Raw genomic sequence first — 56778 nt, 5'->3', positions numbered from 1 at the left:
GTCGGCCTTCGCACCGAAGCCACCAAGACCGAGCCCCTCAGCACGCTTGAGCAGATGGATTTCCGCATGAGCGAGGCGGATGGCGCCTTGAAGATCAATGGCCGCTTTGCCGGCTTGAAGCTTGACAAGGCGGCGATCGGCAGCGCCACCAGCCCTGAAATCGACGGTGTGGCGGATATTGACATCGCCGATGCCGCGACGCTGCTCGCAAGGAGCGATGTGCCTTTTCAACAGCGGCTGCGCGGCCATTCCGGCACGGTCAACCAGGCGTTCCTGTCCATGCCCAATGGAGCCATGATTTCCGTTGCCGGGCCGTTTTCGGTCGATGGTGACGGGCTGATCGATGCCGATATCAAGCTTACGCTCGTCAACCCGCAATCGCTGGCGCAGGCGGGACAGACCGTATTCCCCGAGCATGGCGGCAACATCGCCACCATTCTGTTTGCTCTCTCGGCCATGCCGAAAGACGAAAACGGCAATCCCGTGATGGAGATCGCTGTCCGCAAGGGCAAGGCCAGCGCCGGATTTATTCCGCTCGGGCGCCTGCCGGTGCTTTAGGGGAGTAGGGGAGTAAGGAAATAGGGCAGTAAGGCAGTAGGGCAGTATGTTTGCTGCCCTATGCGTTTCCTACTTCTTTTCACTCGTCCGTGTCGCGGCCTGACGGCCGAAATCAGGTGCATCCACTTCCTGACCCGCATCGATAATGCCGCGGCGGACAGCGCGCGTGCGTGTGAAAAGATCAAACAGCGCTTCGCCGTCGCCCCAGCGTATCGAGCGCTGCAGCGAGGCCAGATCCTCCGAAAAACGCCCGAGCATTTCGAGGATCGCATCCTTGTTATGCAGGCAGACGTCGCGCCACATCGTCGGGTCGGACGCCGCAAGGCGGGTGAAATCACGGAAACCGGAAGCGGAATATTTGATGACTTCCGACTTCGTCACCTGTTCCAGATCGCTGGCCGTGCCGACAATGTTGTAGGCGATGATATGCGGCAGATGCGAGACGATGGCCAGCACCAGGTCATGGTGCTGCGGGTCCATGCGGTCAAGCCGCGAACCGCAGGCGATCCAGAAATCGCTCAGCCTTTCCAGCGCCGCCTCATCCGTATCGGGCAGGGGCGTCAGGATGCACCAGCGGTTGGTGAAGAGTTCCGCAAAGCCAGCGTCGGGGCCGGAATATTCCGTGCCCGCCAGCGGATGGCCGGGAATGAAATGCACATTCTCCGGCAGTTCCGGCTGCATCTGCGCGATCACGGAAGCCTTGGTGGAGCCGACATCCGTGACGATGGCGCCGGGTTTGAGGTTTGCCGCGATCTGGCGCGCGACAGTGCCTGACGAGCCGACCGGCACCGATACGATCACCAGATCGGCGTCCCTGACGGCCTCGGTGCTGTCGGTGGTGTAGCTGTCGCCAAGCCCCAGTTCTTCGGCGCGTTTCAGCGTTTCGCTGCTGCGGGTTGCAATGGCGATGTGATCGGCGAGCTTCTCACGCCGGATGACGCGGGCCAGCGAGGAACCGATGAGGCCGATGCCGATGAGGGCGATCTTGTCGAAATGAACCGTGGACATGGATTTACTTCAAAAATTCGCTCAGGGCAGCGACGACGCCGCGATTGGCTTCTTCCGGCCCCACCGTCATGCGCAACGCATTGGGGAAACCGTAACCGCCGACGCGACGCAGGATATAGCCGCGCTTCGAGAGCCATTCGTCGGCCTTGTCAGCCGAGTGGGCGGCATCGTCGGGGAAATGGATCAGCAGGAAGTTCGTCACCGATGGCGTTACCCTGAGGCCAAGCCGGGTGAACTCCTCTGTCAGCCAGCCAAGCCATTTGTCGTTGTAGGTGATCGACTTTTCGACATGGGCGCGATCGCGGATCGCAGCCGCACCGGCGGCAATGGCGGCAGAATTCATGTTGAACGGGCCGCGGATGCGATTGACGGCATCGACCACGTGCAGCGGTGCATACATCCAGCCGATACGCAGGCCCGGCAGGCCGTGGATTTTCGAGAAGGTGCGCGTCATGACGACATTCTCGTTCGATGAAACGAGTTCGAGGCCGGATTCATAATCATTGCGGCGGACATATTCGGCATAGGCCGCATCGAGAACCAGAAGCACGTGCTTCGGCAGCCCGGCATGCAGGCGACGGACTTCCTCAAAAGGCAGATAGGTGCCCGTCGGGTTGGCCGGATTGGCGATGAAGACAATCTTCGTGCGCGGCGACAGGCCAGCCAGAATGGCGTCCACGTCGATCCGCTCGTTCTTTTCCTTGACCGTCACCGGCGTTGCGCCAGCGCCCAGCGTCTGGATCTTGTAGACGGCAAAACCGTGTTCGGTGATGATGGCCTCGTCGCCCGGTGCAAGATAGGTCTGGCAGATCAGGCCGAGCAGCTCATCGGAGCCGTTGCCGCACAGGATATTGGCCATGTTGAGCCCCTGTGTCTCGGCGATGGCCTCGCGCAGCGCCAGCGCCTGTCCATCAGGATAAAGCTCCAGTTTTTCGCCTGCGTGGCGATAGGCTTCGACCGCATGCGGGCTTGGACCGATCGGCGTTTCGTTGGAGGAGAGCTTATAGACCTTGGCAACGCCTTCCACATGTTCCTTGCCGGGCACATAGGCTGCGATGTCGAGCAGGCCTGCCTTGGGCTGGGGACGGGTAAGGTTCTGCGTATCGGTCATGATTTTGGCTCCGCCAAAAGGTCGATGTTGAAGGTATGATGGGGCATATCCCGCCATTGCGTTCAAGTCGAGAAAAACATTGCCCGGTGACAGGTATGGATCGCCGCAACTGTACGTTTTTGCGGGCGTTGATGCGCAAATGTGCTAGTTTTTATGATCCGGTTTGTGCGGTCGCGCCGGGGCTTTCCGCAATCCGCCGACAGGTGTTCCTTGCGGTGCGAGAACCGGAACGAAAACGCGGCGCGACGAGCGCTGGGCGACGGGCAGTCCCTGATAGAGCCGCTTTTGCGCCTCCACAACCAGAACGCCCGAAAAGACCGGCCACAGCCGCCGTCCCATGCCTTCCAGCGCCAGGCATGGCCGCATCATCCACCGGCGCGTGGCGGGTGGAAAATGCAGGGCGTCGCTGACCTCGCTGACCGTGAAATTGGCTTCCCGCAGCAAGGTGGTGAGCTGGGTGCGGCTGTAGGGTCGCCCGCTGCCGAAAGGCGTGTGCTCGAAGCGCGCCCACAGGCCCCGCCGGTTCGGCACCACGATGACGAGCCGCCCATTGGGGGCGAGGATGCGCCACATCTCTTTCAGCGTTTCCGTCGAGTTTTCCGCATATTCCAGCGCATGGACCATCAGCACGCGGTCGATCGAGGAATCGGGCAGCGGCAGCTCCTCGTCGAAAACAAGCGCTGTTGCCGTTTTTTCAGCCGAAGGCCACGCCACGGCTCCCTGGCCCGCCGGCATGAAGGCGAAGGTGCGTTCGGTATCGGCGCCGAACCGGTCGAGATAGGGCAGGCTGTAGCCCATGCCGACAAGCCGCTCGCCCGGCACATGCCCCCACAGTCCGGCCAATGCCATGCGGATCGCGCGCTCGGCGAGATGGCCCAATGTCGTGTCGTAAAATGATCGCAGTTCGATGATGTCCGGATGCATGGATGCCACGCTATATGAATTCTCGACGCTGGGAAATGGAGAAGCCGGGGCATCTTTATCAGATGGGGTGCAATTTCCTCAAACCATGCTATAGAGCGAGCCTTTCCGGTGCCTTTGATGGGGCCGAAATCTGCGCGAAAGCGAACGATCAGGAGAAGCAGCAGATGCCCGAAGTTGGTGGCAAGACAATCGAAGTGCTCTTTGGCCCGGATGAGATTGTCGGACGCAATCTCGACCTCGCCAAGGCCATTGCCGAACGCAAGTTCCACAATCTGCTGACGATTTCGATCCTGAAAGGCTCCTTCATCTTTGCAGCCGATCTCATCCGCGCCATGCACGATGCCGGTGTGGAGCCCGATGTCGAATTCATCACCGTTTCGAGCTATGGCAAGGGCACGACCAGCACGGAAGTGCGCCTGCTGCGCGATATCGACAGCGATGTGCGTGACCGCGACGTGCTGCTGATCGACGATATTCTGGAATCCGGCAAGACATTGAAATTCGTGCGCGAACTCATGCTGGAACGCGGTGCGCGCAGTGTTTCCATCGCTGTTCTTCTCGACAAGAGCGTGCGCCGCAAGGTCGATCTCGATGCCGATTTCGTGGCTTTCGAGTGCCCGGATTATTTTGTCGTCGGCTATGGCATGGATGTCGGACACGCTTTCCGCCAGCTGCCTTATGTTGGCCGGGTGATGGAATAACCCCGCCCGGCGTCTGTGCCATCAGATCAATCGAATTTCAGCAGGCGCTGCAAATATTCCTTCTCCATCTGCGGCGTCAGCGCATTGCCGAGCTTGCGGCGGATTTCGTCGAGAATTTCCCGCGCGCGCTGAATATCGATTTCGCCGGGAATCTTGACGTCATCGTTGAGCCCGCTGTCGCCGGTGCCCTGTTGGCGTCCTAGCGGGTCCTTGCCGCGATTACCATTGGCGCCATTCTGGCCCTGGCCTTGCTGGCCCATGGCTTGCTGCATCTTCTGCATCATGTCGCGTCCGCCGCGACGCAGCGCATCGAGCGCGTTGCCCTGCTGGTCGTTTGCTTCCGCGCCTTCGCTGCGGCCGAGCGCATCCGTGGCGTTGCCCATCGATTTTCCGGCCTCCGAAAAATCCTTGCCGGGTTCCAGCCCCATGCCTTTCAAATCATCCATCAGCTTTTGCAGGTCGGACTGGAGGTCTTTCTGCTGCTGCTGAAGCTTGCGCATGGCTTCCGCCATATCGGGCGGAATATCGCCTTTTCCGTCCTGCCCGTTCTGGCCCTGACCGTTTTCGGCTTCACCGCCGGGTTGACCGCCCCCCATGGAGCCGTCATCGCCGGGGAACATGTTGTCGCCCAATTCGCCTTCGTCGTCGCTGCCGCCGAACTGGCGCTGCATCTTCTGATCGAGATCGAAGGTCTCGTTCATCGTCTTTTGCTGGCGCTGCATCAGCTCGCCGAGCTTGTTCATCTGCTGCTGCATCTGGCCCTGCTGGCCCCGCTGGCCTTGTCCCTGACCTTGCTGGCCCTGCCGCGCCTGCCCCATCTGCAAATTGTTCATCAGGTTCTGCAATTGCGACAGTAATTGTTCGGCCTGATCGCGTGAGCCCTGCCGCGCCAGGTTCTCGATCTGGTCCATCATGCGCTGCAAATCCTTTTCGGTCATCATGCGCGCATTGGGGTCGGGGGGCTGCCGACGGGCATTCGGATTTTGCTGCTGGCGCTCTGCAAACTCCCGCAGGAAATCCTGCATGGCCTTGCGCAGTTCGGCGGTCAGCTTCTCGATTTCTTCCTGCGAAGCGCCGTTCTGAAGCGCGTTGCGCAAGGCTTCCTGGGCTTGGCGCAGACGCCTTTCGGCAGTGGAAAGATTGCCGTCCTCGATGCCGAGCGCAACCTGCCACATATAGTCGGCCGTATCGCGCAGGTCGTCATCGCTTCTGGCCAGCCGCAGGCGGGTGCGGATTGTCACCAGACCCAGATAATGGGCGGCATTCCTGATGGTTTCTTCGGGGCGAAGCGTGATTGCCGACAGCATGTCGAGAACATGATCGCGCTCGGTCGCATCGAGCGCCAGAATGCGGCGCTGCTCGGCAACGGCACGGGCAAGCGGATTGCTGAAAGGGCGCTCCGGCAAGGTGATGATCTTGGTTTCGCTGCGCCCCGTATGGCCTGCGGCATCCGTCACGACAAGCGTGAGCGCAACCTTTTCGCCTGCCCATGGGTGCTCGGTCAGGTCCTTCGACGTCGTGGCGTCCTTCACGCCACGGCGCGGCAGGGCCAGCGGCAGTTCCGGCGCATCGTAAAGCGGGGCGGTTTCCTCGTCATCGTCATTGTCGAGCGGAACGATCTCGCCTTCGGCCTTCACCGGCGCATAGTCGTCATCGATCTGGTAGGAAAGCTGCAACGTGCCATTCAGCGCATGTCCCGGCTCTTTCGTGAAGCGGATCGTCGGCGGAGTGTCCGGGGTGACGGAAAATTTCCAGCGGGCATCGGTGCCGGAAAGCGCCACGGTTTCGTCCTGCTGCAAATCATAGCGGAAATTGCGGCTTCCATCGACGAGGGCTTCCTGGGACGGCGCTTTCTGGTCCTCGCCGGCTTTGACCGGCTGCACGTCGCGGCGCTCGCCCCTCGCATCGGTCGCGGTCAGGCGTTCGGAACCGCCGCCGATCACACGGACCGAGAGAATGCTGCCCTGAGGCACGGTGATCGCGGCCTCGTTGCCGTCGTTGGTGGCGGTCAGGAAGACAGGCGCGCGCCCGGTATAGCGCGGCGGCGTTACCCATGCATCGATGCGCGCAACGGCGGTGCCGTCGCCCGGACGAATGTGAAACGCATCGGCAATGCGCCCGCTGTGCGGGCTGAGGCTGTAGGCAGAGGCCGTTACGAAAAGGAGGGCAATCACCGCGCGGATGCCGAGGGGGTCATGTTCGGGAACACGCGTATAGGGCAGGCCGGATTGCAGGTTCCTCAGCCGGTTCGCCATGCGGCGCTGGTGTTCCCGCCACAGGGCGACGGCGAACGGATCCTGTTCTCCGGTTGCCAGGCTGCCCGTCTGGACGGCGAGCGGCTCGTGGGCGAGACTGTTGATTGCCTCGATGCGGCTTGTAACGTCATTCTGCGTCGGGGCGCGAAACCGAAACGGCAGGTAGAGCGCAATGAGACCGGCAAGGCCGAACAGCGCCAGCACGCCGATATGCAGCCAGCGCGGCATCATGCCGAACAGGCCGAACCAGCTCAGGCTGGCAAACAGGCCGGCAAGCAGAATCAGCGGCAGGACGAGAGGCCAGAAGCGCTCAAAGCCGATCGACAGGAAGGCGCGCAGACGCAGGCGGCGCAGAGCGGCGCCTTCCCCGGAAAAGAGCCGCAGGAAGGCATCCCGCGCGGCGCGCTGCCTGTCCTTCCTGTCCTTGCTACGATCCGTCATCTGGGCTTTCTGGCGTGTATCGCGTTTTCATCTTGCAACAGGATAACACGCATCATGGCAAAGGCGAGGCTTCGCCATGATAATTGTACGCGTGGGATTTATAGCCACTCCGGCACGGAATCGAGCGCCAGCAATTCCTCATAGGTGCGGCGCGGGCGAACCACATGATAGCGGTCGCCATCGACCAGCACTTCGGGAATGAGCAGGCGGCTGTTATAGGTGCTGGAAAGTACGGCGCCATAAGCGCCGGTGGTGCAAACGGCGATCAGGTCGCCCGGAGCGGGTTTCGCCACTTCCCGGTCGAGCCCCAGATAATCACCCGTCTCGCAGACCGGGCCGACGAAATCGGCGCGGATACGCGGGGCCTCGTCCTTCGGCAGGGCGACCGGCTTGATGTCGTGGAAGGCATCGTAAAGCGTCGGGCGGATGAGATCGTTCATCGCGGCATCCACGATGACGAAATTCTTGGCGTCGCCTTCCTTCACGAAGATCACTTCCGTCACCAGAAGCCCCGCATTGCCGACGATCAGGCGGCCCGGTTCGAACACGGTTTTCAGGCCCAACGGCTTGAGGTGTTTTGCGACGATTTCCGCATAGGCCACAGGCAGCGGCGGCGGCGTATTGTCGGTGCGGTACGGAATGCCAAGCCCGCCGCCCACATCGACATGGCGGATATTGTGGCCGTCGGCCTGCAATTCCTTCACCAGTTCCGCCATCAGCGCGAAAGCATTGTCGAACGGTTCGAGGTCGATGATCTGGCTGCCGATATGCATGTCGATGCCGACCACGTCGAGGCCGGGCAGGCTTGCCGCACGAGCATAGGCCTCGCGCGCCTTGACGCGGGGAATGCCGAACTTGTTTTCGGATTTGCCGGTGGAAATCTTGGCATGGGTCTTCGCGTCCACATCGGGATTGATGCGCAGCGATACGGATGCGACCTTGCCTGCCTTGACCGCACGGGCGGAAAGGATTTCCAGTTCCGGCTCGGATTCGACGTTGAAGCAGTAAATGCCCGCTTCCAGCGCAAAATCCATCTCGTGCGGGGTCTTGCCGACGCCGGAAAAGACGATTTTGCTGGCCGGGATGCCCGCCGCAAGCGCCCGGCGAATCTCGCCTTCCGAAACGGTGTCGGCACCGGCGCCAAGCTTTGCCAGCGTTTTCAGCACGGCCTGGTTGGAATTGGCCTTCAGCGCATAGGTCACGAGCGTTTCCATGCCGGCAAAGGCGTCGCTGAACACGCGGAAATGGCGCTCGATGGTGGCGCGGGAGTAGACGTAGAAGGGGGTGCCGACGGCCTGTGCGATTTCAGGCAGGCTGACATTTTCGGCGTGAAGGACGCCGTTGCGATATTCGAAATGGTTCACGGAAAAGGCCCTGCAGCAGAAACTTACAACAGCTTGTCGAGGATGATCGGCTTGTCTTCCTGCGGTTTCGGCTTGGTGTGGCCCTGCTCGTCCGTCACGATGGCGGATGGCGGCGGCTCCAGCGGGCCCTTGCGACCGCAAGCGGCGAGCGTGGCGCTGAGCGCGGCGATCAGAAGCACGGAAGAAATAACGGAGCGGCCTGTCATCAGCTTTGGTTCCCGAAATATATACTCTTGCGATAGGTCTAACGCATAATGCCCGAAAGTGGAATCATCCGTTCGACAGATGATTCCACATGACATCATGTTGATCGATTATCAGGCCCTGGTAATCCGTTTTTTCCAGTAACGGATCTGGCGGCGCACTTCCTGCGGGGCGGTTCCGCCGAAGGACTGGCGGCTCTTGACCGATTTTTCAACCGTCAGATAGCCGAAGACCGCATCCGTGATGCCGGGATGGATCGATTGCAGTTCCTCCAGCGAAAGCTTCGCCAGATCGACCTTGCGGCTTTCGGCAAGCGCCACCGCGCGGCCTGTGACGTGATGGGCCTCGCGGAAGGGCAGGCCCAGTTCCCGCACCAGCCAGTCGGCAAGGTCGGTCGCGGTGGAATAGCCCGAACCCGCAGCTTTCTTCATCGAGGCGACATTGATCGTCAGGTCGCGCACCATGCCGGCCATGGCCGCAATGGCGAGTTCCAGATTTTCGGCAGCGTCGAAGACCTGTTCCTTGTCTTCCTGCATGTCTTTCGAATAGGCGAGCGGCAGCCCCTTCATGATGGTCAGAAGGGCGATCAGCGAACCGTTGATGCGGCCTGTCTTGGCGCGGACCAGCTCGGCGGCATCCGGGTTCTTCTTCTGCGGCATGATCGACGAGCCGGTGGAGAAGGCATCGGAAAGGCGCACGAAGTTGAATTGCGGCGTGGACCAGATGACGATCTCTTCGGCAAGGCGTGAGAGGTGTCCGGCGCAGATTGCGGCAAGCGACAGGAATTCCAGCGCATAATCGCGGTCGGAAACGCTGTCGAGCGAATTGCGGGTCGGCTCGCGGAAGCCGAGCGCCTTTGCCGTCATGTGACGGTCGATCGGGAAGCCGGTGCCTGCAAGGGCCGCAGCACCCAAGGGCGATTCGTCCATGCGCTCGATTGCATCGCGCACGCGCGACAGGTCGCGGCCGAACATTTCCACATAGGCCATGCAATGATGGCCGAAAGTGACGGGCTGCGCGGTCTGGAGATGGGTGAAGCCCGGCATGACGGTCGCCGCATGTTCTTCGGCGCGCTCAAGGAAGGCTTCGATCAGGTTTTTCAGGGCGGCGGCGGTCTTTTCCAGTTCCCGCTTGACCCAGAGACGAAAATCGACGGCCACCTGATCGTTGCGCGAGCGGGCGGTATGGAGCCGTCCGGCGGCAGGGCCGATCAGGTCGGCGAGCCGCGCCTCGATATTCATGTGAATGTCTTCGAGCTTGCGCGAGAAGGTGAACTTGCCGTCCTCGATTTCCTTGAGAATGGTTTTGAGGCCGTCCTCGATCTTTCTGTGGTCTTCCGCCGCAATAATGCCCGTCTTTGCCAGCATGGCTGCATGGGCGAGCGAGCCTTGAATATCCTGCGCATAGAGCTTGCGGTCAAAACCGATCGATGCATTGATCTCTTCCATGATCGCATCGGGCCCTGAGGCAAAACGGCCGCCCCACATCTGGTTGCTTGATTTTTGTTCGCTCATGCTCATATGCCCCGGTGACGGTTGGCGGAATATTGGAAAGAAGTGACGCGACATGGCAGAAGACAACGAAAAGGCGAATTCCGAACAGAATGCGAAATCGGGAAATCGCAAGATCGTCCTTCTTGCCGCCCTTGCCGGTGTCATTGCCGGTATTGGGGCGGTATACGTGATGGAGCGGCCTTCTGGCAATGTGGTAGCTGCGAATGTTTCTGCCGAAAATGACCAAGCGTCCGCCCAATGCGCCCTGAAAGCCGATGCGCTGAAGGCGCTGGATGCGGCGGCAAAAGGCGACGTGGCTGCGATGCGCGCTGCCGAAAAGCCGATTTCGGTCGCGCATATCGCCTTCACCGGCCCGGACGGCAAGCAGATGACGCTGGGCGACTACAAGGGCAAGACGCTGCTGGTCAATCTCTGGGCGACATGGTGTGCGCCCTGCCGCGAGGAAATGCCGGCCCTCGACAAGCTTCAGGGGGAAAAGGGCGGCAATGATTTCGATGTGGTCGCCATCAATATCGATACCGGCTCTGACGATAAGCCCAAGGGCTTCCTGAGCGAGATCGGCATCAAGAATTTGACGCTGCACCGCGATGCTTCCATGGCGAGCTTCAACGAATTGAAGCGCAAGAACCTGGCTTTTGGCCTGCCTGTGACGCTTCTGGTGGACAAGGATGGCTGCCAGATTGCATCCATGAATGGTCCCGCGCAATGGGACGGCGCTGACGCTATAAAGCTGATCGAGGCCGCGAAATCGCTTTAGACAGTAAACCCGGCGCGTTTCAACCGCACGATGGCAAGATCGAGTGCGGATAGAAAAGCCGAGCGATCTTTAGGTGAAAATGGTGCGGGGCCGCCGGTGATTTCTCCGGCGGAACGCAGGCTGTCCATCAGGTTGCGTGTCGCCAACGTGTTGCCGATGGTGCTTTGGGTGTGAACGCGGCCGTTCGGGGCGATGACCGAAGCGCCCTTCTCCAGCGAGCGGCTGGCCAAAGGAATGTCGGCGGTAATCACGATGATGCCGGGACGGGCGTTCTCCGCGATCCAGTCGTCGGCGGCGTCGAGCTTGTCCGACACGACAACCCGTTCCACGCGCTCCGCATCACGCGGGATGGCGATGAAACTGTTGGCCACCAGCATGACCGGCAGATGGTGCCTTTCCGCCACGCGGTAGATTTCAGCTTTCACCGGGCAGGCGTCGGCATCGACGAGAATGCGGATTGTTTCGGGTTCATTGTTCATGCCGCTTCATAAAATGCGGGCGACTGTTTGGCAAATTCAACGCTGCGATCAGTTTTATGCGATAGGCGTTCGTTGCAAACCGGTATATGGCGGGCCGCGAAAGTGAGATTTCCGCCATGGTCGCCCGTTTCTTCCCCATCATGTTTGTCCTGCTTTGGGCCACCGGCTTCATCGGTGCGGGGCTTTCCATGCCTTATGCGGAACCGTTCACTTTCATGGCGGTGCGTTTTTCCATCGCAGCCGCCATCATGACGCTTTGGGCGCTGGCAAGCCGGAGCATCTGGCCCAAGGGCGATGTGCTGCTTCATGCGGCGATTGCCGGCTGTCTCATCCACGGCGTTTATCTGTCCGCACTGTTCTGGGCCGTTCACCATGGCCTGCCCGCCGGAATGTCAGGCCTCGTGGCCGGTCTTCAGCCTATGCTGACCACGCTGATCGCGGCCATTCTTCTGGGAGAACGGGCGAGCGGGCGGCAATGGGCCGGGCTGCTGATCGGCTTTTGCGGTGTCGCCATGGTGGTATGGCCTAAATTTTCTACCGGTAGCGGCGTCGATCCGAAAAGCCTGGCTGCGGCTTTCGTCGCCGTGCTGGCTATCAGCACCGGCACCGTCTGGCAGAAGCGTTTCGGCACGGCTGGCGATCTCAAGGCGGGAACGGCGGTGCAATATATTGCCGCCGCCATTTTGACCGCTCTTTGCGCCTTCGCCTTCGAAACACGCATGATGATCTGGTCGCCATCGCTGGTCTTTGCGCTGGTATGGCTGACGCTTGCCATTTCCATCGGCGCCATTCTGGCGCTTCTCGTCATGATCCGCGAAGGCGCCATGTCGAAAGTCGCATCGCTGTTTTATCTGGTGCCGGGAACGGCTGCGATCATGGCCTATCTGATTTTCGGCGAGACATTGTCGGCCATCCAGATTGCAGGCATGGTGGTGACGACGCTCGGCGTGGCGCTCACTACTTTGCGTCGTTAAGCTCGGGTTGCTGTTCGCGCTTGCGAAAAATCATGATCGCGGCGTTTATTTCCGCACCGATGATGAAAATCGCCGACAGCATGTAGAGAAAGACAATCGCCACCATGATCGAGGCCAGCCCCGCATAGGTGGAAACATAATTGGCGAAGGTTTCCAGATATTTTGCAAAGGCCATGGCCGCGGCAAGCCATGCGATGAGCGTGAGCAGGATGCCGGGCAGAATGTCACCCAGACTGCGGCGCCCGGCCGGAAGCCAGATATGCACCATGAACAGCGCCAGAACCAGAACCGCCACCGCCACCGTATAGCGCCAGAAGGCAATCGTGCCGGTGAATGGCGCAATGTCGGGAAACCATTGTTCGGCAATGCGCACGGCAAGCGGGGCCAGAACCAGCAGGAAGCTGATTGCCATGAGGCTCAGCGTGCCGACGAGAACGAAGCCCAAGCTTTGCAGGCGGCAGAAAATGATCGAGCGCTGGTCGGTGACGCGATAGGCGCGGTTGAGCGCGATGCGCAGCGCCTCGACGCCGTTGGAGGCAAAATAGGCCGCCGCGATGACGCTGAGGGTCAGAAGTCCGCTGCGTTGCACGGTCAGCACGTTCATCACCTCATTGGCGATGGGAGCGGCGATGTTCGATGGCCACATGTCGAAGATGACATGCACCGCCGTATCGGCAAATTCCTTGGTGCCGAGAAAGCTCGCAAGCGTCGTGGCGAAGATCAGGAACGGAAACAGCGCCATCAGGCCGGAAAGCGCGATATGGCTGGCGAAAGCCCAGCCGTCGTCCGAACTGAAATGGCCGATGACATCATAGGTGATCTGACGGAGAAAACGTTTGATTTTTCGCATCCGCAGATTTGTCCCCAAAGTCGCGATTGGCGTCCGATATGTGCTCAGCCTGTGTTTCAAGGCTCTTAAATCTAGCATCGGTCTGCGGATTGCAAGGGCAGGACCCGTTTTAAAACAGGGCCGAATCACGCAGTCTTGGTGAAATGGCAGCGGGAAACAGACATATGGCTCCGGCAGAACCCGGTCAAAAACGGCAGCGCAGCATCATCGTCACCGGCTGTTCCTCCGGTATCGGCGCTTATTGCGCCGAGGCGCTTCAGAGCCAAGGCTGGCGCGTCTTCGCGACCGCCCGCAAGGAGGCCGATATTGCGGCGCTCAAGGCAAAGGGAATGGAGGCGCATTATCTCGACTATACGGAGCCGCAGTCGATCGCCGCGCTTGCCGACGAGGTTATGCGCCAGACTGACGGCAAGCTCGATGCCTTGTTCAATAATGGCGCTTATGCCCAGCCCGGCGCGATAGAGGACTTGCCGGTCGAGGCCCTGCGCCAGCAGTTCGAGGCCAATTTCTTCGGCTGGCATGATCTCACCCGGCGCGTGGTTCCCGTCATGCGCGGGCAAGGGCACGGGCGCATCGTGCATTGCTCGTCGATCCTGGGGCTGGTGCCGATGAAATGGCGTGGCGCTTATGTGGCGTCCAAATTTGCGCTTGAAGGGCTGATGCTTGCGCAACGCATGGAGCTGGAAGGCTCCGGGATCGAGGTGTCGCTGATCGAACCCGGTCCGATTGCGTCGCGCTTTACCTATAATGCCGCCAGCCACGCCAAGGCCAATATCGACATGGAAGCTTCGGTGCATCGTGAGCTTTACCTACGCCAGATGGCGAAACTGGAAAGCGGCGGCACAAAATCCAAGAACAAGCTTGGACCGGAAGCCGTCTTTGCTGTACTGCTTCATGCATTGGAGGCGCCGCGTCCCCGTCCGCATTATGTGGTGACGAGACCGGCGAAACTTGGGTCACTGGCGCGGCGCCTGATGCCTGCGCGCTGGCTCTACCGAATGCTGTCCGACCAGTCATGAGGTCTGGAACAGTACGCATGGGAAGGACATGAAATGGACGTTCTGTTCAAGGGCGCGGCAATGGTGGTCATGTTTGCGGTGGCTGTCGTTCTGATTATCGGCCTACGCAACATGATGCGCGGCGGCGACGGCAACTTTTCCAACAAGATGATGCAGCTGCGCGTTTTCCTGCAATTCATCGCCGTGATTCTGATTGTCGGGGCGATCTATTTTGCCCGCCAGAAAACCGGTCAGTAAATATGGTCAAGCTCAACAAGATCTATACCCGCACAGGCGACAAGGGCACGACCGGGCTTGCCAGCGGGCCGCGGCGGCTGAAATCGGACCTGCGCGTCGAGGCCTATGGCACGGTGGACGAAACCAATGCCTGCATCGGCATGGCGCGTCTTCACACCGGCGGCGACAATAATCCCCATGCGCTGATCGATGCCATGCTGGGCCGCATCCAGAACGATCTTTTCGACCTGGGAGCCGATCTTTCCACGCCGGATGACGGCAAGCCGCTCGCTTACGAGCCGCTGCGCATCGTCGCATCGCAGGTCGCGCGCGTGGAAGCCGATATCGACCTCCTCAATGCCGATTTGCAGCCGCTGCGCTCGTTCATTCTTCCCGGCGGTTCGCCGGCATCGGCGGCGCTGCATCTTGCGCGCACGGTTTCACGCCGGGCAGAGCGGCTGATGGTTGCGCTTGCCCGCGTCGACGGAGAGGTGGTTTCGGCAGAGGCCTTGCAATATATCAACCGCCTTTCCGATTTCCTGTTCGTGGCATCGCGAACCGTCAACGATAATGGCGCGCAGGATGTGCTCTGGGTGCCCGGCGCCAACCGCTGATCAGACACCGCGTCTGTTGCCCCAGATCAGCACGTGAAGCTGGGGCAGGACATGCGCTTCGTACCAGCCATCCGCTATCACCTTGTCCACCAGCCATTCCATCCGCCGCATGATGCCATCCATATCGATTGCGGCGTCCTGCGCCTCGGGCGGCGGCGGTGTGTGATTGCCGGGCTGGAGATAGACCGGCAATTGCGGGTGTCGACGGGCTACAGCTTTGGCGAAGGCATAATCCTCATCGTCGAAGATGACGAATTTCAGCACCGTGCGCGGTGCTGTACCTGCAACCTCGACACAAGCCGCCAGCGCATCGAAATCAGTGCTCATGCCGCTTGAAGGCGGCTTGGGGCTTACGACCAGCGTGTCGAGCGCGGAAAACCAGCCTCGTGCAACCGAGCCTTGGGTTTCGAGCGCGAAACGATAGCCCTTAGACTTGCCATGCTCGATCAACGGTGCCAAGGGTTGAATGGCCGGATTGCCGCCGGAAAGTGACACTGTGAGCGGCTTGTTTCGGGAAAGTGCCGTCACTTCATCCCAAATCGCCTCGACGCTCATGGCTTTCCACGCATGGCGAAAGCGGCTTTCGACCGCATGCAGGCTGTCGCACCAGACGCAGCGATAATCGCAGCCGCCGGTCCGCACGAAAACCGTCGGCTCGCCGATCAGGACGCCTTCGCCCTGGATCGTGGGTCCGAAAATTTCCGCGATGCGTATCTGTGTCACGGTCTGTACTCGGCCCATGTCTTGGGCGTTTCGCTGACCCGCACGGCGGAGATTTCCGGCCAGCGCGCATGGCACCATTCGAAAAAATGCCGGGCAAGTGTTTCAGCCGTGCTGCGGTCGTGCCCCAGGACGTCATTGAGATGGCGATGGTCGAAACAATCATCGATATAGCGCTTGAACGGCGCCAGCTCATGATAATCGCGGACAAAACCGTGCTGGTTCAGATCAGGAGCGGAAAGCTCCACCTCGACGATGTAGTTGTGACCGTGCAGCCGGGCGCATTGATGATCGGCTGGCAGGCCGGTCAGCTGATGCGAGGCGGAAAAGTGGAATTCCTTGGTGATGCGAAACATCAGGCGTTCCTCCGCGCCACGGCATCGCACCAGAAATCCGGGTCCTCGTAAAGGGTCGGATCTTCGATACCGGCGAGATGAAAAGCCTCGCGCCGTTCGACACAGGTGCCGCAGCGTCCGCAATGATGTTCGCCGCCCTTGTAGCAGGACCATGTCGCCGCAAAGGGCGTGCCATATTTCGCGCCGTCGATAACGATGTCGGCTTTCGATGCATGCACATAGGGTGCGAGCAGCTTTATGTCCGCATAGCCCTCCAGTGCATGGTTCTGCATCGTCTGGAAAGCATCGATAAAGCCGGGGCGGCAGTCGGGATAGATGAAGTGATCGCCGCCATGGACGGCAAGCGCCACCGCTTCGGCCTTTTGCGCGGCCGCGACGCCGAAGGCAATCGCCAGCATGATTACGTTGCGGTTGGGAACGACGGTGATCTTCATCGTTTCTTCCGCATAGTGTCCGTCCGGCACATCGACATCATCGGTCAGGGCAGAGCCGCTCAGGCTTGCGCCAATGGATCGTATATCGATGATCTGATGCGGGACGCCCAGCCTTTCGGCACAGGCTCTGGCCGAATCCAGTTCCTTTCTGTGGCGCTGGCCATAGTCGAAGGAGAGGAGGGCGGCAAGTTGGTGTTCGGCTGCTATTCTGCAAGCAAGCGAAACGGAATCGAGTCCGCCGGAGCAGACGACGAGCGTTTTCATAAGACAGAGTTCCTTGTTTTGACCGGGTAGGCTGCGACCGGATTACGGGATGTTACCTAAACCATGCCGTGTCGCTTGTAAACGATAGGAAACTGGCGGCATGGGATCGCGCGGTTTCGGAATGACTTCCTGTCAGAATAAATTGATTTTAATCGATATAGCGGTCCATGCCTGATTGACGTGCACGTCAACCGTCTTTAGGTTTCGTGCCGGTTCCCGGCGGACAGGCAGCGTATTTGCGTCATCACACAGGTTGCGCCGGTGCCGCTTTCATGTCGGATTTCGACATGCGGGGTTGAGTTCACGGCGGCATAGTCGTGCTGCAGAAGTCATTGAAGAGGTAATCGCGGATGAAAGTCCTTGTCGCAGTGAAACGGGTTGTCGATTACAACGTGAAGATCCGTGTAAAGGGAGACGGTTCGGGCGTTGAGCTTGCGAACGTCAAGATGTCGATGAACCCTTTTGACGAGATCGCGGTTGAAGAAGCGATCCGTCTGAAGGAAGCGGGCAAGGTGACGGAAATCGTCGCGGTTTCCGTCGGCCCGGCACAGGCGCAGGAAACGCTGCGCACCGCACTCGCCATGGGGGCTGACCGCGCAATTCTCGTGAAGACCGATGAAACCGTCGAGCCGCTCGGTGTGGCCAAGGTTTTGAAGGGCGTTGTCGAGGCTGAAAAGCCGGATCTCGTCTTCCTCGGCAAGCAGGCAATCGACGACGATTCGAACCAGACTGGCCAAATGCTGTCGGCCCTTCTCAACTGGAGCCAGGCAACCTTTGCCTCGAAGGTGGAACTGGGCGACGGTTCGGCCAAGGTGACGCGCGAAGTCGATGGCGGTCTGCAGACCATCGACGTGAAGCTTCCGGCCATCGTCACGGTCGATCTTCGTTTGAACCAGCCGCGCTATGCGTCGCTGCCGAACATCATGAAGGCCAAGAAGAAGCCGCTCGACGAAAAGTCGCCTGCCGATTTCGGCGCCGACATTGCGCCGCGTCTCAAGGTCCTCAAGACCGAGGAGCCGGGCGGCCGCAAGGCTGGCGTCAAGGTTGGCTCGGTTGGAGAGCTGGTTGAGAAGTTGAAAGCTGACGGCGTACTGTAAAGGGAAACCCGTGAGGCCTGTCTGCAAATGGCGTGTTGCTGCGCTTCCGGTGCTCACGTACGAAAGGTACGCTCCGCTCCGGTTCTCGCACCCCACCATTTTCGCCAAGGCCTGACAGGTTTCCGGCACCGGATGAATTAAGGACAGAAATAATGGCTATTCTTCTTATTGCCGAACATGACAATGCAACCCTTTCCGACCAGACCGCCAAGGCGCTGACGGCTGCTGCCCAGATCGGCGGTGACGTGGATGTTCTGGTTGCGGGCAAGGGTGCGAAAGCTGCCGCCGATGCGGCCGCCAAACTGAAAGGCGTGCGCAAGGTTCTGCTGGCTGAAAGCGATGCGCTGGAAAACCGTCTGGCCGAGCCGACGGCTGCTCTCATCGTGGAACTGGCTGGCAATTACGACACGATCATCGCACCGGCGACGACCTCGGCCAAGAACATCCTGCCGCGCGTGGCAGCACTTCTCGATGTGATGCAACTGTCCGAAATCATGGAAGTCGTATCGGCTGATACGTTCAAGCGTCCGATCTATGCTGGCAATGCGATCCAGACCGTGCAGTCGACCGACGCGAAGAAGGTCATCACCGTGCGCACCGCCTCTTTCCAGGCTACGGGCGAAGGCGGTTCGGCGACGGTTGAAAGCGTCAATGCGGCTGCCGATCCGGCCCTGTCGAGCTTCGTCGGCAATGCGCTGTCAGAATCGGATCGTCCGGAACTGACCTCGGCCAAGATCATCATCTCGGGTGGCCGTGCGCTTGGTTCTGCCGAAAAATTCCAGGAAGTGATCCTGCCGGTTGCCGACAAGCTCGGTGCCGCCGTCGGCGCCAGCCGCGCGGCGGTCGATGCGGGCTATGCGCCGAACGACTGGCAGGTTGGCCAGACGGGCAAGGTGGTTGCGCCGGACCTTTACATCGCCGTCGGTATTTCTGGCGCGATCCAGCATCTGGCGGGCATGAAGGATTCCCGCGTGATCGTGGCAATCAACAAGGACGAGGAGGCGCCGATCTTCCAGGTGGCCGATTACGGCCTCGTCGGCGATCTCTTCACGATCCTGCCGGAGTTGCAAAAGGCGCTCTGATCGATCCGAAAGCGGCGGGCTGGTCCCGCCGCTTTTTATTTGAGAGCCCTCATATGCGGAAGCGCTGTTTTTGCCTTTCACTGAATGTAGGCTGTAGCTGTCTGCGGCAGAATTGATATATTGAAGCATTTCCAGCAAAAGTGCGCAGCGGTTTTGCGCTGGAGAATGCGTAAAACAAAAGACAGAGCGTTTCCAACGACTCCGTGTTCACCGGAATCGCTTTAGGCCTCGGCCCCGCAATGGGGGCGGCTGAATGAAGGAGTTATAATTGTGGCAATCAAGACGGTAGGGGTGGTCGGCGCAGGACAGATGGGCAGCGGCATTGCCCATGTATGCGCGCTGGCCGGGTTCGATGTGCTTCTTCACGATGCGGCACCGGACCGGCTGGAAAAGGGCATCGCCACCATCAATGGCAATATGGCGCGACAGGTTTCTTCCGGCAAGCTGCTCGAAGACCAACGCGCCGCGGCGATGAAACTCATCCGTCCGGCAAATTCCATGGAAGATCTGGCGGGTGTCGATCTGGCTATCGAAGCGGCGACCGAAGACGAAACCGTCAAGCGCAAGATTTTCGCCCAGCTTTGCCCGGTTCTGAACCCGCAGGCGATCGTTGCGACCAACACATCGTCGATCTCGATCACACGTCTTGCATCCACGACCGATCGTCCGGAACGTTTTATCGGCATTCATTTCATGAATCCCGTGCCGGTCATGAAGCTGGTCGAGCTGGTGCGGGGCATTGCCACCGACGAGGAAACCTTCCGCAAGTCGAATGATTTTGTCACAGCCCTCGGCAAGACGGTGACGGTTGCCGAGGATTTCCCGGCCTTTATCGTCAACCGTATCCTGCTGCCGATGATTAACGAGGCGATCTACACGCTTTATGAAGGTGTCGGCAGCGTCGAGGCTATCGATACGGCCATGAAGCTCGGCGCCAATCATCCGATGGGGCCGCTCCAGCTTGCCGATTTCATCGGTCTCGATACCTGTCTCTCCATCATGCAGGTCCTGCACGACGGGCTGGCGGATTCCAAATATCGTCCATGTCCGCTTCTGGTCAAATATGTCGAGGCAGGCTGGCTGGGGCGCAAGACGGGCCGCGGTTTTTACGATTATCGCGGCGAGCATCCGGTTCCGACGCGATAAGCAGGACTGTTTTCATGCAAAAGGCCGGTTCAAGCCGGCCTTTTTCAATTGTGGCAAGAATTGGCGGCTTGTGGAAAAGCGCGAACATCCTTACCATTAACTTACTCTTAACCATATGGGTTCAGAGCTTATTCATCTTTGATTGTTAAAGTTTTCATTAAGATGTTCGGAAATGAACGACGTTTCATGGTCCCGATTGATTGGTGGTCGGGGCATGACGGGCATCCATTCCGGACAGCATGGTTTTTGACGAAGGTGAAGACGATGAGCATTCTTGTTCAACTGCGTGACAGCGTTAATGTCATCCGCGAGTTCGTCGCACCGAGCTACCGGCCCGAGCGCCATTATATGCGCGGGCCCGGCCCGGCTTGCGCCGCGCGCACGCGCCATTAAAGCGTGTCGCATTTTATCGTAGTCATATGACACGCTTTAAGTTTTTGTTTTCATGCATGTCTTTATCCCATCGTAGCGGGATCAGAAATCAGTCCAGTGGACTGATTTCCCCGCGAAGGCGGTTCCCACTTTGGGGAGACATGCTATAGAGCCTTCTGTTCGTTTGCGGACAGCCTGGTGCGATAAAAGTAAAGCCAGAACGGTTATCCGCTCTGGCTTTTGTCTTTTGAAAATCGATGCGTGAAGCGGCTTATTCCAGGCCTTCGAACAGCGCGGTCGAAAGATAGCGCTCGGCAAAGGATGGAATGATGATGACGATGTTCTTGCCGGCATTTTCCGGGCGCTTGCCGATTTCGGCTGCCGCCGTCAGCGCCGCGCCGGAAGAAATCCCGACCGGGATGCCTTCGAGCCGGGCAATCAGACGGGCATTGGCAAAAGCGTCATCGTTGGAAACCTGAACGACCTCATCGTAGATGCCGGTATCGAGCGTCTTTGGGGCAAAGCCTGCACCGATGCCCTGAATCTTGTGCGGGCCGGGCGCGCCGCCGGAAAGAACCGGCGAATCCTTCGGCTCCACCGCGATCACCTTGAAGGATGGCTTGCGTCCCTTGATGACCTGACCGACGCCGGTGATCGTGCCGCCGGTGCCGATGCCGGAGATCAGGATATCGGCTTCGCCATTGGTGTCGTTCCAGATTTCCTCTGCCGTTGTCAGGCGATGAATTTCAGGATTGGCGGGGTTTTCGAACTGCTGCGGGATGATCGCGTTCGGATTGCCTTCCGCAATGGCTTCGGCTTCCGCGATGGCGCCCTTCATGCCTTTCGCGCCTTCGGTCAGAACGAGTTCGGCGCCAAGAAGCTTCAGAAGCTTGCGCCGTTCCACCGACATGGTTTCCGGCATGGTGAGAATGAGGCGATAGCCCTTGGCCGCTGCGGCAAAGGCAAGCGCAATGCCGGTATTGCCGGAGGTCGGCTCGACGAAGACTGTCTTGCCCGGCACGGCCCTGCCGTCGCGTTCCAGCGCTTCGATCAGCGCCAGGCCGATGCGATCCTTCACGCTGGCCAGGGGATTGAAGAACTCCAGCTTGGCCAGAAGGTTGGCTTCCACGCCCTTTTCCCTGGCGAACTTGTCGATCCGTACAAGCGGGGTATTGCCGATCGTGTCGAGAATGGAATCGTAAATGCGGCCTCGGCCTGCTGCCTGACCGGCTTTCGTTTCGTTCAGGGGCTTGTTCATGGCGTGATCTCCCTTTGTTGCGCAAAGTTTAGGAGGAAATGGCGCAAAAGCATAGTCGGGCGCGTGCGTGTTCGGCATCGAATTTAGAAATTTATTCTTTATAGCCTAATAAATTGGAAGTAAATTCCATCATAATTGGGAGGGGGCGTATTAGCGTGGGGTAGGGCCCGATTGATCCGCATCAATGCATTGCGGCTTGACGGCGCGCATCATCGGGCAACAGGCAGCAGGAGAGCAGGAATGTACAAGAACATATTGATCGCAACCGATGGATCGGAACTTGCCGAAAAAGGGGTTGATCAGGGGATTGCGCTGGCCAAGGAAACAGGTGCGAATGTCATATTTGTTTCCGTGACCGAACTTCTGCCCTCCTACGGTATTGTGGTCGCGGCCGAATGGGCGTCGAGCCCGGCGGCATTTCAGGAATATCGTGAGGCTATCACCAGGGCAGCCTCCGACATTCTGACGAAGGCCAAAACCAAGGCAACGCAGATCGGTGTCAGCGCCGAAGCCGTGCATATCGAGAACCAGTCTCCCGCACAGGGCATCGTTGAGGTTGCCAAGGCCAGGAATGCCGATCTGATCGTCATTGCATCGCATGGCCGCCGCGGCGTGAACAAGCTATTGCTTGGAAGTCAGGCGGCGGAGGTTCTGTCCCACAGCACCGTACCCGTGCTGGTCATCAAGTAATCGTCCACTTTTTCCAAAAGCTTTCTTCCGCCATTGCAGCGATTTCCTGAGAAAGCGTAACAACGCAAGAAGATTCCAGAAAACCTCTGTTAAGCTCCTCCTGTCCGCACGCGGACAAGAGGGGTTTTCTCAAGGAGGTTTTCATGACTGCGCCACGGCCTTCAAAGACCATGCTGGGCAATCATCCGCTTCATCCTGAAACGCAGATGCTCAATTATGGCTATGATCCGGAGCTTTCCGAGGGAGCGGTCAAGCCGCCGGTGTTTCTGACGTCGACTTTCGTGTTCAAGACGGCTGAAGACGGGCGGGATTTCTTCGATTTTGTTTCCGGCCGCAAGGAACCGCCGGCCGGCGTCGGGGCGGGCCTCGTCTATTCCCGTTTCAACCATCCCAACAGCGAGATCGTCGAAGACCGCCTTGCGGTCTATGAAGGGACCGAGAGCTGCGCGCTGTTTTCTTCCGGCATGTCGGCAATTGCCACGACGCTGTTTGCCTTTGTCCGTCCCGGCGATGTCATCCTGCATTCGCAACCGCTTTACGGCGGAACCGAAACGCTCCTTGCCAAGACGTTTCTCAATTTCGGTGTCGAAGCGGTCTCCTTCGCCGATGGGGTGCATGAAGCCGCAATCGAACAGGCGGCTGACAGAGCCGTGGCCAAGGGGCGTGTCGCGGTGATCCTGATCGAAACGCCAGCCAATCCCACCAACAGCATTGTCGATATTGCTGCCATCCGGCGTGTTGCGGAAAAAATCGAACAAAGGCAGGGCCACAGGCCGATCATTGCCTGCGATAATACCCTGCTCGGCCCGGTTTACCAGAAGCCGCTCGACCACGGCGCCGACCTTTCGGTCTATTCGCTGACCAAATATGTCGGCGGACATTCGGACCTGATTGCCGGGGCGGTTCTGGGTGCCAAGGCTGTCGTGAAACAGGTCAAGGCATTGCGCGGCGCCATCGGCACGCAGCTTGATCCGCATTCGTGCTGGATGCTGGGCCGCTCGCTCGAAACGCTCGGGCTGCGCATGGAGCGCGCCAACAGCAATGCGCAGGCGATAGCGGAGTTTCTGCGCGACCATCCGAAGGTGGAAAAGCTGCATTATCTCCCCTTTGAGGATGAGAATTCGGACATTGGCGCGCTGTTCAAGCGCCAATGCACCGGTGCGGGATCGACTTTCTCATTCGATATCAAGGGAGGGCAGGCGGCGGCTTTCCGTTTCCTGAATGCACTTCAGATATTGAAGCTTGCGGTCAGCCTCGGCGGTACGGAATCGCTTGCAAGCCATCCTGCTGCGATGACCCATTCGGGCGTTCCCATCGATGTGCGGGAACGTATCGGGGTTCTGGAATCGACGATCCGGCTTTCCATCGGCATTGAACATCCCGACGATCTGATTGCCGATCTGGCGCAGGCGCTGGAAGCGGCGTGAAATCCCCCGTGCGGCGGAAAGCAGCGACCGGTTGTCGGTACTTTCCCATGGCATGCCCCGATGCTAAACCAGCAGGGTCATTTCAAGACATGTTGGAGGGATAATGAGGGGCAAATTTCTATTGGGGGCCGGCTTGCTTCTGGCGCTCACGGCTTGCACGACCAATCGCATTCCAGAACAGTTCAGAACCGATCATCATATGGGAGAAGCGCGATATTTTCAGTCCCGCTGTCCTCAATATAAGGCGGTTGATGCCGAGCGCGCAGTGTTTGTTTATTGCATGGCAAACAAGGCTTACAACAGGGAGTGTAATCCGCAGCAAACTGCGAGGAGCTTCATTGAGGGCTCGCTGGACGGCTATAAAAGCGCAAAGCTGCGCTATCAGAATGTGCCGGATAAGAAGGTCTGCTCCATTGCCGAGAGCAAATATGGCGTGAATGGCAGTGAAATGAAGCAATTGCTGAAGCGCTGAGACAGCCTGCTGCGGAGGTATGCTGAATGCCTTCGCAGTTTTTCACCCTGAACGATAGGCAAGAATGGTGCGGGTGGTCGGAATCGAACCGACACTCCTTTCGGAACCGGATTTTGAGTCCGGCGCGTCTACCAGTTCCACCACACCCGCACATTTCTGCCGAAGCAGTTCGATATGGTCCAAAGGGACAGCGGGTTGGGATATAACGGCTAAACGAAACGAGGTCAATTGCTCAAAAGAGCAGCTTTCATCCGGTTACTGCCGCAGGCCAAGAGGTGAAAGGAACAGAGACGTGCACTGCACTCAGCCGCGTGTCGTTTCGGCTGCATTCTCGTCAAAAATCTGTACCTGACTGCGTGGGAGCGTCAGGCCAAAAATTGGAACGGTCTCAAGATAGGCCGCTCCTATCTGCGCATGCCCGCCTCAACCAGGTTCCAGAAGACAAGCAGGGCGATCAAGCCCAGCAGGACATAATCCAGCGTGCTGACATAGTGAAGATATTCCATGGCGCATCTCCTTCCAGGGAGGGCGCGACAGCGTTTGAGCCAGGCGGAAGCTTTATAATTTATCCGGGCTTCGGGCACTCTCCAAAATGCCGGATGGCACCGGTGCGGCCTCCTCTTCCGCCAGTCCATGCGCTCTCCCGAAACGAAGTGTATCACGCTTTGCCGGATGGCTCAAATCATTGGTTCGGCTGATATAATCAGCGAAAGACGCGCAACGTCGAAGGTCCTCCTAGTTCGACGTTGCCACATTGGCTTTCCGGCAATTGGCAAAGCGGTCCAATGCCTGATCATAGGCCGACGTTTTCACACCCATCATGCCGATGATCGTATGAAACAGATTGTCGTGCGAGGAGGGGGCGGCGGCATCTTGCCTGACGCAAGCCGTGTCGAGCCGGGTTGCATTGGCATAATCCGGCGAAAACCACGCGACGAAGGGAATATGCGTCTGTTCGTCAGGGGCAATGAAATAGGGCGCGGCATGCAGATAGAGGCCGTCTTCGCCAAGCGATTCGCCATGGTCGGACATGTAGATCATGGCAGGGGCAAACCGGTCCTCACTGGCCTTCAGAAGATTGATGACCTCGGACAATATATGGTCGGTATAGACGATCGAATTGTCATAGGCATTGACGATCTGCTCGGTGGTGCAGTCGGAAAACTCGCTCGTGCGGCACTCCGGCTTGAACTTTGCGAATTCCGGCGGATAGCGGCGATAATAGGATGGTCCGTGGCTGCCCGTCATATGCAAAACGATGGTGGCATTGCCGTTTACGTCTTTCAGGTGATCGCGCAGCCGGTCGACCAGAATCTGGTCGAGACATTCGCCGCCCTCGCAATAACGTGTATCGTTCGAATTTTGCAGGTCGACTGTCGGGATGCGGTCCGATACGCCCTTGCTGCCGGTATTGTTCTCATACCACGCAACCTGGATGCCAGCGTGATTGAGAACATCCATCAGATTTTCCGAGCCATGGAATTTTGAGCTGGAATATTCTTCCCGTGGAAAGGGGGAGAACATGCACGGCACGGAAACCGACGTGTCCGTGCCGCAGCTTGTCGTGTTGGTAAAAGTGACGATATCCTGCTGCCCGAGTTCGGGATTGGTCTCACGCGGATAGCCGTAAAGGCTGAAGTTCTGGGCGCGGGCGGTTTCACCCACCACGACGACCGTGAGCAGTTTCTTGTCCGACGCAAGCGGCGGCAATGCCTGCTTGGCATCGAGCCCCAGCGGCTGCATCACGATCTGCCTGTCATTCAGGTCCCGCGCAATATATTGCACCGTGCTTTTCAGCGGCGTGCCGGGCATCAGCCGTTCCATGATGTCGGAGCGATGCTCGCGATACATCGAGGAGAAGCTGCCATAATCCGAACCGATAAGCGCGATGGCGACGGCAAGGCAGGCCAGGATCGAAGCGGTGTTGACCAGTAGCTTTTGCAGCAAAGGCCGGTGTTTCACACGAACCCAGACGACGAGCAGTGAGGGAATGACGGCGTAAAGCAGCATATGCAGCAGAAAGCCCGCCGTTATCAGATGGCCGGATTCGGCTTTTGTCGTTGTGAGCGTTGCCTCGACCACGTTGCGGTCGATGATCGTGCCGAATGTGTCGGTGAAATAGGAACCGCCGGCGGCAACCCATATGGCGAAAATCAGAACCGGCTTGATGACATATTTTGCCGAGAAGGCCATCAGCACGGCAATATGGATGAGCAGAAGAGCCGCCGCCGCGACAAGCAGTTTTTGCGGGTGATCGGAAAAATAGGCGATCAGCCGCTGCCAGAAGGATGTATTGGTGAAAGCGAGGAGATAAACCGCAGTCAGGACGCAAAGCGTACCGCTGGCAATGGTGGGGCGTGGAAACCGCATGCCTGAACCTTCACAATCCTGGTGTGGTTCCTGCTTTAACAGCTGGTCGGAACCGCTATAACTCTTTGTTTTGCCACATTATCCTACGCAAAACCGTTTCACACTTTTGCTGGAAATGCTCTAAAACAGCTATTGACGATATAGCTTCGCAGGGCTGCCGCGAAACTGCAATCGCAACTTCTCCCGCCCGGATAAATCCGGCGATCGGGGATTCAGGACAGTGATTTCTGGGCTTTTTTAAGGTTGGTTTGAATCCTCCCTATTTTCTCTCGGTGAAACTACGGATGCGATTGCGCACAATGCGGGCCAGATTGCGGGTCCGCTGGTAAAGATGGATCTGCGAAGCGGCCTGACGCACAAGCTTGTCCGCAGACGGGTTGAGGCCGATCACCAGCGTTTCGATCGTCTCGCGTTTGTCGAACAGTCGCGTCATGACCGGATGATCCGGGACGGCACAGGAATCGGTGCGGTTGATGTTCGGGTCGTTCAGATGGTTCTTCACGACCTCGATCATCAGAAGCACGCCCGGCGACCAGGCGTTCAGGCTCTCATCATAGGCCGTCTTCCAGGTCCAGGCTTCGCCCGACACTGTAAAGACGATAAGAATGGCGATGACCCGGCCATCCAGTTCCAGCGTGTGCACGCGCACGCAGTCGCGTTCGGCAAGATTGTTGACCGCCTCGCGGGCGAAGGCGGCGCGAAACCGGTCGACGGCCATGGCGGTGCCGCGCTTGCCCTTCCAGCCGCTTGCCTCAAGTGTGAGGAAATGTTCGAAGGCGTGGCGCACATCGTCCGGCGTGCGGGCGACGCGATAGGCAAGTTCGCCCTTCTCCGCCAGCCTGCGCCACAGGCGGTTATAATCCCGGCGATGGTGTGCACCGATTGCCTGCCTGATATAGGCGTCGCCATCCAGATCGCTCTGGAGAAAGGGACGCTCCTTCTGCTCTATCGCGACCAGCGGCAATTGTCGGCCGACCGCAACCGAGCGGATCAGTTTGGCCGCCGGGCCATCGGCCCGCATCTCGGGCAAAACAAGCACATCGGGCAATTTGAGATGCTTGCGCGCCAGAATGTCGAACAGGTCTTCCAGCACGCCGACGGGGTTGTCGTGGTCGATCAGCGGCGTGCCTTGCGGTCCGAACGGTGTCGACCAGGCGCGGATCACGGGCGTCGACAGCGGCAGGCCGGGGCGCTCAATCGTATAGGGCATGACGAAGCGCAGGCGGCTGCGGATTTCGTTTTCGTCGCGCATGACCATGAAGCGCACTTCACGATCTTCCAGACGCGGCATGGCCGGTGCCAGAAACCGCGCATTGAAGAACACGTTCGGCTCGATGGTCCGGTTGCTCAGGTGATCGAGTTCATCCCGCAATTCGAAGCCTGCCGCCGCGCCATAAATCGCAAGCTTGCGCGGTATGTCGCGGCTGTGAAGGCTTTCCTCCAGCTTCTTGGCGGTTTCAAGGGATATGCCGCTTTCGGCAAGCTCCGAAACGATGTGGGCTGCATTTCCGCCGGCGGATTCTTCAAGCAAAGGTTTCGCGGCCATTACAAAGTCCCCTCCGAGGTCTTGGTACGGTCTCGTGGAATGAGAATGAACATGGTTATGTGCAAGCTGCGTGATACGGCTGCCGAAAGGAGTGCGGCTTCCATCAGCATGGCGATGGCGGTCGAAATCGCGGCGCCCGTCAGGCCGAGGCGCGGTATCAGGAGCAGATTGAGAATGACGTTGACGGCAAGTGTCGCGGCATAGAGGAGCGCGCAGATATTCTGCTTGCCCGACATGTTGAGGAGGCTTTCCGCCGGGCCGACGCTGGCGCGCGCGATCACCCCGATGATGAGGATGAACAGAAGCGGATAGCCGGCGGTGAAGGCCGGGCCGAAAAGCCGCAGAAGCGGATAGCCGGCCAGAAGAATGACGGCGCCGAGGAACAGTGTCGGCCAGAATGTCCAGCGGACGGATGCTTCGGCAAAGCTTGCGAATTCGGCCCGGTCGCCGCTGTGCAGCAGGTCCGAATAACGCTGGGCAACGCTCGCCTTCACGGCGAAATAGACGAAATGGGCAAGCGCCATGATCTTGGTTGCCGCAAAATAGATCGCCACATGTTCGGGATCGAGCGCGCGGCCCACCATCAGCACATCGACATTGATGAGCAGGAAGAAGAATCCTTCGACAAGGAAAATCGGCAGCGCAACCTTCATCCATTCGCCAAGGCGCCGGTCGCGCGCCGCTGCGGGAATATGCCTTTCCAGCGAGCGGTCCACGGTCAGGAATTGCCCGGCGGTGGTCAGCCAGGTCGCGGCGATCGATACGGCGAGCGCGACGGTTGCCGTGGAGGGCAATCCCGCTTCATGCGCGATAATCATGAACAGGAGGACCAGAAGCGGGCGAACGATATAGCTCGGCGTCAGCGCCATCATCACCCAGGTGCGTGAGCGCGCAATGCCATCCAGCATATTGCCGAGCGTTATCATCGGCAGGCAGATGAAGCCGAGGATGAAGGGCACGAGATAATAGCTCGCAACATGGTCCCGGAGCAGAAGCAGGAGGCCCGCGCCCAGAAATGCGATGAGGGTTGCGGCTGCGAAAGCGAAGATGCGCCCGGCGAGGATGATGCCGCGCACAAGGCCGAACATCTGGCGCTGCACATATTCCGGCACAAAGCGGATGATGGTCGTGTGCAGTCCGAAACAGGCCAGATCGCCGATGATGATCATGGTGAGCCAGACGAGGACGAAAATGCCGTATTCGAACTCACCCATCCAGCGGGCCAGAATGACCTGGGACAGAAGCGCGATGGCCGCGCTTGCCACACGCACGCAAAAGGCGACGAGGGAAGAGCGCTGTGCGCTTGCCTGCGGTCCGCTATCCGTAAGCACGCCATCCAGCCGCTCCGTCACGGGACGAAGCCTGGCCGCGATCCTGCCGGGTAGAAACCGGCTCGCCGTTTCAGCTGCCGAAAACCGCACTGTTTGCCAACCCTGTCTTTGCAAGCCTTCCCGGACCTGCTTTTTTCGTACCGGATAGCCCGGCTTCTCGTGCCTGTGCTTTGTCGCTCAAGCCGCGTGAAGACCTTAGACAGGAGTTCTTTATAAAGAGAAAAAGAAAAAGTCTAATCCGCAAGTGGTCGCAAGACTTCAAGGAATGGTGAGTATTCTCTAAACGGCATTTATATTTTAAGTATCTAAAATAAAGCGGGCCGGACAATTGTTCGCGGCACGCATCTGCGCATATCAGGCGGCAAAAAAACAAAAACCCCGGCAAATGCTTTGCCGGGGTTTGTCCATGATGATCGAGCCGGGCTCACATCACTCGAATGCGCCGTGGCAGTGCTTGTACTTCTTGCCGGAGCCGCATGGGCACGCCTCGTTGCGGCTGACCTTGCCCCATGTGCGCGGGTCGGCGGGGTCGCGTTCGGCAGCGGGTATGCTGCGCTCATCGTGCTGATGTTCGGCCCAGGCCGCTTCATCGAAATCGTTTTCGCCCGTCGTGCTGTCGATATGACGGCCTGTCATGGGCGGCAATTCCGGCTCAGGCGGTGCTTCGCGCACGATCTCGACGCGCATCAGCTGCGAGATAACCACTTCGCGCAGGTTGGCAAGCATCGACTGGAACAGTTCGAAAGCCTCGGTCTTGTATTCGTTCAGCGGGTCGCGCTGGGCATAACCGCGGAAACCGACAACGGAGCGCAGATGGTCGAGATTGACCAGATGCTCGCGCCAGAGATTGTCCAGCGACTGCATGATGACCGATTTCTCAACATAGGTCATGATCTGCGGGCCGAAGCGTTCCGCCTTTTCGGCAGCAGCCTTGTCGGCGGCTTCCTTGATGCGGTTTTCGAACTCTTCTTCCGCGATGCCTTCTTCCTTCGCCCAGTCCTCGACCGGCAGGTCGAGATTGAGCTTGGAAATGATATCTTCCTTGAGGCCGGCAATATCCCACTTTTCCGCGTAAGCGTCCTTGGGGATACGGAGCGCGACCATATCCTCGATGACCTCGTGGCGCATTTCGCCGACGGTTTCGGTCAGGTCTTCCTCATCCATCATTTCCAGACGCTGTTCGAAGATCACCTTGCGCTGATCGTTCATCACGTCGTCGTATTTCAGAAGGTTCTTGCGGATTTCGAAGTTGCGGGCTTCGACCTTCTTCTGCGCCTTTTCAAGCGCCTTGTTGATCCAGGGATGGACGATGGCTTCGTCTTCCTTGAGGCCGAGCTTCTGCAACATGCTGTCCATGCGGTCGGAACCGAAGATGCGCATCAGATCGTCCTGCAGCGACAGGAAGAATTTCGAGCGGCCAGGATCGCCCTGACGGCCGGAACGGCCGCGCAGCTGGTTGTCGATGCGGCGGCTTTCGTGACGCTCGGTGGCAAGCACGTAAAGCCCGCCCGCGGCCAGAGCCTTTTCCTTCAGCTGGGCAATGTCGGCCTTGATCGCGGCGATTTTGGCTTCACGCTCCGGGCCTTCCGGCACATCGGCAAGTTCCTGCCGGACGCGCATTTCCAGATTGCCGCCAAGCTGGATGTCGGTGCCGCGACCGGCCATGTTGGTGGCGATGGTGACGGTTCCCGGCACACCGGCCTGCGCGATGATATAGGCTTCCTGCTCGTGATAGCGGGCGTTCAGGACCTGGAAGTCCTTGATGCCTTCCTTGCGAAGACGTTCGGCCAGCTGTTCCGACTTTTCGATCGAGGTCGTGCCGACGAGGATCGGTTGGCCCTTTTCGTGCGAGGCGCGGATGTCGCGCACGATGGCGCGGTATTTTTCCTCGACGGTGCGATAGACCTCATCGTCCTCGTCGATGCGCTGCACCGGCAGGTTGGTCGGAATTTCCAGCACTTCGAGGCCGTAAATATTGCCGAATTCCTCCGCTTCCGTCGCAGCCGTGCCGGTCATGCCCGACAGCTTGTTGTACATGCGGAAATAGTTCTGGAAGGTGATCGAGGCCAGCGTCTGGTTTTCCGGCTGGATGGTCACATGTTCCTTGGCTTCCAGCGCCTGGTGCAGGCCTTCCGAATAGCGGCGGCCCGGCATCATGCGGCCGGTAAATTCATCGATGATGACGATCTCGTCATTGCGGACGATATAGTCCTTGTCGCGCTGGAACAGCTTGTGCGCGCGAAGCGCATTGTTCAGGTGATGAACGACCGCGACATTCTCGATGTCGTAGAGGCTTTCACCCTTGAGGTGGCCGGCGGCTTCCAGAAGTTTCTCGACCTTTTCGGTGCCGACTTCGGTGAAGATCGCGGTCTTCTGCTTCTCGTCGACTTCATAGTCTTCTTCCGCCAGCGGCGGAATGAAGGTGTCGATGAGGTTGTAGAAATCCGAACGGTCTTCCAGCGGACCGGAAATGATGAGCGGCGTGCGCGCTTCGTCGATGAGGATCGAATCCACTTCATCGACGATGGCGTAATTGTGCGGACGCTGCACCATCTGGGCGCGCTCATACTTCATGTTATCGCGCAGATAATCGAAGCCAAGCTCGTTATTGGTGCCATAGGTGATATCGCAGGCATAGGCCGCGCGGCGTTCGTCGTCGTCAAGGCCGTGCTTGATGACGCCGACGGTCAGCCCGAGGAAGTTGTAGAGCCTGCCCATGGTTTCGGCGTCGCGGGTGGCGAGATAGTCGTTGACGGTCACGACATGCACGCCCTTGCCCTCAAGCGCATTGAGGTAGACCGGCAGGGTCGCCATCAGGGTCTTGCCTTCACCGGTGCGCATTTCGGCGATGCCGCGTTCGTGCAGGACCATGCCGCCGATCAGCTGCACGTCGAACGGGCGCATGCCGAGCACGCGCCTGGCGGCTTCACGCGCCGTGGCGAAAGCGTCGGGCAGAAGGGAATCGAGCGTTTTGCCGTCAGCCAGCGCCGCGCGGAATTCGGCGGTCTTGGCTTGCAGTTGCTCATCGGTAAGATTTTCGTAATTCTTCTCGATAGCAGTAATTTGATTGGCCCGCTGGCGCAGGGTTTTCACGCGGCGGTCGTTGGATGAACCGAATATCTTGCGGGCGAGGCCGCCAAAGCTGACCATCACTGGTCCTTTCCTGTCCGTTCAGCCGGAAGCGCTTCCGGCAATGTCGAATGCTTTATTCACGCGTATTGAAACAATTGCAAGAAAACTGCGCTGCGAAAGCTGCCGGATGCGGCGCATTTCCGGCGCAATTCCCCCGTCCCTTACTGGACGTAAAGCCGAAGGACAGATAAGAGGGGCTTCGGGCGATGTCAACGTTGCTCTAAAGGCTGGAAAACCTTTCCTTTGTCGCAATATTGGAGGTATCCGGGCCAAATTCCGCCGCATTCATCGGGCCGGTAAGCGGTCACGAAGGAGAGAATTCCATATGAAAGCCATTCTGAAAGCCCCTTATCGCAAGGCTCTCGCAGTCGTCGGCATGTCTCTGGCGGCCTCGGTGGCGCTGGCAGGCTACTCAGGCGCCGCATTCGCGCAGGATGCCGGAAAACCTGCTGCCGCACCGGCTGCAACCCCTGCGGAAAAGGAAGATCCGTCCAAGGTTCTGGCGACCGTCAACGGCAAGGACATCACGGTTGGTGAAGTCGATCAGGCCGCAGGCGATCTCGATCCGCAATTCTCGCGCCTTCCCACCGATCAGCGCCGTCTGGCCGCGCTCGCGGCCCTCATCGACATCAAGGCGATGGCCGGCGAAGCGGAAAAGGAAAAGCTCGACCAGTCCAAGGAATTCAAGGATCGCATGGAATTCCTGCGCGAACGCGCGCTGCATAACGAATATTTCAAGGATGCGGTTGTCGACAAGATCACCGACGCGGATGTGCGTGCGCGCTACGACAAGGAAATCGCAGCCATGCCGCCGCAGACCGAGGTGCGCGCCCGTCACATCCTCGTGAAGACCAAGGAAGAAGCCGACGCGATCATCAAGAAGCTTGAAGGCGGCGCCAAGTTCGAGGACCTTGCCAAGGAAAGCTCGACCGACGGCACCGCTGCCAATGGCGGCGATCTCGGCTATTTCAGCGAAGGCCAGATGGTGCCGGAATTTGAAAAGGCCGCCTTTGCGCTGAAACCGGGTGAATATACCAAGGAGCCGGTCAAGACCCAGTTCGGCTTCCACGTGATCCAGCTGGAGGATCGCCGCACCAAGCAGCCGCCGGCATTCGATCAGGTCAAGGACCAGATCCGTTCGATCATCATGCGCGAACGTTATGTCGATACCGTCAAGAAGCTGCGCGACGGCATGAAGATCGACTACAAGGACCCCGCTGTCGAGAAAGCCATGAAGGAGGCCGCCGCTGCCCAGGACGGCGCGGACACGGATGACGGGCCGGAAGACGCTGCTCCGCAGCAGTAAAAATCGCTTCAACTATCGACGCCCCGGCTTGCCGGGGCGTTTTTTGTTTCGATCTTGCGTTTCCCGCTTGATTTTGGATCGCAAACCTTTCCAATGCGGCAAAACCAAACCGAATATGCTTCGAGGCACCTATGTCCGCGTCTGTTTCTCCTCTCGCCCCAAAACATTACCCCACAATGCCGGTCGTCCATGGGGTCCGTATTGCCACCGCTGCTGCCGGGATCAAGTACAAGGGACGAACGGATGTGATGCTGATGGTGTTCGACCGCCCGGCAGAAGCCGCAGGCGTTTTCACCCGTTCGCTCTGCCCGTCGGCGCCGGTCGATTTCTGCCGCCGCAACCTTGTGCATGGCAAGGCGCGCGCGGTCGTCGTCAATTCCGGCAATGCCAATGCCTTTACCGGCGTCAAGGGCCGCCAGGCCACGGAAGCAACCGCGGAAGCCGCCGCCAAAGCCGTCGGCTGCGCTACGACCGATGTGTTTCTCGCTTCGACCGGCGTGATCGGCGAACCGCTCGATGCTGCCAAATTCGCGCATCTGCTCGGCGACATGAACAAGGATGCGGTCGAGGATTTCTGGACCGAAGCCGCCAGGGCGATCATGACCACGGATACCTATCCGAAGGTCGCCACCGAAACGGTGCTGCTTGGTCAGGTGCCGGTCACGATCAACGGCATCGCCAAGGGCGCAGGCATGATTGCGCCGGATATGGCGACCATGCTTTCCTTCGTCGTCACCGATGCGCCGATCAAGGCTGACGTGTTGCAAAGCCTGCTGTCCAAGGGCGTCGGCTCGACCTTCAATGCCGTGACGGTGGATAGCGATACATCCACGTCGGATACGCTGATGCTGTTTGCCACCGGCACGGCGGCGGAGCGCGGCGCGCCGGAAATCACCGATCCCGCCGACAGGCGCCTTGGCGAATTCAAGAAGGCGCTGGGGCGCCTCCTGAAGTCGCTGGCGTTGCAGGTCGTGCGTGACGGCGAGGGTGCACGCAAGATGGTGGAGGTCGAAGTAACGGGCGCAAAGTCTGCGGCTTCCGCCAAGAAGATCGCGCTTTCCATCGCCAATTCGCCGCTGGTCAAGACGGCTGTTGCCGGTGAAGACGCCAATTGGGGCCGCGTGGTCATGGCTGTCGGCAAGGCGGGCGAGCCTGCCGATCGCGACCTGCTCGCCATCTGGTTCGGCGATATTCGCGTGGCCCATCAGGGCGAGCGTGACCCGGCCTATTCGGAAGACGCCACCTCCGCCTATATGCAGGGCGAGGATATTCGCATTCGCGTCGATCTGGGGATCGGGCGCGGCAAGGCAACCGTCTGGACCTGCGACCTCACCAAGGAATATGTAGCGATCAACGGCGATTACAGAAGCTAGGCTCGCGATATTCGGGTTCCAGCGGCCTGCAAATAGCACCCTTTTGTGCTTCCGGTGCTCATGTACCCAAAAGTACATTCCGCTCCGGTTCTCAAAGAGCGCTATTTTCGGCACGCTGTCTTCCCGAATCTCATCGAGCCTGAGCGCTCAATCCGTCATCGTTTGAGGAGTTTATTGTGCCAAGTCTTGCCATCGTTCGCCAGCTTGAAGCCGTCGGCTTCCGTGCTTGGCCCGCCACATCGGTTCATTATGACGGTACATGGGCGATACGCATGACCGCGGCGCATCCTTCCCGGCGCCTCAACTCGATCAATCCGCTCGACCCCGGCGATACGCGAAATATTCCGGCGCGTGTGGAACTTGCGGCACAGCGTTTTCGCGCCTATGGCCGCGTTCCCTGCTTCAGGCTTTCCCCGCTCGCGCCGCGCGCGCTTGAGGACTATCTTGAAGGGCTCGGCTGGAAGCGGCGGGACGAGACCATCGTGATGACGGTCAAACTGGGGGAACTCGATCTGTCTGGCGCCATCGACCAGATTCCCCTGAAGGACATTGGCCGTTTTGTGGATGCATCGCTTTCTATCCATGAAAGACCCGAGGATATGCGGCCCGGCTTTTCCGAGCTTCTCAATAGCGTCCGCCCGAACAAGGGCATGTTCGTGCTGGAGGAAGGCGGACGCGCCGTCTCCAATCTTCTCTGCGTCCAGGATGGCGTGATGGCCGGATTGTTCGATGTCGGCACGCGGCCGGAGGCAAGGCGCAAGGGGCATGGCCATGCGATCGTGGGCTCCGCGCTCAAATGGGCGGCAAAGCTTGGGGCAAAAACGGCGTGGCTGCAAATCGAGGCGGACAATGTCGCCGGGCTCACGCTTTACGAAAGCTTCGGCTTTCAGGAAGCCTATCGCTATGCCTATCGGGAGAGCAATGAGAAATGACTGAAGCGAAGGGACGGCGCATTCTTCTGGTCGCGGCCTGCGCGCTGGTGGATTCGGATGGCCGGGTTCTGCTGACGCAGCGCCCGGAGGGCAAGCAGCTTGCCGGTCTCTGGGAATTTCCCGGCGGCAAGGTGGAACCCGGCGAAACGCCGGAAGAAACGCTGATCCGCGAATTGCAGGAAGAAATCGGCATTACCACGAAAGCGGCCTGCCTTGCGCCGTTGACATTTGCAAGCCACACCTATGACGACTTCCACCTGCTGATGCCGCTCTATGTCTGCCGCCGTTATGAAGGCATCGCGCGGGGGCTGGAGGGACAGGCGCTCAAATGGGTTCGCCCGAAGGATATGCGCGACTATCCTATGCCGCCAGCCGACGAACCGCTGATCCCGTTCCTGCTTGATCTGCTGTAAGCCGATTATCTGCCGGACTGTGGAAAAAGGTTGGCAATTTCTTACGATTCCGCTGGCGGGTTAATCTATGATTCACTCCGTTGAGGCATTCTCATGCACGAGCTGCCCCGGAGTCTTGAAGCATGAGTTTCGATAACAATTTTTTTAGCGCCGATCACAACGAATATACGGCGACGCCACAGGCAAAGGTTGGTCTTGGAGCCGGTCATGGGGCCGGTCGCGGTTTCCTGCGCGTTGTGTTGCTGTTCGGCTCTGCGGCTGTGGCTCTTGCGCTTATCATTGTTCCGGTTCTCAACGAGCAGGCAAACAAGATCGCAGCCCAGTCGGTGCTTCCGGACGGGATCGACCGGACCATGACGGGTTCGATCAAGCGGGATGCCGGCAGCCAGCCGCACGCTCCGGGCCAGACCTATACGGTGCGCAAGAGCGTGCTTCAGCCAAGCCCCAATTCCGTTTGCATCATCGAGGCCAATGGCAGCCGCCACGGCGATTGCTAGAGCGGTTCCGGTTTAAATGGAATCGTCGGAACCGCTCTATCTTTTTGTTTTCACGCATTATCCGACGCATCGAAGCAGGATAAGAAATCAGTCCAGTGAACTGATTTCCCTGCGTAGACGCTTCGCACTTTTGGCTCGAAAATGCTCTAACCTTCTTTGGCTGTGTTTATTCCTCTTCCGCCTTTTTGAGCGCTTGCGCCAGCGATGCCTTTGCGGAGCCGGGCTTCAGGGGCTTTTGCTGCGATTCATGCGGTGCCCAGCCTGACAGCCAGATGATGGAGAAAGTGGCGCGGATGCGCCCGTCCGGATCGGAGAAGCGCTCGGCATAAATTTCGGCAGCACGCAGGAAAAGCCGTTTCGAAACCGGCTTGCGGGACCGGTCGCGCAATATGTTCTGCATGCCCATGGCGCGCAGGTCGGCCATCAGGTTGAACAGCGAATCGTAGCGCACGGTGATGTTGTCGACATCGGTAACAGGCAGGGCGAAGCCTGCGCGTTGCAGAAGGCCGCCCACATCACGCACATCGGGGAAGGGAAAAATGCGCGGCGAGGCGCCGCCCGTCAGTTCGATTTCGGCCTGGAGCAAGCTCTCGCGCAATTCGCCCAGCGTTCCGCTGCCGCTCAAGGCCGCCAGAAATAGCCCGTCCGGCTTCAGCGCACGGGCGATCTGGACCATTGTGCCCGGCGTGTCGTTGGTCGCGTGCAGCGCCATCAGCGAGACGATGAGGTCGGCGCCGCCGGGTTTCAGCGGCAGCATTTCCTCATCGCCGACAACAGCCGGGAATGGACCTCCCAGAAAATCCTTGTCGCGTTCAATGCGGATAATCAGTTCTGCCTTGCCGGATTGCGCAATGGCCGCGGCCGCCGCGCCTGTATGGCCAGCGAGATCGACGGCAACGGGAAAACGCCGTTCCACGGCGTCCAGGCGGTCGGCAAGATCGTCGCCAATGCGCCGCAGCAGGAAATCCGCGCCGGGTTCGGCGCGCGCAAAGGCGCGGCGGCGAAACGAGAGCAGGAGATCGCGATCGAAGATCGCGCTATCATCGGTCGGCGCAGGCATGGAATTCGTCTTCTCTTTCGAGCAAGGTTCAGTACAATCGTTGCGGGGATAGATGCATTCGAACGGGGGCGAATGCAATGGCGGATGACGACAGAACGCATCAAACCTTCTTGCGCGGCGCGGGTGAGGGATTTCGCCGGCTCGTCTGCCGGGCTGTCCGCTCGTCGGCGGACATGCTGTTTCCGCCGACATGCATCGGCTGCCGGACACATGTATCCGAACCGGGGACGCTGTGCCCGAAATGCTGGCCGGAGCTGCGCTTTATAGAAAAGCCCTATTGTCCCGTTCTGGGCATCCCCTTCAATCACGATTTCGGCGAAAACTTCATGAGCGCGGAAGCGATTGCCGATCCCCCGCCTTTCCGGCGTCTGCGGTCGGCCGTCCTGCATCGGGGCGCGGCGCAGCGCATGGCGGTTTCGCTCAAGTTTCATGACCGGATCGATCTGGCGCCGTGGATGGCGCGCTGGATGCAGCGGGCGGGCCGCGAACTGCTCGATGATTGCGAGGTTATCGTTCCGGTGCCTCTACATCGCTGGCGCTTCTGGCAGCGACGGTTCAACCAGTCGGCGGAACTTGCCCGCGCGCTCGCGAAACTGGAGGCAAAACCTTTTGCGCCGCAAGGCCTGAACCGCGTGCGCCGGACCGAACAGCAGATCGGCCTTGGCCTCAAGGAGCGAAGGCGCAATGTGGATGGCGCGTTCCGCGTGCCGCAGGATCATGAAATTCATGTTCGCGGGCGGCGGGTTCTGCTGATCGACGACGTCTATACCACCGGCGCTACGGTCAAGGCGGTGACGCGGGCTTTGTTGCGGGGCGGCGCGAAAAGCGTGGATGTCCTGACCTTCAGCCGTGTCCTGCCGGATTGAGCCGGATGACAGACTACACAGGCTCGTGAAAAGCTTCGGGGCTTCCAGACGGCAGGTTTGCCCCTTATATAGTGGACAAAGAACGGAGTTTTTCATGGTTGACGTTACGATCTATACCCGCCCCGGCTGCCCCTATTGCACGCGGGCAAAGGCGCTTTTGACCAGCAAGGGCGTCGAATTCAACGAAATCAACGCCGCAGCAACACCGGAATTGCGCGCTCAAATGCAGGAGCGTTCCGGGCGCAACACCTTCCCGCAGATTTTCATCGGCTCCGTTCACGTCGGCGGCTGCGACGATCTCCATGCGCTGGAGGATGAAGGCAGGCTCGATGGCCTGCTCAAGACCGGCGAACTTGCCTAGAGGTCAGATCATGAACACGTTCCGCGCTGCCGCAATCCAGATGCGTTCGGGCACAGATGTCGCTCGCAATGTGGAGGCACTCGAAAAACTGGTCGCGGAGGCGGCAGCGCAAGGCGCCCAATATATCCAGACGCCGGAAATGACCGGCGCGCTGATGCGCGACCGGGCGGCTCTTTTCGCAAGCCTGCGCGATGAGGAGAACGATCCGGTGTTCCAGGCGGCTCGCGCATTGGCGGCCAGGCACGGTGTCTTCCTGCATATCGGTTCCACCGCAATCGATGCGGGCGACGGCAAGATCGCCAATCGCGGCGGCATTTTCGCGCCCTCGGGCCAAAAGATCGCCACCTATGACAAGATTCATATGTTCGATGTCGATCTCGACAATGGCGAAAGCTGGCGCGAATCGGCAACCTATGAGCCCGGCAAGAAGACCGTCATCGCCGAACTGCCTTTCGCCAGGGTGGGCATGGCCATCTGCTACGATATCCGCTTCCCGCAGCTGTTCCGGGCACAGGCGCTGGCCGGCGCCAATGTGATTACCGGTCCGGCTGCCTTCACGAAACAGACCGGCGAGGCGCATTGGCATGTGCTTCAACGTGCGCGCGCCATCGAAAATGGCGCATTCTTGATTTCTGCGGCGCAGGGCGGGCTGCATGAGGACGGGCGCCAGACCTATGGTCATTCGATCATCGTTTCGCCATGGGGCAAGATTCTGGCCGAAGCCGACCACGATGAGCCATGCGTCATTCTGGCCGATATCGATGTGGCCGAAAGCGCCGCCGCGCGTGCCAAGGTGCCAAATCTGAAGAATGCGCGGGAATTCGATGTCAGTGTCGTTTCCGCAGAACAGAAAGAGGATGCGTAAAGTCCATGATCCGCTTTTCGCTTCATTGCGATCAGGGCCATGAATTCGAGGGCTGGTTCCGCGACAATGCCGATTTCGACCGGCAGTCGGAAATGAAGCTCGTCGCTTGTCCGGCGTGCTATTCGCAAGCTGTTCAGAAATCGTTGATGGCGCCGGCTGTTTCGACAAGCCGCGGCAAGGAAAAGATTGCCATGGCGCTGGGCGATACCCAGAAACAGATATTGGATGAAATGCGGGCGTTGAGCCGCAAGGTTCGCGAGAATGCGGATTATGTCGGCGACAAGTTTGCCGAGGAAGCCCGCAAGATCCATTTCGGCGAGATCGAAACACGCGGCATCTACGGCGAAGCATCGCGCGAGGATGTGAATTCGCTGCTCGAAGACGGTGTCGACGTTCTGCCATTGCCGGTATTCCCGGAAGACAAGAACTGACAGCCATACGGGGAGAAGAGGCGCATGAAACTGATGGCTTCTGCGCCTTTCCTGCTGATTGCAACCGGCACCCTGCTGGGGCTGATCCTGCCGCTCGGCAAGATCGCGGCGCAGGCGGGTATTCCGCCCGCCATCTGGACCTTCCTGTTCTCGGCCAGTGCGGGGCTCATTCTGTTCGCCGTTCTTCTTGTGCAGAAAAGGAAGATCGGCTTTTCAGGCGGCAGGCTGCGCTACTATATCTGCACCGCATTCATTTCCTATGCCCTGCCCAACCTGCTCATTCTTTCCGCCATTCCACGCCTTGGCGCAGGTTTTACCGGCATCATGTACACGCTGTCGCCGGTCATCACGCTTGTCCTGTCGATGGGGTTCGGATTGCGGCGTCCCAATGCGCTCGGGATCGGCGGCATCGCCGCCGGTTTTGTCGGCGCGGTGATGGTGTCGATGACGCGGGGCGAAGTGGGCAAGCCGGCCGATCCCCTGTGGATCGCCGCGGCCCTGCTCATTCCGGTGCTTCTGGCCATCGGCAATGTCTACCGCACGCTCGACTGGCCGAAAAATGCCGATCCGACCGAACTTGCCGCCGGAAGCCATCTTGCATCGGCGCTGATGCTTTTTGCGGGGATACTCCTGTTCACCGGCCAGTTTCCGATCGAGACGCTTGCTTTCGCGCCATGGGCCGCATTGGCCCAGTCGATCGCGGCGGCGGGGATGTTCGCGCTGTTCTTCCGATTGCAGGCAGTGGGCGGGCCCGTCTATCTCAGCCAGATCGGCTATGTCGCGGCCGCGCTTGGCCTTATTTCGGGAACGCTGTTTCTCGGCGAGCATTACCCGCCGCTGACCTGGCTCGGCGCGGCGGTCATCGCCGTGGGCGTGGCCATGACCACACGCGCGCAAAAAGGATGAGGGGATCAGGCGGGCCGTTCGGCCAGAACCATATAGTTCACGTCCATGTCGCGTGAGCGGCTCCAGCTGTCGGCCAGCGGATTATAGGTCACGCCCAGCTTGTCGATGAGGCGAAGGCCCGCTTTTGAAAGGGCTGTCTCCAGTTCTTCCGGACGCACCAGCTTTTCATATTGGTGCGTGCCGCGCGGCAGCCAGCGCAGGACATATTCCGCGCCGATGATCGCCAGGCCGTAAGCTTTCAGCGTGCGGTTGATGGTGGCGACGAACATCAGTCCGCCGGGCTTGACCATCTCGCTTGTTGCCGACATGAAAAGATCGACGTCCGAGACATGCTCGACCACTTCCATATTGAGCACCACGTCGAATTTTTCACCGGCTTCGGCCAGCGCTTCTGCGGTCGTGGCGCGATAGTCGACCTCCACGCCGCTCTGGGCTGCGTGGATCCTGGCCACTTCGATATTGGTGGCTGAGGCGTCGGCCCCGATGACCGTTGCGCCGAGGCGCGCCATCGGCTCGCAGAGAAGCCCGCCGCCGCAGCCGATATCGAGCAGGCGCAGGCCCTCGAACGGGCGCGGCGCATTGGGATCGCGGTTGAACCTGGCGCAGACCTTTTCCTTGATATAGGCAAGCCGCGTCGGATTGAATTTATGCAAGGGGCGGAACTTGCCCTGCGGGTTCCACCATTCCGCGGCAATGCGCGAAAAATGCTCGATCTCGGAAGCGTCGATGGTGGTGCGGGCAGTTTCGGTCATTTCCATTCTCCAGCGGCGGAAGCGTGCAGTTCTGCTTCCAAGGTAGTACTCCAAAGTCAAGGAACAAATCAAATTTGCTCTCGAACGGCCAGATGCGAATCACGGCCTTGCGGAAGCGTGACATATTAGCTATGTGACCTCGGGTTTGCCTGTCGCAACAATATAAGGTTTGGGCAGGTGAGAGTGTAATTTTTCTAAACAGCGGGACGTAACCTTAAATGGCGCGCATCGTGATGAAATTCGGCGGCACTTCGGTGGCCGATCTGGAACGCATCTATAATGTGGCGCGCCACGTCAAACGCGAGGTCGAGGCGGGCAATCAGGTTGCCGTCGTCGTTTCGGCCATGTCCGGCAAGACCAATGAGCTGGTCGGCTGGGTGCAGAACATGCCGAAGGTCTGCGGCGCGAGCTCTCCCTTCTATGATGCGCGCGAATATGACACCATCGTCGCTTCCGGCGAGCAGGTGACGAGCGGCCTTCTGGCGATTGCGCTTCAGTCCATCGGCGTCGATGCGCGTTCGTGGCAGGGCTGGCAGATCCCGATCAGGACCGACAATGCCCATGGCGCGGCCCGCATTCAGGAAATCGACGGTTCGGAAATCATCCGCCGCATGGAAATGGGGCAGGTCGCCGTCGTCGCCGGTTTCCAGGGGCTGGGCCCCGACAATCGCGTGGCAACGCTTGGGCGCGGCGGCTCGGATACGTCCGCCGTCGCCATTGCCGCCGGCGTGAAGGCGGATCGCTGCGATATCTATACGGATGTGGACGGCGTCTATACGACCGATCCGCGCCTGGAGCCGAAGGCAAAGCGCCTTTCGAAGATTTCCTTTGAGGAAATGCTGGAAATGGCCTCGCTTGGCGCCAAGGTCTTGCAGGTGCGCTCGGTCGAACTCGCCATGGTGCACAAGGTGCGCACTTTCGTGCGTTCGAGCTTTACGGACCCAGATGCGCCGGGCATGGGTGATCCGATCAACCCGCCCGGAACCCTTATTTGCGACGAGGAAGAAATCGTGGAACAGCAGGTCGTCACAGGTATCGCCTTTGCGAAGGATGAAGCTCAGATTTCGCTGCGGCGCGTGGCCGACCGGCCGGGCGTTTCGGCAGCCATCTTCGGACCGCTTGCCGAAGAGCACATCAATGTGGACATGATCGTCCAGAACGTGTCGGAAGACGGTTCCAAGACCGATATGACCTTCACCATCCCGACCGGCGACATCGACAAGGCGCTGAAGGTTCTCGACAAGGTCAAGGGCGAAATCGGCTTCGACAATATCCAGTCCGAAACCGGTCTTGCCAAGATTTCCGTCATCGGCATCGGCATGCGCAGCCATGCGGGCGTTGCCGCCACCGCCTTCAAGGCGCTGGCCGAAAAGGGCATCAATATCCGCGCCATCACCACGTCCGAAATCAAGATTTCGATCCTGATCGACGGCCCTTATGCGGAACTGGCCGTGCGCACGCTGCATGCGGTCTATGGCCTCGACAAGTAATCAGCCGGTTTGGATTTCATTTCAGAACATGGTTGTGTGCAATGCCGCGTACCCGAAACGGTGCGCGGCATTGCAACATTTTGCGAGCAGCAACTATTTGTTCTGGACGCGCGTGTCGAAAATGCTCACAAAGGGATTGGCGTAAGGCTTCGCGGGCGGGAATCGGGAATAGGCTTGCGAAAACACGCCTGTAATCTGGAAGGAGCCTCCGACGATCATGCGTGAGCTGACAACTGGTCCCCGCGTACTGCTCAAGCGGTTGCGCGAATTGATGGCGGAGCCGCTGGAACCGCAGGCGCGCCTTGACCGGATCGTTCGCGAAATTGCCCAGAACATGGTCGCGGAAGTCTGTTCCTTCTACATATTGCGCGCCGATGGCGTGCTCGAACTCTATGCCACCGAAGGTCTCAATCCGCAGGCTGTCCACCTTGCCCAGCTTCGTCTCGGCCAGGGTCTTGTCGGCACCATTGCGGCAAGCGCGCGCCCGCTCAACCTGACGGATGCGCAGAGCCACCCGGCCTTCGCCTATCTCCCTGAAACGGGGGAAGAAGCCTATAATTCCTTCCTTGGCGTTCCTGTCCTGCGTGCTGGCCGCACTTTGGGCGTTCTTGTCGTTCAGAACAAGACCAAGCGTGCCTATCGGGAAGACGAGGTCGAAGCACTTGAAACCACTGCCATGGTCCTTGCCGAAATCATCGCGACCGGTGACGGTCTGCGTCTGGCGCGTCCGGGCATAGAGCTTGATCTCGGCCGCCCGATGAGCGTGACGGGACATGCTTTCAACGACGGTATCGGCCTTGGCCATGTGGTGCTGCATGAGCCGCGCATCGTCGTCACCAATCTTTTCAACGAGGACAGCCAGGCCGAACTCAACCGGCTGGACGAGGCGCTGGGTTCCTTGCGCATATCCATCGACGACATGCTGTCGCGCCGCGATGTGGCGGTAGAGGGCGAGCATCGCGAAGTGCTGGAAGCCTATCGCATGTTTGCCCATGATCGCGGCTGGGTGCGGCGGCTGGAAGAAGCCATTCACAACGGCCTGACCGCCGAGGCCGCAGTCGAAAAGGTGCAGAGCGACACGCGTGCGCGCATGGTGCATCTGACCGATCCCTACATGCGCGAGCGCCTGTCGGATTTTGACGATCTGGCGAACCGCCTGCTGCGTCAGCTGATGGGCCGCGATATCAAGACGATTGCCGAATCGCTGGTCAAGGATGCGATCATCGTCGCGCGCTCCATGGGGGCGGCGGAGCTTCTGGATTATCCGCGCGAGCGTCTGCGCGGCGTGGTTCTGGAAGATGGCGCGGCCACAAGCCATGTGGTGATCGTGGCCCGCGCCATGGGCATTCCGGTGGTGGGGCAGGCCAAGGGCATCGTCTCCATGGCCGAAAACAACGATGCGGCCATCGTCGATGGTGACGAAGGCATCATGCATCTGCGCCCGCAGGCGGATCTGGAAGCTGCCTATGCCGAAAAGGTCCGTTTCCGGGCGCGGCGTCAGGCGCATTATCGCGAGTTGCGCGACAAGCCGTCGGTCACGAAGGATGGCGTCGATGTCTCGCTTCTGATGAATGCCGGGCTTCTCGTCGATCTGCCGCACCTGTCGGCATCGGGCGCTGCGGGGATAGGCCTGTTTCGCACCGAACTCCAGTTCATGGTTGCCTCGACCTTCCCGCGTGCCGAGCAGCAGGAGCGCCTCTATCGCTCGGTCATCGAGGCTGCCGGCGACAAGCCGGTGACATTCCGGACGCTGGATATCGGCGGCGACAAGGTTCTCCCTTATTTCAGCTCCACCGTGCAGGAAGAAAATCCGGCGCTCGGCTGGCGCGCCATCCGCCTGACGCTCGACCGTCCGGGATTGCTGCGCACCCAGCTGCGCGCGCTTTTGAAGGCGGCGGGCGGGCGCGAACTCAAGATCCTGCTGCCGATGATTACGGAAGTCAGCGAGGTGAAGGCCGCACGCGAGATCATCGATCGGGAAGTCCGGCACCTGTCGCGCTTTGCGCATCAGTTGCCCCTGTGCCTGAAGCTTGGCGCAATGGTCGAGGTGCCGTCGCTGTTGTGGCAGCTTGAGGAACTGATGTCGCTTGTCGATTTCATCTCGGTCGGTTCGAACGATCTGTTCCAGTTCCTGATGGCGACCGATCGTGGCAATTCGCTGATGTCGGGTCGCTTCGATCAGCTTTCGCCCGCATTCCTGCGGGCGCTGCGCTTCATCGTGGAAACGGGCAATCGGCACGGCAAGCCGGTTACGCTGTGCGGCGAGATGGCCAGCCGACCGCTGCCCGCCATGGCGCTGGTCGGCATCGGTTTTCGGTCGATCTCGATGTCGGCGGCGGCAATCGGTCCGGTCAAGGCCATGCTCGGCGCGCTGGATGCGGGCAAGCTCACCGCCCTGCTTGCGCAAGAGCTGGACAAGCCCAACAGCGCGCATTCGCTGCGTGAACTGTTGATGAGATTTGCCGAAGACAACGATATTCCGTTATAGCGAAGCAGATTGACCTGGCTGGACAGTCGCGGTGCAGCATTGCGCGGCGTCTCGTTTTGTATTCTTGCACGCTGCCGACACTATTTAGGACATGACATGATCGCATTGCCGCAGGACCGGATGGACCAGCTCTTGAAGCGGTTCTCGATGATCGAAAGCCAGATGGCCAACAATCCGGATTCGGAAACCTATGTGAAGCTCGCATCGGAATATTCCGAGTTGCAGGAGGTGGTTGGCAAGATTCGCGAACTGACCGACGCCCGCAAGGAGGCGATCGATCTGGCCGCCATGCGCGACGATGCGGCCACGGATGCCGAGATGCGCGCGCTGGCGCTGGAAGAGCTGCCGGAAGTGGAAAGGCGTATCGAGGGACTGGAGCAGGAAGTGCAAATCCTGCTTCTGCCGAAGGATGCCGCCGACGAGAAGAATGCGATCCTCGAAATTCGCGCCGGTACGGGCGGTCTGGAAGCCGCCCTTTTCGCGGGCGACCTGTTCCGCATGTATGAGCGCTATGCCAGTGAAAAAGGCTGGCGGGTGGAGCTTGTTTCGGCCAGTGAGGGCGATGCCGGCGGCTACAAGGAAATCATCGCCACGGTTTCGGGCAAGGGCGTGTTCTCCAAGCTCAAGTTCGAATCGGGCGTGCACCGCGTGCAGCGCGTGCCGGAAACCGAAGCGGGCGGGCGCATCCACACATCGGCGGCAACCGTCGCCGTCCTGCCGGAGGCGGAAGACATCGATATCGAAATCCGCAACGAGGATATCCGCATCGATACGATGCGGGCATCGGGCGCGGGCGGCCAGCACGTCAACACGACCGATTCGGCGGTTCGCATCACGCATATTCCGACCGGCATCATGGTGGTGCAGGCTGAAAAATCGCAGCACCAGAACCGCGCCCGCGCCATGCAGATCCTGCGCGCCCGCCTTTATGACATGGAGCGCCAGAAGGCCGAAACCGAACGCTCGCAATCGCGGCGCAGCCAGGTCGGTTCCGGCGATCGTTCGGAGCGCATCCGCACCTATAATTTCCCGCAGGGGCGCGTCACCGATCACCGTATCAACCTGACGCTTTACAAGCTCGACCGGGTTATGGAAGGCGATCTGGACGAACTGGTCGATGCGCTGATTTCCGATCACCAGACCGCACTTCTGACGGAACTGGGGCAGCAGTGAGTGGGATGCGTCTCGACCGCCTGATGGCCGATGCAAGGGAGAGGCTTCGCACAGCCGGGCTGGACACGCCAGACCTCGATGCGCGGCTTCTGGTCGAATGGGCAACGGGCAAGACGCAGCTTGATCTGATTTCCGCGCCAGAGCAGACGATCGGATCCGATGCCGTCGAGAAGCTTTTCGATGCGCTGGACCGGCGCCTCAGGGGGGAGCCGGTGCATCGGATCATGGGCATGCGCGAATTTTTCGGCCTGCCGTTCCGGCTTTCCGCCGAGACGCTTGAACCCCGGCCCGATACGGAGGTGCTGGTGGAGCTGGTCATTCCGGCGCTGGAAGCGCTTGCGGTGAAGAACCCGACGCTGGAACTGCTCGATATGGGCACCGGCACAGGCGCGATCATCGTTTCGCTTCTGCACTGCTTCGAGCATGCGCATGGCATCGGCCTCGATATGGCGGAAGGCGCGCTTGCGATGGCGCGAATCAATGCCGTTGCCAATGGGGTGGGCGACCGTTTTGCGGCGCTTAAAAGCGACTGGTTTGACAATGTGTGCGGGCGGTTTCACCTGATCGTCTCAAATCCGCCCTATATTCCGCATGAAGACATAGCGGGATTGTCGCGCGAGGTGCGCGAGCACGATCCGCTTGCTGCACTTGACGGCGGCGCCGATGGGCTGAATTTTTACAGGGCCCTTGCGCAAAAGGCGGCAGATCACCTATATAAGGACGGAACGGTGGCCGTAGAGATCGGCGCCGGACAATTCCAGGATGTCGAAGCGCTGTTTGAAAGCGCAGGATTTTCCCTCGCAGGACATGCGAGCGATCTTGGCGGCCACAGAAGGGCCATGCTTTTCGCGCACAAATCAAATACGTAATTTTGATGCGGCGAACCGCTAAAAAAACACTTGGAATTTGCCGCGAAGCCGTTTAGTTTCCGGCCACCGTATACAGCCAGAATGGTTTTGCCCGCTGATGGGCGGTGGCGGAAATGCTCCATGACGATTTTTGGTCATGCTCCCCGGAGGGGTCTTTGGGGATGGCTTATGCGGAAGTACACGACTTTTAAGCATAGTCTCGAAGAGCAAGGCTTTTCGGAATGGTTATGTATTAGAGCGCATACCGAAAATTGTGAAACGGTTTTCGGACAAGATGCGCGGTTCAAAACAAATGATTAGAGCGCCGATCTTATCCAATCCGATCGAAACGCGCTCTGATGCAACCGCGGAGTTTCGGTATCGCAGCAGGCGTACCCAACTCAGAAGCAGTCGATTTGTGGGAAGTTTTTAGGGCGTGCTTCCTCCATGGCTCGATAGCGTGAAACCGGCAGCCTTTCCGGCTGTGGAGTTTCTACGCCCTTTAATCTGAAAAGAGATGAATATGAGGCCAGCACAGCAGAACAGGCGCATGCGCGGACGGGGGAACAACAATAACAACAACAACCGCAAGGGCCCCAATCCTCTGTCGCGCAATTATGAAAGCAACGGCCCGGATGTAAAAATCCGCGGCAATGCGCAACATATTGCAGAAAAATACTCAGCCCTCGCACGCGACGCACAGGCATCTGGCGATCGTGTCATGGCGGAAAACTATCTTCAGCACGCTGAACATTATAACCGCATCATCATGGCTGCCATGGCGCAGAATCCGGTGCCGTTCCAGCGCGAGGAAACCTTCGACGATGACGGCGCGGACGATGAGGAAGCAGGTTTCACCCCTGTTGCCGCCCAGCCGCAGCCCGTCAACGGTTCCGGCCCGCAGCCGGTCATCGAAGGCACGCCCGCCGAGGTCGTCTACGGTGAAGATGGCGGCGAGCCGGTAAAGTCCGGCGAGGGTCGCCAGCAGCCGCGCGAACGCGACAATCGCGATCGCCGTCTCGGCCGCGGCCGCCGTCCGCAGCGTGAGCGCTTCAACGCTGACGAGCGTTCGGATGAACAGCCGCAGGAAAAGCAGGCCCAGCCCGTCGCCGAGGAGGTTTCCGCCCCGGTCGAGCTTGTTGAACAGGCCGCACCGGTTGGCGAGGCAGCAGCCACCGAAGAGGCCGCACCCCGCCGTGCCACGCGCCGTCCGGGTCGTCCGCGCCGCGCCGCCAAGGACAGCGGTGACGAGGCGCCGGTAACGGAGCCTGCAGATTCCGACGCCTGATCGGCCCTCTGTATCGAGTTCAAAATGGCGCGGTTTCCGCGCCATTTTATTTGGTTCGCCAGGCGCCTGTCACCCTTGCCGAACCCCGGCCATCATCCCATATGCTGTCTTGGAAAGAAGCCCGCCCGTCGCGGGGGCTTCGTCACCATTCATCTTCCGGTGCCGCGTGATGGGCCGGAAGGCAAAGGAGACATCATGAATATTGAAAAATACACAGAGCGCGTCCGGGGCTTCATCCAGTCTGCACAGACTTTCGCGCTGTCGTCCGGCAATCAGCAGTTTACGCCGGAACATGTGCTGAAAGTTCTCGTCGACGATGATGAAGGACTTGCCTCGTCCCTGATCGAACGCGCCGGCGGCCGGATTGCCGATGTGCGCATCGGCCTGCAGAACGCGCTTGAAAAGCTGCCCAAAGTGTCGGGCGGCAACGACCAGCTTTATCTCTCGCAGCCGCTTGCCAAGGTCTTTTCGCTCGCCGAGGAGCTTGCCGGCAAGGCCGGTGACAGTTTTGTCACCGTCGAGCGCCTTTTGACGGCGCTGGCGATGGAAAAATCCGCAAAGACGTCTGAAATTCTTTCCGCTGCCGGTGTGACGCCGACGGCGCTCAACAAGGTCATAAACGACATGCGCAAAGGCCGCACCGCCGATTCGGCGTCCGCTGAAAGCAATTATGATGCGTTGAAGAAATATGCCCGCGACCTGACCGAGGATGCGCGCTCGGGCAAGCTTGATCCGGTGATCGGCCGCGACGAGGAAATCCGCCGTACGATCCAGGTTCTGTCGCGGCGCACCAAGAACAATCCGGTGCTGATCGGCGAGCCGGGCGTCGGCAAGACTGCGATCGCGGAAGGTCTGGCGCTACGCATCGTCAATGGTGACGTGCCGGAATCCCTGAAGGACAAGCAGTTGATGGCGCTCGACATGGGCGCGCTGATTGCCGGCGCCAAATATCGCGGTGAGTTTGAAGAGCGCCTGAAGGCCGTGCTTTCGGAAGTGCAGACGGCTGCGGGCCAGATCATCCTGTTCATCGATGAAATGCACACGCTTGTCGGTGCGGGCAAGTCCGATGGCGCGATGGATGCATCGAACCTTTTGAAGCCTGCTCTTGCACGCGGCGAACTGCACTGCGTCGGCGCGACAACGCTGGAAGAATATCGCAAATATGTCGAGAAGGACGCAGCGCTTGCCCGCCGCTTCCAGCCGGTCTTCGTGGATGAACCGACCGTCGAGGATACGATTTCGATCCTGCGCGGCCTGAAGGAAAAATACGAGCAGCACCACAAGGTGCGGGTTTCGGATTCGGCCCTGGTTGCTGCGGCAACCTTGTCCAACCGCTACATCACCGACCGTTTCCTGCCGGACAAGGCCATCGACCTTGTCGATGAGGCGGCATCGCGCCTGCGCATGCAGGTCGATTCCAAGCCCGAAGAGCTGGACGAGATCGACCGCCGCATCATGCAGCTGAAGATCGAGCGTGAAGCGCTGAAGGTTGAAACCGACGCGGCTTCCAAGGATCGTTTCCAGCGGCTGGAAAAGGAGTTGATCGATCTCGAAGAAGAATCGGCCGAACTGACCTCGAAATGGCAGGCTGAAAAGCAGAAGCTCGGGCTTGCCGCCGATCTCAAGCGCCAGCTTGAAGAGGCGCGCAACGCTCTCGCCATCGCGCAGCGCAGCGGCGAATTCCAGAAGGCGGGTGAGCTTGCCTATGGCACGATCCCGCAGCTGGAAAAGCAGCTTGTCGAAGCGGAAAGCCAGGAGAACAAGGGTTCTCTGCTGGAGGAAACCGTTACGCCTGACCATGTGGCGCAGATCATTTCGCGCTGGACCGGTATTCCGGTCGACCGGATGCTGGAAGGCGAGCGTGAGAAGCTGTTGCGCATGGAAGACGAGATCGGCAAGCGCGTCGTCGGGCAGGGCGAGGCGGTGCAGGCCATATCGAAGGCTGTTCGCCGCGCGCGCGCCGGGCTTCAGGACCCCAACCGGCCGATCGGCTCGTTCATCTTCCTCGGCCCCACCGGCGTCGGCAAGACGGAACTGACCAAGGCGCTTGCTTCGTTCCTGTTTCAGGACGACACGGCCATGGTGCGTATCGACATGTCGGAATTCATGGAAAAGCATTCCGTGAGCCGGCTCATCGGCGCGCCTCCCGGCTATGTCGGCTATGAAGAAGGCGGCGTTCTGACGGAAGCCGTGCGGCGCAGGCCCTATCAGGTGATCCTGTTCGACGAGATCGAAAAGGCGCATCCGGATGTGTTCAATGTGCTGTTGCAGGTGCTGGACGACGGACGCCTGACCGACGGGCAGGGCCGCACGGTCGATTTCCGCAATACGGTCATCATCATGACCTCGAACCTCGGTGCCGAATATCTCGTCAATCTTGGCGAGAAGGACGATGTCGAAACCGTTCGCGACGAAGTGATGGGCGTGGTGCGGGCTGCCTTCCGTCCGGAATTCCTCAACCGTGTCGATGAGATCATCCTGTTCCACCGGCTGCGCCGCGAGGATATGGGGGCGATTGTCGATATTCAGATGCAGCGTCTCCAGATGCTCTTGAGCGATCGCAAGATCGTGCTGCAACTGGAAGAGGATGCACGCGAATGGCTGGCCAACAAGGGCTACGATCCGGCCTATGGCGCACGTCCGTTGAAGCGTGTCATCCAGAAGGAAGTTCAGGACCCGCTCGCCGAGCGTATTCTCTTGGGCGATATTCTGGATGGTTCCATCGTCAAGATCACCGCCGGTTCGGACAGGCTCACCTTCCGTCCGATTCGCGGCGCGCTTGAGGATGAAGGCCAGAAGGTCGACGAAAACGCATGAGCGTTGATGAGTTGAAGGCTTGGGGTGCCGCAGCCGGATAGGTTGCGGCGCCTTTTTCATGTCTGGCCTGACATGTTTTCCGGCTTTCAGCCGATCTCGGCCATTTTCATGTCCAGTTCATCTGGCATCTGCTCTATCGACTAATAAGTTATTAACCATATTCGCGGCATCCATGATCTCTCGATCACCCAGGGCATTCTTCATGGCGCATTACACACGCATGCTTCATTCCGCTTTGTTTGCTTGCCTGGCGGCAATTGCCGTCCATGGTCCTGCGCGTGCCGATGAAAGCAGCTCCGCAACGGTCGCGGAGCGCCCGCTACAGCTTGCCCAGCTTTATGATCCGGGTGAGGAAATCTATCATGATCGCCGGGTGCGGATTTATATCGACCCCTATGGCCGCCGCGTTACCATGGATCGTCGTGGGCGCATTCTCAGCGTCGAGGATGCCAACAGCTATGATCCGAATGCCTATGACCGCCGCGTCCGCCGCGCGCCGCAGCCCGACGACAACTGGACGCTCGATGGTCCGGTCGACGGCGGTGCGCCCTATGACGGTTTCGGCAATGTGCCTGAAGATCCGAACTACTATCCGGATGCGCCCGCGGCACCGCAATATGGCGGCAATCGGGACGGACAGGTGCAGCGCTCGGAACTGCCGCCGGCAGGCGATCAGTATCCCGACAGTACCAGCACGAATTCAGCCAGAGCCAATCCCGGTTATGATGGCCGGCAGGATTATGGCCAGCCGGGCTATGAGCAGCCGAGGGGCGTGCCCAATCCGGGCGACATGGCTCCGGCCATCGAAATGCCGAAAGGGCAGGGAGCCAAGGCAAAGATTGCTGCCTATCAGATATTGCTCGACCGCGCAGGCAGCTCGCCCGGCGTCATTGACGGGCGCTCGGGCAGCAATGTCGACAAGGCGGCTGCCGCCTATGGCGAAATGACCGGCAAGTCGATCAATCCGGTGGACGAAGCGGCGGTCAATGCCGAGCTGGAAGCGACGGGCGGACCGGCTTTCACGGAATACACGATCACCAACGAGGATGTGGGCCGGCAATATGTTGCCTCCATCCCGGAAGATTACGCCCACAAAGCGCAGCTTCCCGCCATGGCCTATACGTCGGTCACTGAAATGCTGGGCGAAAAGTTCCACATAGACGAAGCCTATCTGAAAGAAATCAATCCGGGCGTGAACTTCAACCAGCCCGGTTCGATCGTGAAGGTTCCCAATCTCGGCAAGCCGGTTCGGGCCAAGGTTGCCCGCATCATCGCCGACAAGGGACGCAAGCAGGTTCGCGGCTATGACGAATCGGGCAAGCTGGTGGTTGCCTATCCATCGACCATCGGCTCGTCCGACAATCCCTCGCCATCCGGCATCGTTCAGGTGGAGCGCATCGCGATCAACCCGAATTACACCTATAATCCGAAGATCAACTTCAAGCAGGGCAACAATGACAAGGTGCTGACCATCCCGCCGGGACCGAACGGGCCGGTCGGCACGGTCTGGATCGCCTTGTCAAAGCCGACCTATGGCATTCACGGTACGCCGGAGCCGTCGAGAATCGGCAAGACGTCGAGCCATGGCTGCGTGCGATTGACCAATTGGGATGCGGAAGAGCTGGCAAAGCTGGTGAAGCCCGGCGTGACTGTCGAATTCACCGAATAAGCACGATAATTCTTGCAACGGAAAGGCCGGGTTTTTTGCCCGGCTTTTTATCATCAGCTTTTGGCCGATCCGTTCGATGCAAGCTTGGTGCCGTTTTCATCGCTGTTCAAAAGTGCGTCGATGCGGTCGCGTTCCTGCTTGAAAGCTTCAAGCTCCTTACCTGAAAGCGCCTTGTTGTCCGGCAGACGGATGCGCAGCGGATCGACCTTGGTTCCGTTCACGATCAGCTCGTAGTGAAGATGAGGGCCGGTCGACAGGCCGGTCGATCCCACATAGCCGATCACCTGTCCCTGTCGCACGCGCGCGCCTGCCGAAACACCGCGGGCAATCGCGTTCTGGTGATTGTAGCTGCTCACATAGCCATTGGCATGGCGAATGAGCGTCTGGTTGCCATAGCCGTTGGTCCAGCCGGCCTTTTCCACGACGCCATTGCCGGATGCGATGATCGGCGTGCCGCGCGGTGCGGCCCAGTCCACGCCCGTATGCATGCGGCTATAGCCGAGGATCGGGTGACGGCGCATGCCGAAGGGCGAGCGGAAAACGCCGTTGGGAACCGGATTGCGCAGCAGGAACTGTTTGGCGCTCTTGCCGTCGCCATTGAAGTAGTCGACGCTGCCGTCCGGGGCCTGATAGCGGTAGAATTTGCGGGTGGTTCCGCCGAAATTGGCGGCGACGTAAAGAAGCTGCGAATCAGCCTCCGGCTTGTCGGGATCGTCCGGCAGCGAGAAGAAAGCGTCGATCTGGTCGCTCGGCGACAGCCGCGATTGCAGGTCGACATCGCTTGCCAGCATCTTGATCAGCTGTTCGCGCATCGTTTCCGACATGCCATAGGCGAGAGCCGCCCGGCTGATTCCGTCATAGACACTGGGCAGATTGCCGCGAATGGCCGTCGGCAAGGCGTTGCCATCGAAAGCCGTTTGCAGAAGCGGGGTCTGTTCCGGTTCGTCGGACGGAATATATTGTCCGCGATCGTTGAGCGCGACCGTCACCAGATGGGTCGTGCGATTATAGATGCTCGCCCGCACGATACGGTCCACGCCGTCCTGCGTCTCGACGCCGACCCGCAGAACACTGCCTTCCTTGAGCCGCGGCGAATTCATCAGCCTGGCAAGCGAATCGGCCATGTTTTCCGCATCGTCACCGCTATAACCGGCATCTTCGAGCGCCTGCCTGATTTCGGCTGTCCGGCGAAACGGAATCAGTTCTTCCGAAAAACCCTCGCCAACCGTTTCATCATCACCGCGCGGTGCGACGCTGACATTCTCCTGCGTAATCTTCACGCCGAGCGCAGGACCAAGCGCAAAGGGAGAATCCGTACCGCCGAAACGGGCAGGATCGACATAATGCAGCGAGGCAACCTGCACATCGCCATCCGTCAGCAGACCGCCGGTATCGCGCACGACCTTTTCGACCTCGTCGACGGTAAGGTCGCTCGAGGCATCGAATGTCGTGCTGTTCATCGGAAAATCGACGACATGCAGGCTGACTTCGCTTTCGACCTTGGCGCCATAGATCTGCCCGGCATCAGCAGGCTGCGGTGCGGCCGGGCCTTCCGAGAATACGGTCAGGGCATTGAAAGGAGGGTATTTACGGCTGGTTGGATGATCGACGGCGAGCGCCATGCGTACAAACTCGAATGGCCGCGTGCGAATGACTTCGCGCTCGCCCACCTTCTGCATCGTCGAAAGATCGAAGCGGCGCCGGTCGCGCGCCTGTTGCTGCGATACGGTGCTGACAAGACGCCCACCCTTGGTAACGGCGGCTTCGTCGGTCGCCCCCGGCATATCGGTCCGGGCCAGAATTTCCGGCGGCGTCGCCAATTGTTCGCGCCCGTCCAGAGCGGCAAACAATGCGATGCCTATCAACATGCAGGATGTCACGCCGGTCAGAAAGGTGCCGGCGAGCCAGCGGGCAGAAACTTCGCGGCGATCCGGAGGCCGTCGCCGTCCGCCAACGCTGAGCGGGGGCTCGTCACCCGGATCGAGATTGTTCGGCCCCATCTCTTTCATACTGCTATTGCCGGCCCTTCTTCAAAAACGGACTGCACAAACGTGCTTGAAATCATTCGTCGGAAAAGCGGAGGAACCGCCATTCCGGTGCTAAGGTGTCTTCCATCGTGTCGGAAGGCTCCCAAACGGGCATGTGAGTTTTGCCTGCCGATGAAACGTAAGTCAACGACAAGCCTGCCGGACCGGGATTTCCACAAGCGCACACAAATCGGGTTTCATCGCCGGTTCCGAAAGTTTCGCGGAAATTATTCGGGTAATGAGGCCGGTTTATGACTCTCCCAAATGCGCCTGGGGCCATCAGAGTGCTATAATATAAGCCATAGGCGTGGAAATCCGGCGCCTTGTGGGAAACTGTCAAAAAAACATCAAAAAACTTGGCAGGCGCTGTTGACAGCTGCGAGGGGGCACCCCTATATAGCCCCCACAACGAGGGCGGCGGCGCCGCAAGCGGCAGGCTGATGCGTCCTTGGGGTTGGTTGAGCGAGTTGAGCTTTAAGGGTTTTGACTGGTTTGGCTGACGGCCTTGACGGGGTGATTATCCTGTTGAG

General features: G+C 59.5%; 51 protein-coding genes and 1 tRNA gene (1 of these 52 only partly in view). 31 read left to right on the top strand and 21 right to left on the bottom strand.

The window, feature by feature from the left end; genetic code table 11:
* Nucleotides 1-558: the 3' portion of a DUF2125 domain-containing protein gene (locus AVM02_RS10055; protein ID WP_411506828.1), read on the top strand. The gene continues 462 nt to the left of window position 1, outside the view; 558 of the gene's 1020 nt are visible here — the last part of the coding sequence; its start codon lies off the left edge, out of view; it ends in the stop codon at nucleotides 556-558.
* A gap of 69 nt (nucleotides 559-627) precedes the next feature.
* Here AVM02_RS10055 and AVM02_RS10050 read toward each other — a convergent pair whose 3' ends face one another.
* From AVM02_RS10050 to AVM02_RS10040, 3 genes are all read right to left on the bottom strand, one after another.
* Nucleotides 628-1566, bottom strand: coding sequence for a prephenate/arogenate dehydrogenase family protein (locus tag AVM02_RS10050; protein ID WP_411506827.1), 939 nt, complete (start codon nucleotides 1564-1566; stop codon nucleotides 628-630).
* A gap of 4 nt (nucleotides 1567-1570) precedes the next feature.
* The gene (gene hisC, locus AVM02_RS10045) at nucleotides 1571-2677 is read right to left on the bottom strand and encodes a histidinol-phosphate transaminase (protein ID WP_411506826.1); all 1107 of its coding nucleotides are present in this window, start codon (nucleotides 2675-2677) and stop codon (nucleotides 1571-1573) included.
* Nucleotides 2678-2821: 144 nt separating this feature from the next.
* The gene (locus tag AVM02_RS10040; protein WP_411506859.1) at nucleotides 2822-3601 is read right to left on the bottom strand and encodes a class I SAM-dependent methyltransferase; all 780 of its coding nucleotides are present in this window, start codon (nucleotides 3599-3601) and stop codon (nucleotides 2822-2824) included.
* A 164-nt stretch (nucleotides 3602-3765) separates the two neighbouring features.
* Here AVM02_RS10040 and hpt point away from each other — a divergent pair, with 164 nt between their 5' ends.
* Entirely contained in the window at nucleotides 3766-4302 is a 537-nt protein-coding gene (gene hpt, locus AVM02_RS10035) for a hypoxanthine phosphoribosyltransferase (protein ID WP_411506825.1), read from the top strand.
* Between the two features lie 26 nt (nucleotides 4303-4328).
* Here hpt and AVM02_RS10030 read toward each other — a convergent pair whose 3' ends face one another.
* The 4 genes from AVM02_RS10030 to argH all read right to left on the bottom strand — a co-directional run bounded on the left by AVM02_RS10030 (nucleotide 4329) and on the right by argH (nucleotide 10080).
* Complete coding sequence (locus tag AVM02_RS10030) at nucleotides 4329-6998, bottom strand: TIGR02302 family protein (protein ID WP_411506824.1); 2670 nt, start codon at nucleotides 6996-6998, stop codon at nucleotides 4329-4331.
* 98 nt (nucleotides 6999-7096) lie between these two features.
* Nucleotides 7097-8362 (bottom strand): diaminopimelate decarboxylase, encoded by a 1266-nt coding sequence (gene lysA, locus AVM02_RS10025; protein WP_411506823.1) that lies wholly within the window; start codon nucleotides 8360-8362, stop codon nucleotides 7097-7099.
* 23 nt (nucleotides 8363-8385) lie between these two features.
* Nucleotides 8386-8568, bottom strand: coding sequence for an LPS translocon maturation chaperone LptM (gene lptM, locus AVM02_RS10020; RefSeq protein ID WP_411506822.1), 183 nt, complete (start codon nucleotides 8566-8568; stop codon nucleotides 8386-8388).
* A gap of 111 nt (nucleotides 8569-8679) precedes the next feature.
* Nucleotides 8680-10080, bottom strand: coding sequence for an argininosuccinate lyase (gene argH, locus AVM02_RS10015; RefSeq protein WP_411506821.1), 1401 nt, complete (start codon nucleotides 10078-10080; stop codon nucleotides 8680-8682).
* A gap of 52 nt (nucleotides 10081-10132) precedes the next feature.
* Between argH and tlpA the strand changes: the two genes are divergently transcribed.
* Nucleotides 10133-10837 carry a thiol:disulfide interchange protein TlpA gene (gene tlpA, locus AVM02_RS10010; RefSeq protein WP_411506820.1) on the top strand — a complete coding sequence of 235 codons (705 nt, stop codon included), beginning with the start codon at nucleotides 10133-10135 and terminating at the stop codon, nucleotides 10835-10837.
* On the opposite strand, the gene AVM02_RS10005 is transcribed toward tlpA, so the two are convergent.
* Nucleotides 10834-11316 carry a YaiI/YqxD family protein gene (locus AVM02_RS10005; RefSeq protein WP_411506819.1) on the bottom strand — a complete coding sequence of 161 codons (483 nt, stop codon included), beginning with the start codon at nucleotides 11314-11316 and terminating at the stop codon, nucleotides 10834-10836. The genes tlpA and AVM02_RS10005 overlap by 4 nt on opposite strands.
* Nucleotides 11317-11432: 116 nt before the next feature.
* Here AVM02_RS10005 and AVM02_RS10000 point away from each other — a divergent pair, with 116 nt between their 5' ends.
* A complete protein-coding gene (locus AVM02_RS10000) occupies nucleotides 11433-12290 on the top strand; it encodes a DMT family transporter (protein ID WP_411506858.1) in 858 nt (285 codons plus the stop codon).
* Here AVM02_RS10000 and AVM02_RS09995 read toward each other — a convergent pair.
* The gene (locus tag AVM02_RS09995; RefSeq protein ID WP_411506818.1) at nucleotides 12274-13140 is read right to left on the bottom strand and encodes a YihY/virulence factor BrkB family protein; all 867 of its coding nucleotides are present in this window, start codon (nucleotides 13138-13140) and stop codon (nucleotides 12274-12276) included. The two genes, AVM02_RS10000 and AVM02_RS09995, sit on opposite strands and share 17 nt — an antisense overlap.
* A 164-nt stretch (nucleotides 13141-13304) precedes the next feature.
* Here AVM02_RS09995 and AVM02_RS09990 point away from each other — a divergent pair, with 164 nt between their 5' ends.
* The 3 genes from AVM02_RS09990 to AVM02_RS09980 are packed head-to-tail and all read left to right on the top strand — an operon-like array spanning nucleotide 13305 to nucleotide 14989.
* On the top strand, nucleotides 13305-14159 hold the full coding sequence (locus AVM02_RS09990; protein ID WP_411506817.1) for an SDR family oxidoreductase: 855 nt from the start codon (nucleotides 13305-13307) through the stop codon (nucleotides 14157-14159).
* A gap of 33 nt (nucleotides 14160-14192) precedes the next feature.
* Entirely contained in the window at nucleotides 14193-14396 is a 204-nt protein-coding gene (locus AVM02_RS09985) for a twin transmembrane helix small protein (protein WP_411506816.1), read from the top strand.
* Between the two features lie 2 nt (nucleotides 14397-14398).
* Nucleotides 14399-14989, top strand: coding sequence for a cob(I)yrinic acid a,c-diamide adenosyltransferase (locus tag AVM02_RS09980; RefSeq protein WP_411506815.1), 591 nt, complete (start codon nucleotides 14399-14401; stop codon nucleotides 14987-14989).
* Here the strand turns inward: AVM02_RS09980 and queE are convergent, their stop codons facing one another.
* From queE to queC, 3 genes are read right to left on the bottom strand one after another with little or no spacing between them, the layout of a single operon-like run.
* Nucleotides 14990-15730, bottom strand: a complete 741-nt coding sequence (gene queE / locus AVM02_RS09975; RefSeq protein WP_411506814.1) for a 7-carboxy-7-deazaguanine synthase QueE — start codon at nucleotides 15728-15730, stop codon at nucleotides 14990-14992. It lies immediately after the preceding gene.
* Nucleotides 15709-16065 (bottom strand): 6-carboxytetrahydropterin synthase QueD, encoded by a 357-nt coding sequence (gene queD, locus AVM02_RS09970; RefSeq protein ID WP_411506813.1) that lies wholly within the window; start codon nucleotides 16063-16065, stop codon nucleotides 15709-15711. The genes queE and queD overlap by 22 nt, the downstream gene beginning before the upstream one ends.
* Nucleotides 16065-16763 carry a 7-cyano-7-deazaguanine synthase QueC gene (gene queC / locus AVM02_RS09965; RefSeq protein ID WP_411506812.1) on the bottom strand — a complete coding sequence of 233 codons (699 nt, stop codon included), beginning with the start codon at nucleotides 16761-16763 and terminating at the stop codon, nucleotides 16065-16067. The genes queD and queC overlap by 1 nt, the downstream gene beginning before the upstream one ends.
* Before the next feature lie 350 nt (nucleotides 16764-17113).
* On the opposite strand from queC, the gene AVM02_RS09960 reads away from it, so the two are divergent.
* The 4 genes from AVM02_RS09960 to AVM02_RS09945 all read left to right on the top strand — a co-directional run bounded on the left by AVM02_RS09960 (nucleotide 17114) and on the right by AVM02_RS09945 (nucleotide 20481).
* A complete protein-coding gene (locus tag AVM02_RS09960) occupies nucleotides 17114-17860 on the top strand; it encodes an electron transfer flavoprotein subunit beta/FixA family protein (RefSeq protein ID WP_119043472.1) in 747 nt (248 codons plus the stop codon).
* Between the two features lie 152 nt (nucleotides 17861-18012).
* Nucleotides 18013-18942, top strand: a complete 930-nt coding sequence (locus AVM02_RS09955; protein WP_411506811.1) for an electron transfer flavoprotein subunit alpha/FixB family protein — start codon at nucleotides 18013-18015, stop codon at nucleotides 18940-18942.
* A gap of 270 nt (nucleotides 18943-19212) precedes the next feature.
* Complete coding sequence (locus AVM02_RS09950) at nucleotides 19213-20088, top strand: 3-hydroxybutyryl-CoA dehydrogenase (RefSeq protein WP_411506810.1); 876 nt, start codon at nucleotides 19213-19215, stop codon at nucleotides 20086-20088.
* Between the two features lie 264 nt (nucleotides 20089-20352).
* Nucleotides 20353-20481: a hypothetical protein gene (locus AVM02_RS09945; protein ID WP_411506809.1), complete on the top strand. Its 129-nt coding sequence runs from the start codon at nucleotides 20353-20355 to the stop codon at nucleotides 20479-20481.
* A gap of 250 nt (nucleotides 20482-20731) precedes the next feature.
* Here the strand turns inward: AVM02_RS09945 and cysK are convergent, their stop codons facing one another.
* The gene (gene cysK, locus AVM02_RS09940) at nucleotides 20732-21718 is read right to left on the bottom strand and encodes a cysteine synthase A (RefSeq protein WP_411506808.1); all 987 of its coding nucleotides are present in this window, start codon (nucleotides 21716-21718) and stop codon (nucleotides 20732-20734) included.
* A gap of 240 nt (nucleotides 21719-21958) precedes the next feature.
* Between cysK and AVM02_RS09935 the strand changes: the two genes are divergently transcribed.
* From AVM02_RS09935 to AVM02_RS09925, 3 genes are all read left to right on the top strand, one after another.
* Nucleotides 21959-22408, top strand: a complete 450-nt coding sequence (locus tag AVM02_RS09935; RefSeq protein WP_411506807.1) for a universal stress protein — start codon at nucleotides 21959-21961, stop codon at nucleotides 22406-22408.
* A 143-nt stretch (nucleotides 22409-22551) separates the two neighbouring features.
* Nucleotides 22552-23835: a cystathionine gamma-synthase family protein gene (locus AVM02_RS09930; protein ID WP_411506806.1), complete on the top strand. Its 1284-nt coding sequence runs from the start codon at nucleotides 22552-22554 to the stop codon at nucleotides 23833-23835.
* A 103-nt stretch (nucleotides 23836-23938) separates the two neighbouring features.
* Nucleotides 23939-24307: a hypothetical protein gene (locus AVM02_RS09925; protein ID WP_411506805.1), complete on the top strand. Its 369-nt coding sequence runs from the start codon at nucleotides 23939-23941 to the stop codon at nucleotides 24305-24307.
* Between the two features lie 65 nt (nucleotides 24308-24372).
* Here AVM02_RS09925 and AVM02_RS09920 read toward each other — a convergent pair.
* The 5 genes from AVM02_RS09920 to secA form a co-directional block, all read right to left on the bottom strand.
* Nucleotides 24373-24457, bottom strand: a tRNA-Leu gene (locus AVM02_RS09920).
* A 585-nt stretch (nucleotides 24458-25042) separates the two neighbouring features.
* Nucleotides 25043-26677 carry a phosphoethanolamine transferase gene (locus tag AVM02_RS09915; RefSeq protein ID WP_411506804.1) on the bottom strand — a complete coding sequence of 545 codons (1635 nt, stop codon included), beginning with the start codon at nucleotides 26675-26677 and terminating at the stop codon, nucleotides 25043-25045.
* 259 nt (nucleotides 26678-26936) lie between these two features.
* Entirely contained in the window at nucleotides 26937-28223 is a 1287-nt protein-coding gene (gene bspF, locus AVM02_RS09910) for a type IV secretion system effector crotonyl transferase BspF (RefSeq protein ID WP_411506803.1), read from the bottom strand.
* Complete coding sequence (locus AVM02_RS09905; RefSeq protein ID WP_411506802.1) at nucleotides 28223-29644, bottom strand: lipopolysaccharide biosynthesis protein; 1422 nt, start codon at nucleotides 29642-29644, stop codon at nucleotides 28223-28225. The genes bspF and AVM02_RS09905 overlap by 1 nt, the downstream gene beginning before the upstream one ends.
* A 339-nt stretch (nucleotides 29645-29983) precedes the next feature.
* Complete coding sequence (gene secA / locus AVM02_RS09900) at nucleotides 29984-32704, bottom strand: preprotein translocase subunit SecA (protein WP_411506857.1); 2721 nt, start codon at nucleotides 32702-32704, stop codon at nucleotides 29984-29986.
* A gap of 307 nt (nucleotides 32705-33011) precedes the next feature.
* Between secA and AVM02_RS09895 the strand changes: the two genes are divergently transcribed.
* From AVM02_RS09895 to AVM02_RS09875, 5 genes are all read left to right on the top strand, one after another.
* On the top strand, nucleotides 33012-33992 hold the full coding sequence (locus AVM02_RS09895; RefSeq protein ID WP_411506801.1) for a peptidylprolyl isomerase: 981 nt from the start codon (nucleotides 33012-33014) through the stop codon (nucleotides 33990-33992).
* A 131-nt stretch (nucleotides 33993-34123) separates the two neighbouring features.
* Nucleotides 34124-35365 (top strand): bifunctional glutamate N-acetyltransferase/amino-acid acetyltransferase ArgJ, encoded by a 1242-nt coding sequence (gene argJ / locus AVM02_RS09890; protein ID WP_411506800.1) that lies wholly within the window; start codon nucleotides 34124-34126, stop codon nucleotides 35363-35365.
* A 173-nt stretch (nucleotides 35366-35538) separates the two neighbouring features.
* Nucleotides 35539-36297: a GNAT family N-acetyltransferase gene (locus AVM02_RS09885; RefSeq protein ID WP_411506856.1), complete on the top strand. Its 759-nt coding sequence runs from the start codon at nucleotides 35539-35541 to the stop codon at nucleotides 36295-36297.
* The gene (mutT, locus tag AVM02_RS09880; protein ID WP_411506799.1) at nucleotides 36294-36710 is read left to right on the top strand and encodes an 8-oxo-dGTP diphosphatase MutT; all 417 of its coding nucleotides are present in this window, start codon (nucleotides 36294-36296) and stop codon (nucleotides 36708-36710) included. Before AVM02_RS09885 ends, mutT begins: the two co-directional genes overlap by 4 nt.
* A 122-nt stretch (nucleotides 36711-36832) precedes the next feature.
* Nucleotides 36833-37207 carry a hypothetical protein gene (locus AVM02_RS09875; protein WP_411506798.1) on the top strand — a complete coding sequence of 125 codons (375 nt, stop codon included), beginning with the start codon at nucleotides 36833-36835 and terminating at the stop codon, nucleotides 37205-37207.
* A 166-nt stretch (nucleotides 37208-37373) separates the two neighbouring features.
* On the opposite strand, the gene AVM02_RS09870 is transcribed toward AVM02_RS09875, so the two are convergent.
* Nucleotides 37374-38267 (bottom strand): methyltransferase domain-containing protein, encoded by an 894-nt coding sequence (locus AVM02_RS09870; protein ID WP_411506797.1) that lies wholly within the window; start codon nucleotides 38265-38267, stop codon nucleotides 37374-37376.
* Between the two features lie 77 nt (nucleotides 38268-38344).
* Here AVM02_RS09870 and AVM02_RS09865 point away from each other — a divergent pair, with 77 nt between their 5' ends.
* The 5 genes from AVM02_RS09865 to AVM02_RS09845 all read left to right on the top strand — a co-directional run bounded on the left by AVM02_RS09865 (nucleotide 38345) and on the right by AVM02_RS09845 (nucleotide 41696).
* On the top strand, nucleotides 38345-39133 hold the full coding sequence (locus AVM02_RS09865; protein ID WP_411506796.1) for a ComF family protein: 789 nt from the start codon (nucleotides 38345-38347) through the stop codon (nucleotides 39131-39133).
* A gap of 94 nt (nucleotides 39134-39227) precedes the next feature.
* Nucleotides 39228-39494: a glutaredoxin 3 gene (gene grxC, locus AVM02_RS09860; RefSeq protein ID WP_411506795.1), complete on the top strand. Its 267-nt coding sequence runs from the start codon at nucleotides 39228-39230 to the stop codon at nucleotides 39492-39494.
* 10 nt (nucleotides 39495-39504) lie between these two features.
* Nucleotides 39505-40359, top strand: coding sequence for a carbon-nitrogen hydrolase family protein (locus AVM02_RS09855; protein WP_411506794.1), 855 nt, complete (start codon nucleotides 39505-39507; stop codon nucleotides 40357-40359).
* A gap of 5 nt (nucleotides 40360-40364) precedes the next feature.
* The gene (locus AVM02_RS09850; RefSeq protein ID WP_411506793.1) at nucleotides 40365-40790 is read left to right on the top strand and encodes a DUF1178 family protein; all 426 of its coding nucleotides are present in this window, start codon (nucleotides 40365-40367) and stop codon (nucleotides 40788-40790) included.
* 24 nt (nucleotides 40791-40814) lie between these two features.
* Nucleotides 40815-41696, top strand: a complete 882-nt coding sequence (locus tag AVM02_RS09845) for a DMT family transporter (protein ID WP_411506792.1) — start codon at nucleotides 40815-40817, stop codon at nucleotides 41694-41696.
* Between the two features lie 5 nt (nucleotides 41697-41701).
* Here AVM02_RS09845 and ubiG read toward each other — a convergent pair whose 3' ends face one another.
* Nucleotides 41702-42448, bottom strand: a complete 747-nt coding sequence (ubiG, locus tag AVM02_RS09840) for a bifunctional 2-polyprenyl-6-hydroxyphenol methylase/3-demethylubiquinol 3-O-methyltransferase UbiG (RefSeq protein ID WP_411506791.1) — start codon at nucleotides 42446-42448, stop codon at nucleotides 41702-41704.
* A 218-nt stretch (nucleotides 42449-42666) separates the two neighbouring features.
* On the opposite strand from ubiG, the gene AVM02_RS09835 reads away from it, so the two are divergent.
* The 7 genes from AVM02_RS09835 (at nucleotide 42667) to AVM02_RS09805 (ending at nucleotide 54221) form a co-directional block, all read left to right on the top strand.
* Nucleotides 42667-43938, top strand: coding sequence for an aspartate kinase (locus tag AVM02_RS09835; RefSeq protein ID WP_411506790.1), 1272 nt, complete (start codon nucleotides 42667-42669; stop codon nucleotides 43936-43938).
* Between the two features lie 217 nt (nucleotides 43939-44155).
* On the top strand, nucleotides 44156-46426 hold the full coding sequence (gene ptsP, locus AVM02_RS09830; protein WP_411506789.1) for a phosphoenolpyruvate--protein phosphotransferase: 2271 nt from the start codon (nucleotides 44156-44158) through the stop codon (nucleotides 46424-46426).
* A gap of 96 nt (nucleotides 46427-46522) precedes the next feature.
* A complete protein-coding gene (gene prfA, locus AVM02_RS09825; protein WP_411506788.1) occupies nucleotides 46523-47599 on the top strand; it encodes a peptide chain release factor 1 in 1077 nt (358 codons plus the stop codon).
* 5 nt (nucleotides 47600-47604) lie between these two features.
* Nucleotides 47605-48468 (top strand): peptide chain release factor N(5)-glutamine methyltransferase, encoded by an 864-nt coding sequence (gene prmC / locus AVM02_RS09820; RefSeq protein WP_411506855.1) that lies wholly within the window; start codon nucleotides 47605-47607, stop codon nucleotides 48466-48468.
* Between the two features lie 502 nt (nucleotides 48469-48970).
* Nucleotides 48971-49735, top strand: coding sequence for a DUF4167 domain-containing protein (locus AVM02_RS09815; RefSeq protein ID WP_411506787.1), 765 nt, complete (start codon nucleotides 48971-48973; stop codon nucleotides 49733-49735).
* A gap of 195 nt (nucleotides 49736-49930) precedes the next feature.
* Complete coding sequence (gene clpB / locus AVM02_RS09810) at nucleotides 49931-52552, top strand: ATP-dependent chaperone ClpB (RefSeq protein WP_411506786.1); 2622 nt, start codon at nucleotides 49931-49933, stop codon at nucleotides 52550-52552.
* A gap of 202 nt (nucleotides 52553-52754) precedes the next feature.
* Entirely contained in the window at nucleotides 52755-54221 is a 1467-nt protein-coding gene (locus AVM02_RS09805) for a L,D-transpeptidase (RefSeq protein ID WP_411506785.1), read from the top strand.
* Nucleotides 54222-54274: 53 nt separating this feature from the next.
* On the opposite strand, the gene AVM02_RS09800 is transcribed toward AVM02_RS09805, so the two are convergent.
* Nucleotides 54275-56230, bottom strand: a complete 1956-nt coding sequence (locus AVM02_RS09800) for a M23 family metallopeptidase (protein WP_411506784.1) — start codon at nucleotides 56228-56230, stop codon at nucleotides 54275-54277.
* Between the last annotated feature and the right edge of the window lie 548 nt (nucleotides 56231-56778).

The sequence above is a fragment of the Brucella anthropi genome (assembly GCF_046630315.1).
GTDB lineage: Bacteria > Pseudomonadota > Alphaproteobacteria > Rhizobiales > Rhizobiaceae > Brucella > Brucella anthropi_A.
The sequence above is the reverse complement of the archived record's forward strand: the minus strand, read 5'-3'. Positions and strand labels throughout refer to the sequence as shown.

Excerpts from the sequence above, each read along its gene's own strand:
- AVM02_RS10050 (WP_411506827.1), bottom strand. The coding sequence starts at position 1,566 with ATGTCCACGGTTCATTTCGACAAGATCGCCCTCATCGGCATCGGCCTC.
- hisC (WP_411506826.1), bottom strand. The coding sequence starts at position 2,677 with ATGACCGATACGCAGAACCTTACCCGTCCCCAGCCCAAGGCAGGCCTG.
- AVM02_RS10040 (WP_411506859.1), bottom strand. The coding sequence starts at position 3,601 with ATGCATCCGGACATCATCGAACTGCGATCATTTTACGACACGACATTG.
- hpt (WP_411506825.1), top strand. The coding sequence starts at position 3,766 with ATGCCCGAAGTTGGTGGCAAGACAATCGAAGTGCTCTTTGGCCCGGAT.
- AVM02_RS10030 (WP_411506824.1), bottom strand. The coding sequence starts at position 6,998 with ATGACGGATCGTAGCAAGGACAGGAAGGACAGGCAGCGCGCCGCGCGG.
- lptM (WP_411506822.1), bottom strand. The coding sequence starts at position 8,568 with ATGACAGGCCGCTCCGTTATTTCTTCCGTGCTTCTGATCGCCGCGCTC.
- argH (WP_411506821.1), bottom strand. The coding sequence starts at position 10,080 with ATGAGCGAACAAAAATCAAGCAACCAGATGTGGGGCGGCCGTTTTGCC.
- tlpA (WP_411506820.1), top strand. The coding sequence starts at position 10,133 with ATGGCAGAAGACAACGAAAAGGCGAATTCCGAACAGAATGCGAAATCG.
- AVM02_RS10005 (WP_411506819.1), bottom strand. The coding sequence starts at position 11,316 with ATGAACAATGAACCCGAAACAATCCGCATTCTCGTCGATGCCGACGCC.
- AVM02_RS10000 (WP_411506858.1), top strand. The coding sequence starts at position 11,433 with ATGGTCGCCCGTTTCTTCCCCATCATGTTTGTCCTGCTTTGGGCCACC.
- AVM02_RS09995 (WP_411506818.1), bottom strand. The coding sequence starts at position 13,140 with ATGCGAAAAATCAAACGTTTTCTCCGTCAGATCACCTATGATGTCATC.
- AVM02_RS09990 (WP_411506817.1), top strand. The coding sequence starts at position 13,305 with ATGGCTCCGGCAGAACCCGGTCAAAAACGGCAGCGCAGCATCATCGTC.
- AVM02_RS09985 (WP_411506816.1), top strand. The coding sequence starts at position 14,193 with ATGGACGTTCTGTTCAAGGGCGCGGCAATGGTGGTCATGTTTGCGGTG.
- AVM02_RS09980 (WP_411506815.1), top strand. The coding sequence starts at position 14,399 with ATGGTCAAGCTCAACAAGATCTATACCCGCACAGGCGACAAGGGCACG.
- queE (WP_411506814.1), bottom strand. The coding sequence starts at position 15,730 with ATGGGCCGAGTACAGACCGTGACACAGATACGCATCGCGGAAATTTTC.
- queD (WP_411506813.1), bottom strand. The coding sequence starts at position 16,065 with ATGTTTCGCATCACCAAGGAATTCCACTTTTCCGCCTCGCATCAGCTG.
- queC (WP_411506812.1), bottom strand. The coding sequence starts at position 16,763 with ATGAAAACGCTCGTCGTCTGCTCCGGCGGACTCGATTCCGTTTCGCTT.
- AVM02_RS09960 (WP_119043472.1), top strand. The coding sequence starts at position 17,114 with ATGAAAGTCCTTGTCGCAGTGAAACGGGTTGTCGATTACAACGTGAAG.
- AVM02_RS09955 (WP_411506811.1), top strand. The coding sequence starts at position 18,013 with ATGGCTATTCTTCTTATTGCCGAACATGACAATGCAACCCTTTCCGAC.
- AVM02_RS09945 (WP_411506809.1), top strand. The coding sequence starts at position 20,353 with ATGAGCATTCTTGTTCAACTGCGTGACAGCGTTAATGTCATCCGCGAG.
- cysK (WP_411506808.1), bottom strand. The coding sequence starts at position 21,718 with ATGAACAAGCCCCTGAACGAAACGAAAGCCGGTCAGGCAGCAGGCCGA.
- AVM02_RS09935 (WP_411506807.1), top strand. The coding sequence starts at position 21,959 with ATGTACAAGAACATATTGATCGCAACCGATGGATCGGAACTTGCCGAA.
- AVM02_RS09930 (WP_411506806.1), top strand. The coding sequence starts at position 22,552 with ATGACTGCGCCACGGCCTTCAAAGACCATGCTGGGCAATCATCCGCTT.
- AVM02_RS09925 (WP_411506805.1), top strand. The coding sequence starts at position 23,939 with ATGAGGGGCAAATTTCTATTGGGGGCCGGCTTGCTTCTGGCGCTCACG.
- AVM02_RS09915 (WP_411506804.1), bottom strand. The coding sequence starts at position 26,677 with ATGCGGTTTCCACGCCCCACCATTGCCAGCGGTACGCTTTGCGTCCTG.
- bspF (WP_411506803.1), bottom strand. The coding sequence starts at position 28,223 with ATGGCCGCGAAACCTTTGCTTGAAGAATCCGCCGGCGGAAATGCAGCC.
- secA (WP_411506857.1), bottom strand. The coding sequence starts at position 32,704 with ATGGTCAGCTTTGGCGGCCTCGCCCGCAAGATATTCGGTTCATCCAAC.
- AVM02_RS09895 (WP_411506801.1), top strand. The coding sequence starts at position 33,012 with ATGAAAGCCATTCTGAAAGCCCCTTATCGCAAGGCTCTCGCAGTCGTC.
- argJ (WP_411506800.1), top strand. The coding sequence starts at position 34,124 with ATGTCCGCGTCTGTTTCTCCTCTCGCCCCAAAACATTACCCCACAATG.
- mutT (WP_411506799.1), top strand. The coding sequence starts at position 36,294 with ATGACTGAAGCGAAGGGACGGCGCATTCTTCTGGTCGCGGCCTGCGCG.
- AVM02_RS09875 (WP_411506798.1), top strand. The coding sequence starts at position 36,833 with ATGAGTTTCGATAACAATTTTTTTAGCGCCGATCACAACGAATATACG.
- AVM02_RS09870 (WP_411506797.1), bottom strand. The coding sequence starts at position 38,267 with ATGCCTGCGCCGACCGATGATAGCGCGATCTTCGATCGCGATCTCCTG.
- AVM02_RS09865 (WP_411506796.1), top strand. The coding sequence starts at position 38,345 with ATGGCGGATGACGACAGAACGCATCAAACCTTCTTGCGCGGCGCGGGT.
- grxC (WP_411506795.1), top strand. The coding sequence starts at position 39,228 with ATGGTTGACGTTACGATCTATACCCGCCCCGGCTGCCCCTATTGCACG.
- AVM02_RS09855 (WP_411506794.1), top strand. The coding sequence starts at position 39,505 with ATGAACACGTTCCGCGCTGCCGCAATCCAGATGCGTTCGGGCACAGAT.
- AVM02_RS09850 (WP_411506793.1), top strand. The coding sequence starts at position 40,365 with ATGATCCGCTTTTCGCTTCATTGCGATCAGGGCCATGAATTCGAGGGC.
- AVM02_RS09845 (WP_411506792.1), top strand. The coding sequence starts at position 40,815 with ATGAAACTGATGGCTTCTGCGCCTTTCCTGCTGATTGCAACCGGCACC.
- ubiG (WP_411506791.1), bottom strand. The coding sequence starts at position 42,448 with ATGACCGAAACTGCCCGCACCACCATCGACGCTTCCGAGATCGAGCAT.
- AVM02_RS09835 (WP_411506790.1), top strand. The coding sequence starts at position 42,667 with ATGGCGCGCATCGTGATGAAATTCGGCGGCACTTCGGTGGCCGATCTG.
- ptsP (WP_411506789.1), top strand. The coding sequence starts at position 44,156 with ATGCGTGAGCTGACAACTGGTCCCCGCGTACTGCTCAAGCGGTTGCGC.
- prfA (WP_411506788.1), top strand. The coding sequence starts at position 46,523 with ATGATCGCATTGCCGCAGGACCGGATGGACCAGCTCTTGAAGCGGTTC.
- prmC (WP_411506855.1), top strand. The coding sequence starts at position 47,605 with ATGCGTCTCGACCGCCTGATGGCCGATGCAAGGGAGAGGCTTCGCACA.
- AVM02_RS09815 (WP_411506787.1), top strand. The coding sequence starts at position 48,971 with ATGAGGCCAGCACAGCAGAACAGGCGCATGCGCGGACGGGGGAACAAC.
- clpB (WP_411506786.1), top strand. The coding sequence starts at position 49,931 with ATGAATATTGAAAAATACACAGAGCGCGTCCGGGGCTTCATCCAGTCT.
- AVM02_RS09805 (WP_411506785.1), top strand. The coding sequence starts at position 52,755 with ATGGCGCATTACACACGCATGCTTCATTCCGCTTTGTTTGCTTGCCTG.
- AVM02_RS09800 (WP_411506784.1), bottom strand. The coding sequence starts at position 56,230 with ATGAAAGAGATGGGGCCGAACAATCTCGATCCGGGTGACGAGCCCCCG.